Raw genomic sequence first — 57,671 nt, 5'->3', positions numbered from 1 at the left:
GACCCTGAAATAGGAGTGAAGGCAGGAACGGATATAAAATCGTTGGTACTATTCGAAAACGCATAGTTAAATTGCACGTTCAATCGTTTGAAAAGTACCGCATCAAAACCAAGCTCCGTTTCTGCCGTTATGGCTCTTTTCAGGTTGGTGTTGTCGTTTTGCGTATAGCTCACGCCTCCGGTATTGGAGATACGCACGCGGCTATCTTTTGCGCCGAATGGCGGAAGACTTCCTGCCTTACCATAAGCTACACGTAGCTTAAATTCCGTAACTGGGTTTAGGTTGAGGTCTTCTGTCAGGCGGTAGGCTGCTGATATACGCGGAAAGAAAGCCGTTCCTACATCGCGCCCAAAGCGCGAACTTTGATCCAAGCGTCCCAAGGCGTCGATAAACACCTTATCGGCCCATGCTATCTTCGCATTTAAGAAATAGCCATGGTTAACGGTTTTTTCCCATGATGATGAGATATTACGGGTGCTAGGCTCGGTTACGCTTAGGTTTTTTACAGGTGCCGTTAGGTTTCTTCCCGAAGCGTTAAAGCCGTTTGCCGACGAAAATTCATAGACATATTTCGCCGTCAAGCCCCAGTCTACCTTTCCAGTTTTGCGGTTGTAGTTCACCTGGAATTGACCATTTTTACTATTTGATTTTAAGGTCGTCAAGGCGTAGTTGCCGTTGTTGAGCTCTATATCTGGAACAATTGTCTGGTAACCTTTGGGGTAGTATTCTTCGGTGTTATATTGTTTTGTCTGTAGGGATAAGGATCCTTCAGCACTTAAGTGGTCGGTGATGACATATTTAAGTTTACCACCCAATAATAGGTTCTCTGTTTGGTAGGCATACTCTTCATTACTTAAACGATAAAACGGATTGGTCCACTGCTGTCCCGATAAGTTACTTCCTTTTGGAAGATAGCTGTATTTACCCGACGCATCTTTCTCGCTCAAATCAATAAAGGGTTCTACGAGGAGGGTAGAGTACAATAATCCCTCGGAACGGCTTGATACCGCTTTTGAAGGGGTATTAAAATAGCCGTATTGTGTGTTGATGTCGACGGTAATCTTTGGTGTTACTTTATACCCCAAATTAAAGAGTATATTTTGCCTTTTGTCGGCCGCAACGACTGGTGAAACACCCCCTTTATTTTGATTTTGGGCCGAGAGGTAAATGTTATACTTTTCGCCACTCGCACCTACAGCGACCGAATTGGTATAGTAGCTTGTTCTACCTAGCAAGTTTTTGGTATTATCGACATAGTCTTTGTAGGGATGTAGATTGACAGAGTAGCCATTCTCTTTGTAATCAATAACGCGCGCACCATTAACCAATAAGAATGATCCGTCGGGATTTACTTTAAAGTGGTGATTATAAGATAATGGCGGCAACAATAGCAAACTGGAATAGCCCAGTTCATTGTCTACATTAATATTCAGTTTACCATCTTTCTTTCCATTTTTTGTTAGCACTTGGATAACACCACCTTCTCCGCGTGTTCCGTAAAGAGCCGACGCAGCAGCCCCTTTTACGACCTCAATGGTTTCGATGTCATTAGGGTTAAGATCCGAAAGACGAAGGGAGGTTACAAAACCATCGATAACAATAAGGGGTTCAATTTCGCCAGTTACAGATTTTGAACCGCGTAGGTAAACGGAGGCTCCAGCATTTCCGCCGGCCTGATTAACGCGCAAGCCCGCTACTTTGCCACGTAAGCTGGTCGAAGCGTCCAAAGAGGGCACCGTACCAATAAGCTCATTGTCTATTTTTGTTAAAGCAAAAGATAGCTTCTTGCGGCTTGTTCCTTGTGCAACACCCGTCACGACAACTTGGTCGAGCTCCTTGGAAAGAGGCGTTAATTCGATGGTGATGGGGCTGGTTTCAACAACTAAAGCCAGTGATTGGTAGCTTAGGTGGCTTATACGAACTTTAAAAGGTAGTTTTTGTCCGGTAACAAACTGGAATCGTCCTTCACCATCTGTTTTCACACTATGGGTAACTGCATCCAGCTGAATCGTTACGTCTTCAATAGGTTCTTTCGTGATTGCATCTATTATTTTTCCTGCTAAAGAAGCATTAACAATGGGTTTTACCTGTGCAAAAGTTGCTGTCGTTAAGACCAAAAAATAAAGCAATAGCAAGCTGATAGAATACACATGTACTCTAGTATTTTTCATAAAGAATGTATTAATAGTTAAAAATTAAACAACAAGTGCCAACGCCAATTGATTACTTGTAAGTACATTAAAAAATGGATGTTCTGTAGTTTGATACACTACAGTAGCGACTAGTAACACATTCGCATGGATGCGAAGCAAAGGTGGGTTTGTGTGAAACCAAAGAATTCAAGGGATAGGCATTCTGCGTGTAGTGGTTTTGGTAGATTTTGTTCCATTCTAGATAATATATTATGGTTTGCTAAATAATGAAAACTTACTGTTTATCAGTTGACTAAGTTTTCGTTTTCCATCAAGTCATTTATGAAATGATGAAGCAAATATAGTTATTAAATACAATATCTATCTATTTAATAGATTATTTTTTAAGAAAAGTATAATACGACTTAATTCGTGGCAACCTGTGTGTTAAGGTTGAACGTATAAGGATTGCTTATTTTTAGGGATGGGACACGATTTTGTACCTTTCTACCAATAAAGGTGTAAATCGTCAGCAAAAAGTGGACAGCTAATCTATAAATCTTAAGGAGGGTTTTTAATTAAAAATATTAAATTTAATTATGGAAACTCCCAAGAAAAAGAGAACAAGTGAAAATCAATTCAATTAACCTGAGAAGGCAATTGTATAATCAACAAAAATTACTAAATTTATAACAACAATCTCTCCTTAATGAGATAGACCTAAGTGTCCAAATTAGTTTGATGACGTACATACCGGACTAGGACTATATTGTTAAACTAGTACTACGGTTCCACAGTTGTACTAGTTTAATGACAATAAGACTAAATTTTATATAAATTATTTATATACAAGTTTAATTTCTTGATACATATGTATTAATTTGATCATAATATAATTATTACACTATGAGATATTTTATATTTTCACTACAGTTATTTTTATGTATAAATTTTGTACATTCACAAACTAGCCAAAATTTGTATAAAATATTATATGATATAAAATATCTAGTCGATACAAACAAATCTGAGGTATTAAATGAACAAGGTGTACTTTTCGTTGAAAAAAATAAGTCTTATTTTTTAACAAAGACAGCGGACCAAAGGGACTCTATTTTTCATTTTAACAATAGGCCAATTGATTATCATGCTAATATAAAATCTAAGGTATTACGCGTTGTTAAAAATCATGATAATAGAAGTATTTTTCATTATGTTCAATTTCTTCCTGGTCCAATGTTTAATACAACTGAGGAAATGGATAGTTTGAATTGGAATATTTTGACTGATACGATGACTATTTATAACTATAAATGTCAAAAGGCATCTTTAGAATACAGAGGTAATACTTGGTGGGCTTGGTTTGCACTTGATTTACCGATTGCAGATGGTCCTTATAAGTTTTGTGGTTTGCCTGGATTAATTATAAAAATGGAGAATCTCAAGGGAAATTGGAGTTTTGATTTATCAAGTATTAGTATAGAAAAAAACCGATTTTTGAATTTGTCTTTTTTGGAAAAGTCAAAACAAGTTTCTTACCAAGAGCTTTTAAAGGAAAGTGATTCTTGGAAATATAATCGCATAGAACGAGTAGAAGCCACTGGCATGATTAAATATGAACCGAATGAAAGACTCAATTTTATAAAACTAAACTTAGAGCGAATAAAAAAAGAGAATAATGATATAGAAGTTGGTTTAATGCATTATTAATGAATTGGTTTGGCTAGCAAGCTTTTTTTTAATATGAACTTCTGTTGGTGTTGTAAAGCCCTTCTATATATTCAAATACAAATAAGTAAGCTTGCTCTCTAGTCTGATATGTGTTAAAACGAAATAATGCGATTGAACTTTAATTATCTATGAGAAATCAGTTACTTATTTTATTCTTCAGTACTTTCTTATTTCAAGAGGTTTATTCTCAAACTACGATTTCTGGGAAGGTAGTCGATGATGATCATAAACCTATACCTAATGTTTCGGTTTCTTATAAAAAGGTTGGTGGAGCAGCAATGCTGGGATTCGGGCGTTCGGATAATAATGGATTATACAGTTTTTTGATTAAAATTACCGATGTAGATAGTGTTCAGCTTGATTTTCAACATATGAACTATGCGAAAAAATCGGTAGTAGTGGCTAATAGAACAGCTAATTATTCTTATCAACCCAGGCATCAAGCTCGTGAAATAGAAGAAGTAAAGGTAGGTAATTTACCAATCTATAAGCGCAAGGATACGATCAATTATGCACTGGAACCCGAAGCTCTATAGTACACCAAAATTTTTTTTTCTAAAAAAGAAGCCATTTTGTTTTTGATCCACTCATCCAACTCATCGGAAGAACTATAGTCCAATAAAACAAATTCAACATGACCTGGAAGGTAATTATTCTTTATGTTCGTTTGGAGAGTCTCTTTCAGATGATAAAGACGGTTCATACATGTCGTACAAAATGAGATTTTCATTTGTGCTTCGTTGGTTGTTATACCCATCAAAAAAATGTTTATTAATCAGGCTCTGTAACAGTCGAACCTAAATTGAATACTAGTAAATTGCATTCGTTCCGACTGAAAATCTGGATTTAATTTCTTTTCTGTAGTCGATGGCTTCCGAATACCTCTTTTTGAAGCGTACTAGATGAAAAAGGAGCGCCTGGAATTCATTTCGAAATGTCAGAAGCCCATTGTCCCAAACAATATCACCAGTTACCCTTTCAATAATCTGAAACTCGAAATAAGCTCTTATGCATCTCTCTTCATCCAGCCTCTTAACCACATGTGTCATACTCTCAACCTCGGTTTCAATCAGGCTATAATGCAATCCCTTCTCAAATTCTTCAAAAGCAAAATTGGTTTCGTCAAAAAAGAAACTTTCATCTGATGTAAAAACACGTATATGATCCTTGCTATTCTTGAACAGATTCCGGCACTTTTTATCATTTCTATAAAGAGAAAAGCATCCTGTTAGATAATCATGTCGGGCGCTAATTACATCATATCCTGACAGTAACTGGTTATCCATAAATGTCCTTATATTTCCCCATATAATATCGATATCACAATACCCCCAAGTATATTTTATTTACTGTCATTAAATTTGGGATTAATACTTGTTTTTTATTGCAGATATTCTCAGCGTTACGAGGCAGAAATTATCTACATTGCAAGCCCCTTATGAATCCATCCCGCTATAATATCAGCCCCTGGAAACCCCTTGCTTACTTCATACTGTTTACCTGTCCTATCGAAAGCTAGATATCTTGGAACCGAATTTATTTCATATTTTTCAGCAATTGCATCATAATGAATATTCGCCAGATAGTAGTGTTCCCCTCCCAGAGTATTCACATAATTGTTCCATTGCTCAATCTTAGATGATTCGTTAGTAATGTACAAAAACACTACTTCTTTGTCCGCAAATTGAAGTTTCAATTTGCGCATGCGATCATGTGCTTCAAGACATGGACCACACCAAGTGGCCCAAAAGTCAACCAGCACGATTTTACCTTTATATAATGAAACAATATCATCCAATCTTACGTTGACCTCCTTCTCAAACGGGAGAAAATGACGATTACTATTTTGCATGCTTTTTCGCGCTGTGGCGATCTCATTTTGGCGTAAAATATAATTAACCAAATCCCTATTAGAGAAATATTGTTCTATATCCCTAACTTGGTAATTAGTCAAAGTCTGTTCCTCTTCAATTTGATTAATATATTTATAAGCGATTGCCATATCATAGAAAAGATTTTCAGTATTCCCTATAGATTCGCCGAAATTCGAGCGAAGGAATTTTAAGTATAATGACGGATTACTTTTTAGCAAGTTGGGCTGCTTGAGATTTGGATCTTTTACTAGTCTATCTAATAGCAAATTATAAGACGCTGTTATAAGTGAACTCGTGTCAGCATCTTCTTGGGTAACGACGGTGTTCAAAATACTTTTCTCCGTCGCTTTCTCTCTTATTTTATTAACCAACAGGTCTCTCATAAAATTGCCTACCAGTTTTTTCGAAAATACTCCAAACGCAGATTGGGAAGGTTTATCGTTTATCTGTTGAACGGCCTTCTGTATGAATGATAGATTCGTGGTTCGCAACTCATTTGTTGAAGCTGTACTTTGCGCGAGATTTAGAATCGTGTCGTCTATGGAGTAATCAAAGCACCCCATAATTAGTTTCGGAATTTGTTCTGATTGTTCAAAAATTTCTTTAAAAATACCGGTATATTCAACTTTATATTCCTTTGGTGTTTGATACTCTATCTCTATCTTATCCGATTCGTTTGGTAGTATCACAGTATAGAAATATTGGTTATTAAACTGGAAGTAAACTGTTGACGGCCCAAAAATATAAAAGTTTACAAGAAAGGTTGAATCGTTAACTGTTTCGAACGGGATGGGTTTTTCCGAAGATAGAGCGCTTAACATCCGTGCGGAAGTCAACTCAATTTCTTTTGGGTATGCTCCAGACAACTCAATAACCAAAGTAGCATAGCCACTTCGTGTAAAGCGGGCGTCTTGAGAGAAAGCTGTCGAAGCCCAAATGAACCCTATAATTATAGAGATGAAAAATTTTGCCATAAATGAATAGAATGTGTATGCTGAACCTTACTTAATAGAGCATGGGTATTGAAACATAAAGTTTATTGAGAGTCTAACCCGCAATAAACTTTAGCAACCTTGGTTTAAGATAATAATTTTAACTTCAACCGTAGATTCCCATGTAGTAACCACATATGCCTCGTCTACCATCTCTTGTAACACACGGGTCGCCTAGCCCTCGACCACCTGTCCCACATGCTTGTGCTTGGCCAGTGCTACCACCTGTAATATTTTTCATTTCTTTTTCAGAAAGAACTGCAGCAATGCTACTCAAATTGATCTTTTTCATAATTTTTATTTATTATTCAGTAAATTACAATAGTGCCTATCTATGCATTACATTATCCTGATACCCTTTATCATTTCTTTAAGTTTCTATGCTAATTTCAACTATTATCCTAGCATGATGTGGACAAAATAAAATAAATCCATGAAAACTGTCCGTTTTGTGCTATTTTGCTTGGTAACTCTCCATGCTTTCCCAACTCGGCGCATAAGCAATGTCTTCTATCGACCATGTAGAGGGTAACTTGTAGCCGTTTATCAAAACAGTTGGTGTTCGGTCAATCCCTTTCTCATTAATCCATCGTTCGTGCCTGCTAAACTCTTCTTCTACTTTTTCGTGGTGAATATCTATAGTTTGAAATTGATGACGGAATTCAGTTGACTTATTTTGATCAGTGAACCATCTATTGTAGCGTCGTAAGGAATCTACACGGTCGTTAAAGTAAGACGCGATCAAGAATTTACATGAATCTTCCTAGTATTTGAAATAAGTAAAGATATATTGAACACATATCCTCTCACGATTTTTCAATAATTTTTCTATCCGGCTATGCAACTCTGCGCATGGTCCACAATGAGGATTAGTGACAACCGTAACCAACACTGTTCCTTCAGGATTGCCAAAGAGAGTAGATGAAATAGATTTATCAACCAAATAACGAGATTGTTGTTTTAATACCAATGAATAAATTTCACCATTAGCCTTTAGATTGTTTAGTTCCTGCTGAACATTTTCTCCTATAGCTTCTCCGACAATCATCGACGTAATTCTGTGCGTTAAGGTAGTAAAGAATAGATACACCATGGAAACTACCCCTAGGGACATGATATTAAATACTAACATACGTATTTATCAAATAATACATTAATCACCATAATGACCAATAGAATACTGATCGTGAATAAACACAAGGGACACCAAGTTTTTGCCCTAATCTTCTGATACCATATGCTCCAGATTATGTATGGGATAGATAACAAATTAATCCATGCGTAATAGGGGAGAAAGTTTGGAACAAAAACTAATATGAAAATGTTTGCTAAAAATAGCCTGTGCCAATATCACTCCAAGTAAATATATTGAATAGTTTAGAGCCATTTGAAGTCAGAACATCATTACAGTTTGTCTTTTTGAAGAGAGCGCACAGCTTATCGGAAAATGTATTGCTCAAGTTCAATTGCTTCTTTATAAGGAGAGCAATCCAACAAATAAAGCTATTGCATTTAGCAATAGCGAAACTATGATTTCCTTTCTGTCATAAGAATCTATATTAACAATCGATGCAATCATGAGAATTGTCAACGCAAGCAAGAACGATACACTAACACTCTTTTCAAGTAACGCTTTTCTTTTATTTTTAAGATAGTTGGGTTCGATTGAGACACTTGTTTTCTCTACAAGCAGTGCAACCCCAGACTAGTCATCACAGAATTGCTTGATATTGACCTTTGTATTTAAGGATCCGACCCTAATGGAAACATTTTCCCCTTCTATCTCATATACGACACCAAAGTCATCGCCAATCTTTGCAATAAAAGTAGTTTGGATGTCGTGAATAACATTGATTTTATTCTCTATATTAATAGCACCGTTCTCAACACCGTAGTGTGAAAGCATTTCTGATACTCCTAACAACGAATATTTATTTGGATGAGTATTATAGTATTTATTCGACGCTTTTTTAGTGTGTTTAATGTCTCATGCAACTAAAATTGAGACGAATACATTTGTTCCAGCTTTTATCATAATTATTATAAACTATTTATCACGGTAAATCATTTATACCTGATATTAGGATTTCAACTATGGAGTAAAATCATAGCACGAAACGGACAAAAAAAATAAATGATGATGACCGGATGATCTACCAAGCAGTTCATTGGAATTTCCGGAAAATCTTTTTGTCCTGCCGATAAGATATTCTTTAAGGATACAAGCTACTGTTGCTTTGCTTTTGCACATCTAGAAACCGAATGCTATTGGCAAATTGCGATCTGTATTCTTCAGGGCTATAATCAAAGTTTTTTCGAAAGAGTCTACTAAAATAATTTGAGCTATTAAATCCACATTTCATTGCTATGTGAGATACATTACAGTCTGTTTTTAACAGGAGATCCCTACTATGGGCGAGTCGCAGTCTGAGAATATAAGATATCGGAGACTCAGACTCAGCACTGAAAGCCCTTCTGAGAGTTCTTTCGGTGATATTGAATTTTTCACATAAAAAAGATATTTTTGTAATATCCTTTTTGTAGAAATGCTTTTTAAGATACTTCTTGATTTCATGTATTTTTTCTTTTTTTGAAAGCCCAAGCAGATAATTTTTATAGTCCTGGGCATGACTATAATCTTTTATAAGTTGCTTTAGATGGAATGTTAAAGTCTCGTCAAGTGAGTCCCTTCTATTGTTGGGTTTTTGCAAAAGACATTTCAGCACTTCATTCATAGCATCGCTTAAATAAATTTTTTTCATAAAAGACACACTGAACTTTAAATTCTGATGCAATAAGATAAAATCTTGTAGACGTGAAAAGCTAGGTTCTTCACTGCGGATCCAGTCAGTATTTAAAGAGGCATAAAAAAAACGATGTTTGCCTGAAGTAAATTTCATGGTATAGTCTCCCTCTTCGATCATAGTACCGTAACAATTTTTTCCTAAGGCGATACCGAGAATATCGTCATTGCCGTTTGTGAACAAAGCTTTTCCTTGAAGCATAAAAAATAGAAGTAAGCTATGATGCCGAATCCTAAAGCGAATAATAACTTCCTGTTCCAAAACGAGCTCTACGCTTTCCATAAAGAAAAGGTAATTGTTATAATGCTGTGTAATTATATTGCCTTCAGGAATGGCCATATTAATACCTTTAGCATACGGCATATAAATGGTAACCTTATCAGTAAAAGCCAAATTGACTTTAGTAACATTGGCTTTTTTCAATTCAAGTACAACGGGATTTTTAGGTTTCATCGACTTCTGAGTTATATGATCAATAACGATTGTTAAATAATACGAGCCTTTACTAGTAAAAAAGTAAGCTACACCGCTTTTTTGTTACGACTCAATCACCTCTCATGGAAGGTGATTTTCGGTTACTGTTCCGTCTCCCATTTCAAGAGCAAACTCCATTGCTACATTTTCATGATTCAAGGATACCATAGTTTAAAGTTTAAATGAGAATTGGTCAAATTCAAATTTCGCTCGTTGATTTGGCTTGTGTAACGTCTGTAATATTACTGATGATTTTCTTCGTTTCCTTAAATTTTCGGTGAATACGGAATTTAATAGGATGAAGTTTGCAGAAATACAGTGTCAACCATTAAAATTCTAATTTAATCTTTACTTTTTTCCACTTCACCGAATAAATTATTTGAAGTTTTATCCTTTAAAAAATCATGTTAGTAGGACCACTAAAAACTTGTACGTCATCAAACTAATTTGGACACTTAGGTCTATCTCCTTATGGAGAGGTTGTTGTTATAAATTTAGTAATTTTTGTTGATTATACAATTGCCTTCTCAGGTTAATTGAATTGATTTTCACTTGTTCTCTTTTTCTTTGGAGTTTCCATAATTAAATTTAATGTTTTTAATGAAAACCCTCCTTAAGATTATAACTTTAACTGTCCACTTTTTGCTGACTATTTACACAGATGATAGATTACTTCTATAAAAGCAAGAAAGATCCAGCTGATTTAAACGATGAATTGTTAAAAAAAGAACTATCTAGTGGAGTGAGTCGTATTCTAGATTTTATTCGAAAACAAGAAAGTGATTTGCTTGCTCCTATGTTTAGATTATCAGATGAAGTTTCAAACCTTTTAAAGTTAGATGTAACTTTAACGAATAAGATACTAGAGAATCAGTACAATTTAGGAGCAATATCTAATGAACACAAGAATAAACTTATAGATCAAACAAAGCTACTAGAGCAGCTTGTCATTGGATTATCGAGCAAACAACAGCTCAAAAAAGAGTTTCGGAAAATCTTAGCGCATTATATCAGTAATCGAGAAGCCTTAGGCTGGCATAGCTCTACGCCAAAGAAAGAAGAGCTCGTACAAAAAGTAAGATTTGCACTAGATCAGCTACATGCAGTCAAACGCAATCAAGATGTGTGTTTTTTCAACGTGTTTGTATTCAGTTTTTTATATATTCTTTAGTGAGTTTCTAGACACTATAAAAATACTCACTGAATTCCCCACTTTTTTATGCGAATTTTCAAAAAAATGATAAAATTTGTAAAAAACAAAAAAGCTGCAAATTATTGATTTGCAGCTTTTGGTATCTTTTTGATAAGATTCTTAGTAGCCCGTAGGGGAATCGAACCCCTGTTTCAAGAATGAAAATCTTGCGTCCTAACCCCTAGACGAACGGGCCTATTTGTGTTTCGGTGTGCAAATATAGGAATAGTATATGCTAAAACAAAATTATTTTATTAATTTTTAGTTTTCTGCCTAAAAACAGCCTTTACAAGTTGTGAAGGCTGTTTTGTACAACGATAAACTATATCCCATTCCAGGCAGTATGCTGGAGAAATTAAAAAATATTACTGTAGCAGTTACTTAATCTAAAGATAGGATCTGCAGGTAAATTACCTATTCGCGCACTATTTACAGGTGCATTACTAGAGCGGTGAATCTTAACTTTTATTTGTATGGAATATTCACTCCTATAATAATACGTTTTTGTGGATCGGTTAAAGGCTATAGGTGCCCCAACTGTTTTTAAGTATTCTATAATACAAGCTAAGCGCGATACAGAGAGCTGCAGTCGTGCTGCTAATTCTTTTTGGGTTCCTGTTCTACGCTGTTGGATAAGTTTATCCATAAGATTAATTCTATCTATGTATTTAAATAATAGCATAACTAATAAGTTTATTCACTCTTTTATTCCAAATGGTAACAGCAACTTCATGTTGCAGCAATCTTTGTTGGATGCTTTTTTTCGAAATTTACTCGCTCTTTTTTGGCTAGCATACTGACCATTTGTATAGTTTTACATGTAAATCTATTATGTGGATAAAAAATGCTGGTTTAAAAAGCGTATAAAAAGCGTTGCAGGTCATAAATTATATCAATTGAAATAGTCTTGTCGTTAGGCTATGCAACCCGTTAAACTAACAAAAGGTATAGGTTAAAATTTGTTTATGTAGTATTAAATATGCTACAATTTTAATATACCCTGTAGGTAAAATGTTGTATTGCGTAACCTAAGTATGCTGGCTATGCTACATGCCACAATATCGATGTAAACTGTATGGTGTGACTCTAAAACATTCCCACAATGGTAATCCGAGATAGACGTAAATATCCGCGTTACAAAGTTCACATGGTGCTGAAAAAATGTATGTTTTATTGGAGTTCTAGTTTATCCTATTTTCATCAATTAATAGAAAGGGGATTTTTTAGGCTTAAATGCTGCAGTAATACTTCTGTAGAGATGTTATACTTTCCGCTAGGACTTTATGTGGACAACAACGATTGCACTTTCATTGTTTAAATCGCTATTAATAAATGTCTTCCATTTTAGGTTTTTGCAAGTCGTGAGATTTCGTAAATATCTTTCTTTTTAAAAATATGGGTTACTTTAGTACAGTGATTCAATTTGTTGGTTGTCAGTACATACCATTTTGAATCCTGCGATGTATCGCTAAAACCCCTAGCGAACCTATTAACCTGGAGTCATTTTTTGTATTACATTTTTGAGGATTATATATATAAATATTAAAATTTAAATCAGGCCTTTAATACGCTGTGTTTAAATAGTTGTGACGGATACCGCTGTAGGGGATAATTTTAATATGTGCTAAATGGCTTTTAATCAAGTTTTTAATATAAAAAAGTTATGAAAAACAAATTTCTAATATTAGGGATTGCAGGTGGGTTAATTTTATCATCTTGCAATAAAACTACAGGTTTTGATTCGGATTTGATGGATAGTGTAAACGTGGATTGCATGGTGTGTACACAGCAAACAATACGTTCAGATAGTGCTGAGCGCTTGTTATCAAAATTCGCACGCATCCTATCCAAAGTGTCTTACGAAAACGAGCTGGTACGTGCTTTTATAAAAAAGGAATCGCTAAAGCAGTTTGACAAAAATTACGATGTACTTTATTATCTGGTTAAAGATGAGTTTATAGAGGATATGTCTTTTAGAGATATATTAATTGCCAAATCATCCGAAGCGGAAATGGAGGAGATTGAGGCCAATTTACCGTTATTAAATATTTTGGTTCCAGAAATTGCCCTGTTTGACTTATATCCAAAAGATCTTGATGTTACTGATCGGGAGATTCCTATTGCTGTATCAAAAAAAACGACGACTACATTATTTTTAAATGGAAAAGCCGAAGTTGACCTTAGAAAAGGTGAAATTCCCGATTTTCATGTGTTCGTCGTCAATGAAAATAGTCGCGTAATTGTTCCTGCATCTACCGGACTTACAAAAACTTCCCCGAAGCGGTCTATTATTTTTAAATCATCGAATTTCGATGGAACGAAATCGAATGCGGTATCTTCCATATGGAAACGGATGGAAAATTCTAGTCTTGTAGGATTAAAGGCTATTCGCGCTTATTCTTACTTTAATAAGGATGATGGTGGCCTTTATCAAAGGGGCTTACAAAGGGATTTTATTTATTATGGCATCACGCCCGAAATGAAGAGCGGCTCTCTGAATCATAGTGTTTCCGAATATATTGGTTTTATTGAGATTAATCCGCGTTCCTATTTTAAAATTGCAGATCAGATTAACACGGGATCTACAAATGACGACCCTTATATCAAGATAACGAGTACAACGCAAGAACGAAGGCCCTTATCCGAAAGTGAGTTGTTGGATAGGTTGTGGACAAAGGGGGCCTATGACTTTAGATTTGAAATTATAAGATCAACGGCCGAGAGGCCGCAAATTGTTTTTATTCCTTTAAAGCCGAATGATATTTGGAATTTTAATCTTAAATACACAAGAAGGCATAAAACCTGGTTCCGGCATTCTAAACATACGTATACCATAGACCCTAATAATTTTACATCTAAACGTGTGTATCTGGATAATAACATGGTTTCCTTTGGTAAATGGGATTTATCCACCGAGTCGGTATATCGGTTAGTTCAGATTTATGAAGACGATGAGGGGATTGAAAAGGAGGAAACATTCAGTTATGAGTCTATTAACCTGCATAGTTCGAAGTTTAATGGAAATATAAAGCTGGCTGCTGGTTTAGGGGGTACAGTTAACGGTGCTGTAAATGGAGGGGTAGATGTTAATGCTTCAAATACTGTAAAACAAAACAGAAGGGTAACCATAAAACGTAGTGAAAATGCGGATGATTTGGGACGCTTGCATATTTATTTTTATGATCCTATTATTGAAGCTTTTAATTCTGGACTATACAAGATACATACCTATAACACAGGGCATGTATCGTTTGGCATATTTGTTAAATAGCGGATGTGGTAGGTGTTACCTTTGTAGGAAACTTTAAATTATGGAATGTTATGCTTTTTCTTGGTGTTATCATAGGGGTTCCGGATTTATGTATATGTGCTTGTGCTGATGTGGATATTTCCATTCGCTCTATTTTATCCCTAATTCATCCGGGATAGGCTTAAAGCAGGATAAACCGGATGTTTTGTGGGTATTATATAGATGTACAATAAAATGCAAGATTTACTTGGTTAATATCTGCCAGCTATGTCAAAAGGGATTGGCGTTCGCTTGCCGGGTAGTTTGAGGCGAAGTTTTAGCTGTTTCTCGGCTGACGGGAATATTATATTTAAAATAACAGCGGTTATGGCTAAATGTTTACGTATTTTCAAGGAATCTTTAATTCTTAAACAAAAAAGAAAAACCGCTAAGTCATTGATTTTTAGTCGACTTAGCGGTTTGTTTAGTAGCCCGTAGGGGAATCGAACCCCTGTTTCAAGAATGAAAATCTTGCGTCCTAACCCCTAGACGAACGGGCCTTTTTGTGTTTCGGTGTGCAAATATAGATTTTATATTGAATAACACCAAATAATTTTGTGATTTTTTTATTATCTTCATGTTATAATCAATATAAACCCATACATGCGTATAAAAATTAGGATTCAAACAAAGTTTAAATGTGTTTTTGTTAGTACTATGCTGGCGGTAATAGGCAGCACGACCTTATACGGACAGCAGCCTTTGGATAAGGCGGTACAGTTAAAGTGGCGCCCTGCGACTGGATATGATGGAAACAAAAATCTTGGCCTTCAATTGGTACTGATTAATAAATCTACTCAGGATATCGTCTTAGACGATCAGGAACTGTGGTTTAACTCCATGTTTCAGGTTATTGAAGCACAAACCGATAAGTATAGCATTAGCAACCTGCGAGGAAACCTGTTTCGTGTAGACTTTAAGAAACAGAAAATCCGCGCTAAAGATTCACTCGTCGTGGATTACACAAGCCAATTTGCCATATCTAATATTTCTACTGCACCAACAGGCTTTTACTTTCAATCGAAAAGTAACCCCAAAAATTACCAGCACCTTAGGGATGTAACGTATCAGCCTGTATATGCTAGTAAGGAGGAGCAGCGGCAGTTTGCTGCTTCATTATACGATAACAATGCGGAGCGAAATATGGCCGGTGAACCTAATCTTGTATTTCCTACACCCAGGGCGTTGCAGCTTGGCGATGGTGTATTTGCTTTGCCACTTGTGTGGAAGGTTTCGATTCCTGCAGCATTTGAGGGTGCTTTTGCTGCCGTAGGTAGCGACCCTGTTTTAAACAGCCTGAAAATAGAGGAAGCGAAGGACCAACCGGCCACGTTTAGGGTGGAGCAGGTAACGGGCATGGCGAATGAGGGGTATAGCCTTTCTATAACCGATAGGGGGGTGCATATTAAGGCCAGTAGCTTGGCTGGGGTATTTTATGCGGTACAGACCTTTAAATCTCTACTGCTTACTACTAAAGGGAAGCATCTACCTTTTGTGGATATTGTTGATGAACCTCGATTTGCCTACCGTGGTTTTATGATGGATGTGTCGCGGAATTTTAGATCCAAGGAAACAATTTTGAAGTACTTAGATCTTATGGCTGCGTATAAACTAAATGTTTTTCATTTCCATTTTAGCGACGATGAGGGTTGGCGCATCGAGATACCCTCTTTGCCCGAACTTACGGAGGTGGGCGCACAGCGGTCGCCTTTGTTTAAAAGTGGCTCGGCTATACAGCCTGCATATGGGTCGGGGGCGCTTCATGTAGGCCCTCAGTACCTCACACGAGCGGATTTTATTGATATTTTAAGGTATGCTAAAGATCGTTTTATCACCGTTGTGCCGGAGATTGAAACTCCTGGTCATGGTAGGGCTGCAATTAAAGCAATGGAATACCGTTACCACCGTCTCCTGAAAGCAGGAAATAAATCGGAGGCCGAGCGTTATTTACTGAGTGATCTTTCTGATGCTTCGGTATACAATTCGGCACAGAATTTTGGGGATAATGTTATGAATCCGGCATTGCCATCGACCTATGCATTTATCGACCAGGTTATAACGGAATTTCAAGGTATGTATCAGGATGCTGGTCTTACGCTGGAACGTATCTCTTTGGGCGGTGATGAGGTGCCTAATGGTGTTTGGGAAAAGTCGCCCCAGGCGCAGCAGTTGATGGCCGAAAAAGGTTTTACCTCCGCTTTGGAGATATGGCCTTATTATATCGATAAAGTCAATGCTATCTGTCGTGCTAAAGGGATTGCTATGGCCGGATGGGAGGAGGTCGGTATGGTCAATAAAGGAAAGGGAATGGTTGTGAATACGGAGCTGCCAAACCGGGCTAACATGCAGGTTGATGTTTGGAATAATGTTATTGGTGGCGGACAGGAGGACTTGGCTTATAGGCTGGCGAATGCGGGCTATAAAACGGTATTGATCAGTGCTTCAAATATGTATTTCGATATGATGTGGAATACTAATTTTGATGAACCGGGATTAAAATGGGCGACTTATGCTGATTTGTACCATGCTTATTCTTTACTGCCGGAAGACTATTTCGCTAATATTACGACCTATTATCGGGGTAAAACTTTAGGTAAGGCTCATTTTGATAAACATAAACGTTTAGATCCTGTCGGGAAGGATAATTTCATCGGTATAAAAGGGGGTATATGGTCGGAAACAATACATGCCGAGGCGGATATGGATTATATGGTGCTACCGCGTTTTTTCACACTTGCCGAAAGAGCCTGGTCTCCAAAGAGGGGCTATGAAAGTGAAGCCGACTTTACGGTTGAGGCTTTCAACACGGACTATGCTCGTTTTATAAATAGATTAGGGCATATTGATTTGCCGCATCTTGCTCGGAATTTTAATTTCAGACTTCCGGCTGTTGGTGTCAAAGAAATCGATGGACAGCTATATGCGAATATAGAATATCCAGGTTTTCATATTTATTATAGCCTGGAGGGTAATCCAACGGCAGCAAGTCAGCGGTATCAGTCGGGTAAGCCTATTCCTGTCGTGGAAGGAAGGCGCATTTCCTTTGCCGTAATTGACAGCAAAGGAAGAGTAGGGCCTATAACATATTTTACGAAGTAGCCGCCGCAATAATGTCTCGCATTTCAATATCGGAGTGCGAGGCATGGTATATACTGGTATTTCCTTTTACCACTATAATTTGAGGCGATTCATGCTGTACGCCCCATAATTCGGCAATTTTATTCGATAGGGGTCTATAACGTATCAGATCTAGGTAGTAGAAAGTCAGTGTTTCTGGAATTTGATCTGCATCAAACTCCAAACTTCTTTTTGCCATGCTACTTACCGGGCAACGTGTGCTATGTTTAAACAGCACAGCAACGGTGTCAGTGGCGTTATATATTGCTTGTAATTCTTCTTCTTGTGTTATGGTTGTCCAGTTCATGCTGTTTGTTCTTTATATGGTAAGGTTGGTTTACCAATCAGAGTGTGCTGAACTTTGCCGTATCCACACTTGTTAATGCGGCAATACTATTAAAGCGTAAACTCTGTTTGGGGTCGTTAATATTGGTGTAGCTCTTAAATAAAAAAACACCTCCGCCGATATCACTACCATGGCTTAAATTATATTGATTGGTAGGGTTCGCCACTTGCTGCACCTGCCCTTTGTTGTTTAACGTTAGGCTTGCTTGCCAGGTCTTGTTATCCAACGTCAACAGGTTGTTCACCTGAATAATATTTACTTTTTCCGAATTGATAATCTTGGAGGAAGACTCCGTAATCTGCGTATGCTTGGCTGCTGCGGCAACAGGAATAAAAAGTAATTTACAGTCTTTGACGAGTTGGTTTACTATGGCTGCCTCTATATCGCTATGGATAGCATGTTCCTCTTTATTATTGATAAACAGTTTGCCCCCCTCGGTACGTTTAAAATTAAATAAGTACACCACGGCTTCCTTCGTGTTAAGGACACCTTCAAACCTACATTTACCCGATTCCTTATCCAGCAGGAAGGTACGCTCGCTATTGCTTAGCGCAGGGTTATTGTTGCCTACAGCACTATAAAAGATATACCTAGCCTCATTCCAATTGTTCCATCCTCCAAAGGAGTTTGTCACTTGTTCTTTTATTTGTTTGCTATTGGCAACTGGTGCTTGTGCTTTTACTGCATGTATGCCCAATGTAAAAAATGCCAGTTGTGTTATAAGGGCGATTTTTGCTTGTACCATGTTGTATGATTTCTTATGAGCAGGAGTAGCGGGTTCCTTTTTTGTTACGGATATACGCTATATAAAAAGAGGGTGCCTTTTTGTTTCCATCCGGGATGTTGGAGGTACTTAGGTACCTATACGAAAACAAAAAGGACCTTAATATTAGCGTGAAGCACCAATATGCGCCATCTGTATGGCAGTTATGGCCGCTTCTTCCCCTTTGTTTCCATGTTTTCCGCCAGCACGGTCTTTTGCCTGCTCAACATTGTCTGTTGTTAAAACGCCAAAGACAACAGGTTTATTGTGTTTTATGCCTACGTTGGCAATACCATTTGCTACGGCATTACAAATAAAATCGAAATGGCGCGTTTCGCCTTGAATTACGCAGCCTAAACAAATAATAGCGTCGATGTCGTTCTTTTGTAATATAATATCGGCTCCAGCAATAAGCTCATAGCTGCCAGGAACCTCTACTACCTTAATATTTTCCGCTGTGGCGCCATATTTCAATAAGCCATCTACAGCCCCCGAGAGTAGGGCGCCTGTAATTTCAGCATTCCACTGTGCTACAACGATACCAAATTTAATATCCTGCGCATTTTTTACCGCTAAATGCGAGAAGTCGGAAAGGTTTTTTAAACTGCTTGCCATAATTTTTTCTTATTTAAGTAAAAAGGCCGCTTGGTAGAGCAGCCTTATAGATGTATAAAATTACGTGTCGTATTCTTATTGTTTTGCTTGTACTCTAGCCAATGGGCCGTCGATAGTACTCGCTTCAACGCTTTCAGGGTATTCCGATTTAATTTTTGAATAAGCCTCTTCAGCATTTTTAAACTCATTTAATTGTTCGTTTACCAAGCCTAATTTTTTTAGGAATAAAGGCGTAGTATACGAGTTTTTGGATTTATCTGCTGCTTTTTTATAGTAATCTGCTGCATTTTTGTAATCATGGCTATCAGAATAAGCATCGCCGATAAGGCCAATTACCAAGGGGTCTAATATTAAGCTACCCGTTTCTGAATACTTTTTCAGGTATTTAATTGCTTCTTGGAAATTTTGCTGACGCAGGTATAAGCTTCCTAAGTAGGCATTTGCAATATTTGCTGTTGGTGTATTCGAATACTCATCAGCAATTTGTTTAAAGCCAATAAATGAACCGTCACCATCAATGGCAACCTGCTGCAAAGAATCTATTAATGCATATTCCTCAGCTTTGTAAATATCATCAGCAGCTTTTTCAGCTCTAGGTGCTAAATACAATTTTTGATAGCCAAAATATAAAACAATTAATAAAATAATACCGCCGATAATAAAAATCAGGCTTTTTTGGTTGTCTTGAAAAAAGGCTCCCTTTTTTTCTATGGAATTATTTACTGACATTCGTTTGATTTAAAATGTTATGGAACGCAAAAATACACTTTTCTAAAATACTTGCAAGATATATTTACTATAAAAAGCTAATTTAATGTTTATTAGGCATATCATTTTGAAGTTCTTTATCCAATTGTTCGTATTGTGAATTCTGACTTTTAAATTCTGGAACAATTATCTTCATCTGACGTACAATATTGGTGTCATGTTGTGTTTTTACTAGGGTAAATAACCGTTGGAATTTGTCTAGTATTTCGTCAAAATTATTATCCCTAACCTTAGCAATCATAATCTTCTCGTGATGCGTTGGCAAGGTGTTTTCCAAATCGTTCAGGAGCTCTTCGTATAGCTTTTCACCCGGTCTTAATCCGGTAAACTTAATTTCTATATCCTTGTTTGGCGTATAGCCTGAAAGTTTAATCATTTTACTCGCCAGGTCGACAATTTTCACTGATTTACCCATGTCGAAAACAAAGATTTCTCCTCCTTCGCCCATATTACCAGCCTCGATAACCAACTGACAGGCCTCCGGGATGGTCATAAAATAACGCGTAATCTCGGGGTGCGTAACGGTAACAGGTCCGCCTTTTTCAATTTGCTCTTTAAAGCGTGGAATTACAGATCCGTTGGAGCCTAACACATTCCCAAAACGGGTTGTAATAAAACGCGTGTAGCTCTCTTGTCCGATGTTAGCAAGTTTATTGTTCAACGACTGTACATAGATTTCGGCAATACGTTTTGATGCCCCCATCACGTTAGTTGGGTTTACCGCCTTATCCGTAGATACAAAAACAAATTTCTGCACCTTAAATTCTACCGCCAGGTTGGCCAGGTTGAACGTGCCATATACATTCGTGCGTACCCCTTCAATAGGGTGGTTTTCCATCATTGGCACATGTTTATATGCGGCAGCATGATAGATAATATGAGGCTTGAAGGTTTCGAATAAATGGCGCATACGGTCTTCATTTTTTACATCGGCGATAAAACTATGGTAGACCTGATTTTTAAAGTTATCCTGTAAATCCAGTTGAAGGTTATGTAATGGCGATTCAGCCTGGTCACAAAGAATAATCATCTGTGGGTTATACTGCCCCAATTGTTTCGCAATTTCACTACCGATAGATCCGGCTGCACCGGTTACTAAAACACGTTTTCCTTGCAGCTGATGCAGAATAGACTCATTGTCAATTTTTATTGGTGCCCGCTCTAATAAATCTTCAATTTTTACACTTTTGATTTGATTAACGGAGACATCACCTTTAAATATTTTGTTGACCGAAGGCAAGGTTAGTACCGATACATTATTCTCCAGACAGGTGTCGATAAGGGCAGTTTTTTTGTCGGGTGCTAAAGATGGTGTAGCAATAATAAGTTCGTCTATGGCAAATTTAAATATGGTTTTATCTAAATCTTCGGACGAATATATTTTTATGCCATCAATAGACTTACCAATTTTGGAAGTGCTTTCGTCCAAATAGCCTACTATTACCTTGTTTGTGGTAAGATCGTGGTCAAATGTACGCTTTACGGCTATACCCAACTCGCCAGCACCAAAAATTAAAACATTCTTTTTCAGCTTTTTCGCTGTTCGCGAATACTGAAAGAATATTTTTATTGATGTTCTGTAAACGACTAATCCTGTGAATAAAAATAAAGCATAGATAATTATCAGTCGTGTATCAATGAATTTCGGTATATGTAGTGCTAAACCAAACAGCTTAAAGATAAATAATATAATTACGGTAAGTAATATCGAGGATAATATACGTATCGAGTCGGCAGCACTGGTATAACGAATAATGCCAGAATGTAACTTGAAAAGTATAAAGGATAATGCTGTGGTGCCTAAGCAAAGTATAAATTGTAGTGCAAATGCCTCTGGAGATATATTGGTTAAACTAAAATTGTTGAATAGACAAAAAGCGATCCCAAACATTACGATAGAAACAGCAAAATCTAACATAAAAATTATCCATCTTGGAACAATTTTTATATGGTTAATTACCCGAAGTAGTTTCATTTAAATTGATATAGTATAGTTGATTGCAAATCTAACGTAAACTAATGAATTTTTTAAGGCTTTGATAATAAAAATCGGGTTTTCTTTTTGATAATAATTATATTTACTAAGGAAAATAGAAATATGAGCAATATAAGTCAAATGACTGCCGATGTCTATGGGCAAACCAAAGAGGAGTTTAAAACCCTAGGAAAATCAAAGTGCAGTTTAGTTATTGGTATCCCTAAAGAGATTGTTTTTCAGGAAAATAGAATACCCTTAACCCCTTTATCCGTAGCGCTGTTAATCGAAAATGGACACCGTGTTCTTATTGAAAGTGGTGCCGGTGTGGCTTCAAATTTTATGGATCACCATTATAGTGAGCAGGGTGCAGAAATTGTATACGAAAGAACGCGGGTCTTTAGTGCAGATATTATTATAAAAATTGCAAGCCCGACTATGGAGGAGGTCGAAATGATGCGTCCGCGGCAGGTTTTATTATCCTCTCAGCAGCCATCACTGCTCGAGTTTAATGTGCTAAAAGCTTTAATGAATAAGCAAATCACCGCTTTATCTTACGAGTATCTTCAAGATGAAGGGGGGCATCTGTCGGTTGTGCGCGCGATGAGCGAGATTGTCGGAGCTACGTCTATACTAATTGCTGCCGAATATCTTTCCAACGTTTTTGAGGGCAAAGGGCTGTTGCTAGGCGGTGTAACGGGGGTTCCGCCCACAGAGATTGTCATTATCGGTGCTGGAACGGTAGGCGAGTTTGCAGCCCGTACAGCCATTGCGTTAGGGGCGCAGGTTAAAGTCTTCGATAGCTCCGTATTCCGGTTACGGCGACTGCAAAACAATATAGGCTCCAGAGTTTTTACTTCGGTCATTCAACCTATAATCCTGAATAAAGCAGTGCGCTCTTCTGACGTTGTAATCGGCGCTTTACGTGCCAAAAATGGACGTTCGTCCTGTATTATTTCCGAAGAAACGGTCGCAAAGATGAAACCCAATTCTGTTGTTATCGATGTTTCTATAGATCAGGGAGGCTGTTTTGAAACTTCAGAGGTTACCTCGCACGACAAACCTACCTTCCGAAAATACGATGTTATCCATTACTGTGTACCCAATATTGCATCGCGTGTTGCGCGCACGGCCACCTATGCATTAACCAATATTTTTACACCGATATTATTGCAGGCAGCTGACTATGGAGGGGTCAATAACTTGATATGGAATAATCCCGGGCTGCGCAATGCTGTGTATTTGTATCAGGGAAGTTTAACCAATAAGGATATCGCCGATAAGTTTACTATACCGTATAAAGACTTGAGCTTAATGATTGTTGTCAATCAATAGTTGCAGCTTCCAAAACAAAAAACATGCATAGCAACAGAATGCGGAAAAAAGCTTGCATGTTTTTTATGAACGAAGTGCTGTGCGCGTTAAAAAATATATACCCGGCTAGTATTCAAACGTTTTTCCGTTTCTGCGTGGGTTAAAATTTAATATGCTGCACAATTGTTACACGAATTTTTGTTTGTAAGGGTAGGGGGCTACCATTTACAATAGCATGTAACGAGAGCCTTTCATTACCTAGGATATATTCCCAATAAAAGCCTCTGAAACGAACGTCTTTAATCCAATAGTTCCCAGAACTATCTGCTGTAACCTGTATCCATTCCTGGTGAATGCCTACCGTTGCGGTTGTTACCACGCCAATTTCGGCAGCTTCAGCCGGCTGCAGGATATTACTCTTAGCCAGTAGCTGTGCGGTATAGGGGTGGTTTGGGGTATAATACAAGGTCTTTGGCGACCCTTGGTCGACAATTTTGCCTTGGCGCATTACAATCAGTTCATCTGCCATGGCCAATACCTCGGCAGGGTCATGCGACACAAGTATTACTGTAAGGCCGGTTTCTTGTACGATATGGCGTATATCCTGCTGTAGCGCATCCCTAAAAGCGGCATCAACCTGGTTAAAGGGCTCGTCCATCAGCAAAACCTCCGGGTCATTAATTAAGGCACGCGCAATGGCTACACGTTGCCTTTCGCCACCAGATAAGTCTGCAACACGTTGCTGTGCAAGGTGGTCAATTTTTAATTTCTTTAAAGTTTCCTCGGTTCGCGATTGTTTATAGGCCAGGTTTGTGTTGGGCAATTGCGAGGCAATATTGTCCCAAACTTTAGCATAGTGGTTAAGATCGTCGAAGCCCTGGGACACCAATTTCATGGCGTCGTGTCCCGGTATAAGTTTGTCTTTTCGCGTAGGCACCAGCCAACCCCTATATCTTACTTCACCGCTGTTGGGCTCCAACAGGCCGTAAATAAGCTTTAAAAGTGTACTTTTTCCCGATCCTGACTCACCGATTAAGGCTGTTATTTTTCCAGCTTCAATGCCAAAATTCACATTTCCAACAGCAGTAACGCGCTGTTTACCTTCAAAAATACTACTTATATTTTCACCATAAATTAAAGGAAGACCTTCTTTTTGAGAGTCTGAAGGTATATATTGACAGGAAGTAGATGGGTTGCTCATAAATAAAAAAGTGCCGAAATTAATATTCCGACACAAAAATACATTAAATATTATATATACACATTTAAAAGCCTAGGGTAAGTCCGAAAGTAAAATTATTTAACCCTTTTTGTTCCGGGCTTTTTTCAAACATATCGTTTACATAATACTTGCCAAATACGCCAAAGCTACCATAACCTACGCGCACAAATGGGCCATACTGAAAGCTCGATAGGCTGTAATTATCACGAAATCTTTGCTTCCCGTTTTTATCGCTTTTTAAGCGTTGTGAACCTTTAAGTAGGATGCCTGTCATGGCACCGAAGGCAATTTTCACCCTTTCGCCGCGGTTATTTTTGTTACTACGCCATTCGAAAGATAAAGGTAAGCGTAAATTTGTTGTCGTTAATACATTCTTTTTGAAATATACATCCGAAGGGTCAATCTCCTCGAAATCTATCGGGCTGCTACCCTCTTTTAACAGAATATTTTGCTTTAAGCGTAAATAATTCCATTCAAATCCTGCAGAAAGGTAGGTTTTAAAGTTATCATTCAGCCGCATGCCTACCTGTAAGATGTCGAAGCCAAAATTAGAGGCCTTGCTATAGCTCAAGAATTTATTGTTGTCCGAAAGGTTAAAGCTTCCATCGTCGATTAATCTCGAAAACCCCCAATCTATACGTGTAAAAGTAATGCCGCCATAAAAGCGAGGATACTTAATGACCTTTTTTTCATCAGATACCCCTATACTTAATCCTGTTATCTTCGTAGCTACCTCCGTTACGGTAGAGTCTAGCGCAGCCTGTGTAGTTTCGTTACCGAAATCATTATTGGCATGTGCATAATAACCGCTAGCGATAAAAAAAGTAGCTAGGGTATATTTGGTAAGGATGTTTTTCATACTATTTTCTTTTTTTGTTACGGTTTTTGACTAAAGAATTAACGATATCAATTCGGAAAGAACCTTCTTCGTCCGCGCGAAAACGAATTTCTTTCTTGTTGCTGATTTCTGTACCAATATTTTCTGCTAATACATTTAATAAAGACGTTACCACATTACGGTTGCTTTCCGTACTAGAATTCACTTGTGCAAGCATCGTGTCCATATCTTCATCCGATTCTATGAGCGGTTTAATATCCGCAATTTCAGTAACCTCAATAATGGGAGAACTGGGCATATCTGCTGTTAGGTTATGCAGCTCTATACGCTTTCCTTCTGTCAGCTTTACAGCCGCTAGGCTGGTGTTATTCCGCGCAACAGCGCCCCCCGTTTGCGCCATATCTGTGTCGGCATCGGTATGTTGTGCATGCTGCACTATAGCCGATGGAACATCTGCTACGGGCGATGCATGTTGTGTGGGCTTGGCAGCGATTTCCAAGGAGATTTCTTTATCGCTTTCCGTATGGATGCTGCTATCCAGGTTGCGATTTGCAACTGTAGTATCCTTACCCACAGGCACCGTCTCTTGCACCCTATAGATAAATAGCGATGCCGCAATACATACCGCCAACAGAGCAGCATAATATAACCAACGGTAGTTACGTTTGGGTAAGACCACCGTTTTTTGTTCTGTAGGTAGTGCAGATTCAATATTTTCCCATACCCGATCGCTCGGTGTTTCTTCGGCCTCTGCAAAGGCTTTTTGGAACAATTTGTCGACGTCTTGATCTTCCATGTTTGTGTTAATTATTAGCTGTTGCCAACTTTTCCTGTAGCCATTGGCGCGCTTTAAAAAGCTGCGATTTGGATCCACCTTCCGAAATGCCTAACATTTTGGCAATTTCATGATGGCTATATCCTTCTATGGCATATAAATTAAAAACAGTTCTATACCCCAATGGCAACCGTTGTACCAACGCCATTAAATCTTTGTAGCCCGTTTGATCGGTGCCAACATGACTTGCCAGCTGTAAACTTTCGGTCGTTTCTATAGATTCGGTAAACTTGCCCTTATTCTTTCTAAAAGTTTCGATTGCCGTATTTACCATAATACGTTTTATCCACCCTTCTAAAGAACCGGTACCATCATAAAGATGGTGTTTTGTGAAAACCTTGATAAATCCATTTTGCAAAATATCCTCAGCTTCAAGGGTAGTTTGCGCATAACGCATACATACGACAAACATCCTTTTTGAAAAATAGTTGTATAGCTCAGACTGTGCTTTTCTATTTTGCACTTTACACGCGTTCCATACATCAGTTAAGTTAAAATTTTTCAATTGCTTCAGGTTGTTAATAGGAAGACGTGGCAACCGCAAAAAGGGTTGCCTGGAAAAGTGGAAAAAAAATTAACTTTTTGAGGTATGTAGGGTACGTTGTTGATTGTCAGTAGTTTTAATTTCTACAGTTACATGGTCTGGCGGTAGGAGGTTAGGGATTTTTTCTGGCCATTCTACAAAGCAATAGTCGCCCGAGTAGAAATATTCTTCGTAGCCCATGTCAAAAGCTTCTTCTTCGTTTTTTAACCTGTAGAAGTCAAAGTGATAAACCGATCCATTTGGCGATTGGTATTCATTTACCAGGGAAAAGGTCGGGCTACTTGTGCTGTCGGATACAGACAGCACTTGGCAAATAGCATTTATAAAAGTCGTTTTCCCCGCTCCCATATGGCCATAGAATAGGAATACCCGCTGTTCAGGATAGGTAGCTAAAAGCTGGCGCGCAGCCTCATTTAGTGCAGAAAGGTCTTTAATCTCAATAGTCATAACAGCAAAAATATTTATTTCGGGCTATATGTTGCATACGGAATAATCATTTCTTCTAATGATATGCCGCCATGTTGAAAGGTGCCATTATAATAATTTACGAACTGATTGTAATTATTGGGGTACACAAAGTAAAGGTCATCTTTAGCAAAAACAAATGTGGAGCTTACATGTAATTTCGGTAACTGCGCTTCGTGCGGGTTTTTGATGGTAAAGACCTCTTTCTCGTTATAATTTAAATTCCGCCCTTGTTTATACCGTAAATTGGTATTCGTTTCCCGGTACCCAACAATTTTGCTTGGTTTTTTTACCCGTATTGTGCCATGGTCGGTGGTAATAATAACCTTTACATTCTTCTGCGACAGCCATTTTAGCACATCCAATAAGGGCGAATGCTCAAACCAGGATAAGGTTAAAGAGCGGTATGCGGCCTCGTCGTTTGCCAGTTCTCGAATCATAGCCATATCGGTACGCGCATGTGACAGCATATCTACAAAATTGTATACCAGTACGTTCAAGTCGTTTTTCATGAGATTAGCGACATTATCAAACACATCGCGTCCTTGTTCTAACGTAAGCACCTTGTTGTAGCTGTGTTTAATTTCGGGTCTATACAAGCGTTTAATCTGATCGGCAAGGAATTTATCTTCATGCATATTTTTGCCGCCTTCATCCTCATCGTTCTGCCACAAAGAGGGGAATCGTTTTTCCATTTCCAGTGGCGTTAAGCCGCTGAATATAGCATTTCGCGCATATTGTGTTGCCGTGGGTAAGATGCTATAATAACTCGCTTCCTCCTCCAGTCTGAAATAATCTGTAATAACGTTATTAATCTGCCGCCATTGATCGTAGCGTAAGTTATCTATTAAAAAGAAAAACGTTGGTTTTTCTGTCGACAATGCGGGAAAGACCTTCTTTTTAAAGAGTTGGTGCGAAAGAATGGGAGCCGTTTCAGGGTTATTTATCCACTGCAAGTAATTTTTCTCTATAAACTTCGAGAAGATGCTGTTAGCTTCCGATTTTTGCATCGTTAGAATTTCGTGCATACTCTCGTCTTCCAGTTTTTCCAGCGATAGCTCCCAATAGATAATCTGTTTGTAGGCTTCCACCCATTCCTGATAGTTCAGGTTGTTGTTGAGGTTTTCTGCAAGATTTCTAAATTCCTGCTGATATGCCATCGATGTTTTCTCGCTAATAATTCTTTTATTTTCGGTAAATTTTTTTATCGTTAGCAGTATTTGTTTCGGGTTAACCGGCTTTATGAGGTAGTCGTCAATCTTTGCGCCAATAGCATCTTCCATGAGATGCTCTTCTTCATTTTTAGTAACTAAGATATTTGGAACGGTAGGATTGATAGATTTCAGTATACTTAGCGTTTCCAGGCCTGTTTTTCCGGGCATATTTTCATCCAGAAAAACAAGATCAAAGGGTTCATTTCTAAAGGCATCAACGGCATCGTTGCCATTATTTACAGTTTTTACTTTGTACCCTCTTTCCTCTAGTAATAAGATATGCGGTTTAAAAAACTCAATCTCATCGTCTGCCCAAAGTATATATGTTTTTGCCATGTAAAATTGTTGTGTTATGATGGGAATATTGGATGTTTATAATCCATATATTTTAAATAATATAATGTTGTGGCTGTCAAGAAGCAAATAACAGTTGCCTTAAGCAAATAAAAGCCTGTTTTTTAACACAATTTAACGCCTTTCTATGTATCTTTGCGATTATCTTAGATAAAGTGTTTGTTAGACAGTCATTCCAAGCATAAATCTAGTAAAAACTCTGTTAAGTATAGTTTTTTGAATAAGAAAAAAATCATTAATGATCCTGTTTACGGTTTTGTGTCAATCCCGTCGGGTTTGGTATTCGATTTATTACAGCATCCTTATTTACAGCGATTACGGTATGTGAAACAGGTGAGCATGACGCATCTTGTATATCCCGGGGCTTTACATACCCGGTTTCAGCATGTAATTGGCGCCATGCATCTTATGCAATTAGCTTTAGATACTTTAAAGGGGAAGGGGGTAGCGATAAGTGAGGTAGAGGAAGAGGCCGCATTAGTAGCGATTCTTTTGCACGATATTGGGCACGGCCCTTTTAGCCATTCGCTGGAACATACTATTATTGAGGGGGTTTCTCATGAGGTTATTTCCGCATTAATGATGGATAGGTTAAACCAAGAGTTTAACGGACGCCTGGATTTGGCTATTATTATTTTTAATAATAAATATAACCGAAAATTTTTCCATCAGTTAGTTTCTGGGCAGTTGGATACCGATAGGATGGATTATCTAAATAGGGATAGTTTTTTTACCGGTGTATCTGAAGGTGTGATATCGTACGACCGCATTATTAAGATGCTGGATGTTATAGACAATAGGTTGGTCGTAGATTCCAAAGGGATTTATTCGGTTGAAAACTTTTTGATCGCACGGCGGCTGATGTATTGGCAGGTGTATTTACATAAAACTGTAATCGGAGCCGAGCAGATGTTGATAAAAGCATTGGCAAGAGCAAAGAAATTAAGCGCAGAAGGTGTGGCGCTGTTTGCTACTCCGGCCTTGCAGCATTTTTTGACGCAAACGGTTAATGCTTCCAATTTTATTAGCGAGCCAGCACATTTAAAGTGGTTTGCGCTGCTGGATGATACGGATATCATGTCGGCATTAAAGGTTTGGAGCCAACATCCTGATTATATATTGCGGACCCTCTGTAGCAGGTTATTAAACCGTTCATTATTCCGTACGGAGATGCGTTCTACCGATTTTCATCCGCAGGACATAGCGCGTCTTAAGGAGTTGGTGCAAACGACATTCGGTATTGCTGCGGCTGAGGTAGATTATTTTGTCTACTATCAGGTTGTTGCCAACTCGGCATATAATCCTTCGGAAGATACCATCAGTATTGTGAATAGTAAAGGAGAGTTATTAGATATTGCGGAGGCCTCGGATCTTTCCAACTTGGAGTCGCTATCTAAAAAGGTCGTTAAATACGCATTAACTTTCCCTAAGGAGGTACAATTTATAGAGTATTCTAAGATTGCCGATAAAATAATTAAGTAGAAAAAGATACATTTGTAGTTAAATGCAATTTACAGCAGAACAAATAGCAACCGTTTTAAACGGTAGAGTAGAAGGAAATCCGGAGATTAGTGTTTCGACCTTGGCAAAAATTGAGGAGGGAAATGAAGGTGCTTTGTCATTTTTGTCGAACCTTAAGTATGAACACTATTTATATACTACAAAATCTAGTATTGTTATTGTTAATGAAAATTTAACTTTACAAGGTGCTGTATCCGCAACATTAATTCGTGTTAAAGATGCGTACTCCGCATTTACCGAGTTGTTGAAGATGGTGGATTCCTTTAGAAATGAGCGCTCTGGCCGGGAAGAAAATATTGTAATACACGAATCGGCACAGATTGGTGAGGGTGGTTATATTGGTGCTTTTGCCTACATCAGTAAGCATGCCAAAATAGGAAATAATGTAAAGATTTATCCACGGGTTTATATTGGTGATAATGTCATTATTGGTGATAATTGTACCCTTTTCCCTGGAGTAACGATTTATACCGATTGTGTACTTGGTGCCAATGTAATTGTGCATGCGGGTGTAGTTATTGGCAGTGATGGTTTTGGGTTTGCCCCACAGCCTGATGGTGCATACGATAAAATACCGCAGATCGGTAATGTGATTATCGAGGATGATGTAGAGATTGGTGCCAATACCGTAATCGATAGAGCTACTATGGGTTCTACGATTTTGCGTAAAGGGGTTAAGTTAGATAATCTTATACAGATTGCCCATAATGTGGAGATTGGTGATAATACGGTTATTGCTGCACAAACGGGTATTTCTGGAAGCACAAAAGTGGGTAAGCAGGTTGTGTTAGGCGGGCAGGTTGGTGTGGTAGGTCATATCAGTATTGCTGATGGTACCCAGGTGCAAGCACAATCTGGCGTTAATAGGTCTGTGAAGGAAGGGAATTTAAAGTGGGGTGGGTCTCCATTTGCGCCCTATACCAGCGAATTACGCTCGCGGGTGTTGTATGGTAAATTGCCTAACTTAGAGAAGCGCATTGCTGAATTGGAAAAATTAATAAAATCGAATAAATAGTACGAAAAAATTAGCCATAAAAATGGAGGAAATGAACGCAAAGCAAAGGACTATTGGGTCTGAAATAACAATTTCTGGAATTGGTCTACATACTGGGAAGTCAGTTACTTTGACATTAAAACCTGCGCCAGAAAATCATTGGTTTAAGTTTAGAAGGGTAGATATAGAGGGGCAGCCAATTGTTGCTGTCGATGCAGATAATGTTACGGATACTTCTAGAGGAACGACTATTTCTGAAAATGGAGCTTCCGTTAGTACAATCGAACATCTTATGGCTGCTTTGATTGGTCTTCAGGTTGATAATGTTTTAATTGATATTGATGGCCCTGAGGTACCTATATTGGATGGTAGTTCGACAATCTTTATCCAAGAGCTTAAAAAGGCTGGTTTTGTCGAGCAAGATGCGGATAGAGACTTCTACGAGATAAAAGAAAATATCCACTATGCGGATGCAGAAAAAAAAATCGAAATTGTAGGTATGCCTTTGGATGGCTACAGATTAACCTGTATGATCGATTTTAATTCGCCAGTTTTAGGAAGTCAACATGCGTCAATCAGTGAGATTACTGAGTTTGAAAAAGAAATTTCCTCTTCCCGTACATTTTGCTTTTTACATGAGTTGGAGGCTTTGTTGAGCCACAACTTGATTAAAGGGGGAGATTTGTCGAATGCTATTGTTATTGTCGATAAGGAAGTGGAGCAGTCGGAATTGGATAAATTACAGAAACTGTTCAACAAAAAGGTTACTGTTGCCGATGAGGGTATTTTAGATAATATACAGCTTAGACATCAGAATGAGCCTGCTAGGCATAAACTGCTGGACATGATTGGCGACTTAGCGCTGGTTGGACGCCCATTGAAAGGCCATATTATGGCGGCAAGACCTGGCCATGCTGCGAATGTAGCGTTTGCAAAACGTATTAAAATTCAGGCAAAACGTGATAAGGCTAAAAAGAAGATAAATACATATGATATTCATGCAAAACCTGTTTACGATACGGTTCAGATTATGAATATCTTACCCCACCGCCAGCCTTTTTTAATGATTGATAAGGTGTTGGAGCTGTCAGAATCGCATGTTGTAGGCCTTAAAAATGTGACCATGAATGAAGATTTCTTTATGGGGCATTTTCCTGGAGCACCAATTTTTCCAGGGGTCTTACGTATTGAAGGTATGGCACAGACAGGCGGGATTTTGGTGTTAAATACGGTGCCTGATCCAGAAAATTGGTTAACACTGTTCCTAAAAATCGAAAACGCTCGTTTTAAGAATCAAGTGGTACCTGGCGACACCATAATTTATAATTGTGAGCTGTTGGAGCCAATTCGTCGTGGTATAGCACGTATGAAAGGTATAGCGATGGTGGGCGAGAAGATTGTGTGTGAGGCTGAGCTAATGGCTCAAATTGTAAAAGTGAAATAAGTCAATATAAATATAAAATGATACAACCGTTATCATATATTCATCCGGATGCTAAGTTAGCACCGAATGTAGTAATCGAACCATTCAGTACCATCCACAGGGATGTGGTGATTGGCGAGGGTACTTGGATAGGTTCGAATGTCACCATTATGGATGGGGCACGGATAGGTAAAAATGTAAAGATATACCCCGGTGCGGTGATCGCTGGTGAGCCGCAGGATTTGAAGTTTGAAGGAGAGATCACGACAGCGGAAATTGGTGATAATACCACCATCCGTGAATGTGTTACAGTAAACCGTGGAACAAAAGATCGTTATAAAACTGTGATTGGTAAAAACTGCCTTATACAGGCGTATAGCCATATTGCACACGACTGTTTTATTGGCGACAACTGTATTTTCTCCAACTCTAGTACGTTGGCAGGGCATATCACCGTAGGTGATTATGTGGTGCTGGCGGGCTTGGTGGCTGTACATCAATTTACGAATATAGGATCTCATGCTTTTGTAACAGGCGGAACCTTAGTGCGTAAAGATGTCCCTCCGTTTATCAAAGCTGCGCGTGAGCCTATTGCCTATGCGGGTATAAACTCGGTGGGTTTGCGCCGTCGTGGTTACACTTCTGAGCAAATTGCCGAGATCCAAAGTATTTACCGGGTGCTGTTTGTTCAAAACCGCAATCTTTCTAAAGCATTGGATTTGGTGGAGGCCGAGTTTGAAGCCACAGAAATCAGAGATGAAATTTTAACCTTTGTACGGAACTCTAATAGGGGGGTAGTACGCGGTTTTAACCAAGGGAAAGTAAGTGTTTAATAATAAAACAACGGATTATTGAAGATAACTTTACAAAACTTAGGAAGAAGGTTTAACCAAGAATGGATTTTCCGGAAATTGGATTATACCTTCTTCTCGTCAAAAAAATACGCCATCTTAGGTCCCAATGGTTCTGGTAAGTCGACACTTATCAAGGTGTTGAGCGGACAGCTTACTCCTAGTGATGGCCAAATTGATTATACCCTTGGCGACATCTCTATCCCTGTCGACAATATGTATACTCATGTTGCTATTGCGGCACCTTATGTAGAACTTATCGAAGAATTTACCCTTCGTGAGCTTATTGATTTCCATTTTAAATTTAAAGGCTACCTCCCTACCTTCGATAAAGCGAAGGTTGTCGATCTTTTAGGATTGAAAAAAGCACTCGACAAGCCTATACGGTTTTATTCTTCGGGAATGAAGCAGCGTGTCAAGCTTGCTTTGGCCTGCTGTAGCCATAGTGACATTTTATTCCTAGACGAACCTTGCAGCAATTTAGATGCTGTGGGCGAGGCCTGGTATCGTCGTTTGGTAGAGTTGACTACTGCAAATGGGCGTTTACTTATTATCGGCTCCAACCAAGAAAAGGAATATGACTTTTGCGACGAAACACTCTTAATTACAGACTTCAAGTAATTTGTCTCGTTATTTTTATTAAAGCATACTTTTTTCTATTTTTGTGCAACGAAAATTAAAAAGATACTATTCAAATGGCAAAAGCTTCAGATGTAAAAACAGGAAATGTGTTGCGTTTCAACGGTGATTTAGTGACGGTTGAAGAATTTATTCACCGTACACCTGGTAACTTACGTGCATTTTACCAAGCGAGAATGCGCAATGTAAAATCTGGAAAATTGGTGGAATACCGTTTCCGTACCGACGAAGAAGTGGAGATTGCTCGTGTAGAAACTAATGATTATCAGTATCTATATGATGATGGTGAATTTTTTGTTGTGATGGATAATGAGTCGTACGAACAGTTTAATATCCCGAAGGTTTTATTCGGTGGTTCGGCACGATTTTTGAAGGAAGGAATGAACGTTATCGTAGCCTTTGAAAGTGACGAACCTATTATGGCTCAGGCACCTGCGAGTGTGGAATTGGAGATTACGTATTCTGAGCCTGCAGTAAAAGGCGACACTTCTACAAATGCCCTTAAATTGGCTACCGTAGAAACTGGCGTTGAAATTCGCGTTCCTTTGTTTATTAATCAAGGTGATAAAGTTAAAGTAGATACACGCACAGGAGATTATATCGAACGTGTGAAGTAATAAAATATTAGGTTTAGGTTGATTATTCGGTCTTGTTAGCAGCTTTGCTTCAAGGCCGTTTTTTTTGATAGGATATGGCCATATGACAAAAGAAAAGTTGCGTAAGATATTTAAGCAAAAACGGATTGATCTGAGCCGGCAGCAGCGTGCGGAATATGATGCCATGTTGTTTGAACAGCTTAAGCAGTTGGATTGGAATGCTTACCATTATGTACATATTTACCTTACGCTAAGGAAGTTTAATGAGCCGGATACCTCCGCTCTTATACAGTGGCTTAAAGCGTTTTATCCGCAGGTAAAATTGGTTATTTCAAGGTCTGATTTTGCGACGGGGGAGATGTTAAATTACCTTTGGAATGCGGATACGGTAATTAAGGAAAATGCCTGGGGCATACCCGAACCCGAAGATGGAACGCTGGTAGACGAGTCGTTAATAGATCTGGTGTTGGTGCCGCTGTTGGTTACGGATGTTGCTGGCAATCGTGTCGGTTATGGGAAAGGCTTTTACGACAGGTTCTTGTCGCGTTGTCGTAAGGATGTGCGCACCCTTGGCCTCAGTTATTTTGAACCTGTAGAAACCATTAGTGATGTCGATGCATGGGATAGGGCATTACAGCATCTTATTACCCCATTTAGAACGTATAATTTTTAGCATTTGCGGATATTAAGAAGTACCTGATTTTGCCGTTCAGGATGCCACCTTTTTTAGGTTCTTGCCTTATGTTATGGCCTATCCGCGCAAAGTAGAGGATGTTTGCCTACTCTGCCATCGTGGTGAATTGAAATGCATCTTGAAAATATATAGGCAGATTAAACCATTGCATAATAAAGGAGACCCCAGATTATGGAATCTCCTTAAAACTTAAACCGTATCAATAACCAATAAATGGTATATACTGCTAACTACAATAGAAAGCGGTTAAATGTTTTAAATATTTTATTTTTTTTCTACAATGGCTACGGTGAGTCTTGATATACAGATGAGCTGTTGCTTATCGTCGTGTATTTTAATATCCCAAACGTGGGTGGTTTTTCCAATATGTAGGGGCAGGCATGTGGCTGTTAAGAGCCCTTCTGTTGCTGACTTCACATGATTGGCATTAATATCTAAACCTACACCATAATATTTATCCGGGTCGACAATAAGATTAGATGCTACGGAGCCGATAGATTCGGCCAGCACTACAGATGCGCCGCCGTGTAAGATACCAAATGGCTGACGTACATTATTGGTGATAGGCATCGTCGCTTTAATTAAATTATCTTGAATCTCTACAGCCTTTATTTCCAGTAGTTTGGTCATGTAGCTATCGAAAATCCGATTTACGTCGGCCAGTGGGTATGTCTTAAACCAAATCATGCTGTTATTGTTCTTGGGGTTTTAAATAGCGTTCTTGTAATATAATGCGGTGATGGTTTAAATGACCTGCAATAACATATATAAACGCGCGTACACTAATCAACCTATCCGAAGCCATACCTTTTCTAGCGAGCTCATGTTGGTTAAAGGATTCGAATAGAATTAAATTCGATTTTCGTAGGTGTATAAACTCCTCAATAATACTCGCAAAACTACGTTCGTTATGTCTACCATTGGCCACAAATTCATCCTGTTCAAACGAGGCTAAGGCGGTCATATCATTGCGTGCAAAACGTAGGGCACGGTATGCCATTACCCTTTCCGTATCTAAAATATGACACAGGATTTCCTTTACCGACCATTTTCCTTCGGCATACGCAAAATCCCCCAACTCCTCAGGAATTGTTTTAATAAATTCAGGAAAGCTTTCCACCTGCTGTATCAGTTCCTCTTTTACATCCCCCACAATGGTTTCTATATAATCTTGGTATATAGCAGGGTATTCGTCAGACTTGAGTAGGTTCATATTTTAAATTGCTCTTTAGTATTATTCTGAAGGTTGTTCCTTTACCGATTTCAGAGTCCTTTACAAAAACTTGGCCTTTATGATAGCTTACCATACGTTTTGTAAGACTTAACCCCAATCCCCAGCCTCGTTTTCGTGTGGTAAAGCCAGGCTGAAAAATTCTTTCGAAGTTTGACCTGGGTATTCCTTTTCCGGTATCACTAATGTCTATAAAAATTTCTTCTTTTGCAATGTTTTCTGATATTACAACCTTAATATCTCCTTCTTTATCAATGGCATTAACAGCATTTTTCAATAAATTCTCTATAATCCAATCGAATAAAGGCACGTTTAACATGGCTTCAACCATAGGGTCTCCTTCCAAAGTGAAATTTATTTTTTCGCTGGTACGGATTTTAAAGTAATTCATAAAATCTTGTACCACTTTATAGACATTCTGGTTATGGAGTGAAGGTGTAGAGCCGATTTTTGAGAACCTATCTGCCACCGTTTCCAACCGTTTTACATCTCTCTCCATTTCATGGAGCACAGTATCATCTTCGGCATCATATTTCATCCGTATAAGCTCTACCCAGCCCATGAGCGATGATATGGGGGTGCCCAGCTGGTGGGCAGCCTCTTTGGCCATACCTACCCAGACGAGGTTTTGTTCTGATTTTTGTATGGCGTTGAATACCGAATAGGCAATAACGATAAATATGGCAATGAGCGATAGTTGAATATAGGGGAAAATACGCAACTGCCGCAATGCCGCGGAGTCTTGGTAATAGACATACCATTTATCGCCTGAATCCAAGTGGAGCACAATAGGCTCATGGCGTTTCTGCATATTGTAGAGCTGCTTCTCGAAATATTCGGGTGCATAATGCAGGGTACTATCGCGTTCAGCTTCCAGCTGTATATTTGTTTTTTTAGGATCCAGATCGCGCCAAAAAATAATGTTTTTCTTTTGATCGGTAATAATTGCTGGCAGTGAAAGGCTGTCGCGTACGGCATAAATAAAGCTTATAAACTCGTCGTCGACATCGGGGAATGTCATGATGCTACGTGTTGTCATAGCCCAAACCTCGGCCTTGGTACGTTCCGATTTAGAAAGACTTTTTACCAGGTAGTTTGTGTACAACAGCGAAGCCACACCAATCACGATGGCAAAGAATAATAGAATAATCTTCCAAGCTTGTTTGTTGTATTTATACGGATTCATCGCTACATTTTACAGTCTGCAAAATACTGATTTTCTAGAATACTTATTAAAAATATAACCCTTCTATGTTAAGTATTTAGTTTTATTCGAATAGAATTACATAATTTTGTGTTATGAGTTCACAAAATAACGTAAGGGTGCGCTTTGCACCAAGTCCTACTGGAGGGCTGCATTTAGGAGGGGTTAGAACTGCTCTTTTCAATTATTTATTTGCGAAACAACATCAGGGTGAATTTATCTTACGTATAGAAGATACCGATCAGACACGTTTTGTGCCTGGTGCAGAAGCTTATATTAACGAATGTTTGTCTTGGTGTGGCATTATTCCTGATGAGAGCCCGGAAAAACCTGGCGCTTTTGGTCCCTACCGCCAAAGTGAACGTAAACCTTCGTATAGACAGTATGCCGAGCAACTGGTAGAAAAGGGATATGCATATTATGCATTTGATACCGCCGAAGAGCTGGAGGAGCAGCGCAAGCTGTTTCCCAATTTTAGGTATTCGCAGGAGAACAGATTGTCGTTGCGCAACTCATTAAGTTTATCGGCTGCAGAAACGCAACAATTGCTAGCGGCAGGAACGGCGCATACCATCCGGATAAAAGTTCCCGAAAATGAAGTCGTATCTTTTGAGGATATGATCCGTGGGAAAGTGTCTTTTGAAACCAGTCTTGTAGACGATAAGGTGTTATTAAAGGCAGACGGCATGCCGACTTACCATTTAGCTGTTGTTGTTGACGATAAAGCGATGCAAATATCGCATATTTTCCGGGGTGAGGAGTGGCTGCCATCGGCGCCTGTGCATCTGCTGCTTTGGGAGTACTTGGGTTGGAAAAGTGATATGCCACAATGGGCGCACTTGCCATTGATTTTAAAACCCGAAGGAAACGGTAAATTAAGCAAACGTGATGGCGACCGTTTAGGTTTTCCGGTGTATGCCATGAACTGGATAGACCCTAAATCTGGTGATCTTACTAAAGGTTTCCGGGAATTGGGCTTTTTACCCGAGGCCTTTGTGAATATGTTGGCTTTATTGGGCTGGAACGATGGTACAGCGCAGGAGATCTTTACCTTGGAAGAGCTTGTTGAAAAGTTTACCGTAGATAGGGTTAGCAAAAGTGGTGCGAAATTCGATTTTGAAAAAGCAAAATGGTTTAACCATGAGTGGATTAAAAATGCGGACAACGAGGTGTTAATGCCACAGATAAACCAGATAATCGGGAATAATGGCGTACAGAATGTAGACGCTACTTTTGTGTCTAACGTTTTGACGGCAGTAAAAGAGAGATTAACCTATGTTTCTGATTTTTGGACACAGGCATCGTTCTTTTTTGTTTCCCCGGATGTTTATGATGTGGATGCTGTAAAACCCAAGTGGACGGCACAGAAAACTGCATTCTTTGAGGATATTATTCAAGGGCTTGCTACACAAGACTGGAATGCTGGCGCATTAGAATTGTTTTTTAAAGATAAAGTTGCGGCTTCGGGAATGAAAGTTGGGGAGTTGATGATGCCTTTCCGTGTTATGCTGGTGGGCGGCAAATTCGGCCCTGATGTTTTCCGGATTGCAGAGTTGTTAGGAAAAGAGGCCGTTATTGCTCGTATTCAAAAAGCATTACCGCTATTTATTTAAGTCTTCCATAAGCCGGAGGTGTTGTTTGCACCCCCGGTATTTTTATTATAAACCTATCATTAACATGAAAAAAATCAACGTTTGGACCTTAACGGTTCTTTTTGCTGTGCTTACTATGGCTTTTACGCCTACAAAACTGGGTAACAAGAAAAATTATCCGGAGGAGAAGTTAGGCTGGAAATTAGGTGCTCAGGCTTATACATTTAGGTTATTTAGTTTTGCTGAGGCTGTAGATAAAATTGCTGCTAGTAATATGCGTTTTGTAGAAGCCTTTCCCGGTCAGGACATTGGCTCGGGCAGTACCGAAAAAATGGGTTACGGATTATCGGCTGAGGGACGTACATTGGTGAAAAAAATACTAAAGGATAAAGGGGTAACTTTGTATGCCTTCGGTGTGGTTGGTGCAAGTGATGAAGCAGAATGGGAAAAGGTTTTTTCTTTTGCCAAGGATATGGGGGTGCAGGTTATTACTACAGAGCCTAATGAAGATCAGCTGGATATTCTTTCCAAATTGTGTGATAAATATCAAATTAAGATAGCTATTCATAACCATCCAGATCCTTCGCATTACTGGAAACCCGAGACGGTATTAAAGGCTATTGAGGGGCGCAGTAAATTAATGGGTGCAGGTGCTGATGTTGGTCACTGGATGCGTTCGGGTTTGGATCCTGTAGCATGTTTACAGAAATTAAATGGCCGTGTTTATCATTTACACTTTAAGGACTTAAATAAGTTTGGTGTACAGGATGCGCATGATGTACATTGGGGAACAGGTAAACTGCCTTTACAAGGCATTATTGACGAGTTGAAACGTCAGAAATTTAAAGGTATGCTTTCCGCAGAGTATGAGTACAACTGGGAAAACAATCAGGCTGATGTGGCGCAAAGTGCTGCAAACTTTCGTGCACAGTTGTTAAAAAAATAAGCCTTACATGTAAAAAATAAAAGCCTTCACAATCTGAAGGCTTTTATTTTTTAATAGTTTCGCTCTATATTATCCGATAGGGTTTTATTATTTTGTAGCATATAGGCTATACTACGTATTACGCGATTATGTTTTTTTACAAAAGGATTTTCTTCATTCCATACATATCCTGCTAAAACGGCGCACACCTTTTCTTTAACGTCTAGATTTTCGGGTCTATGAAAAAATAAGGTCTGTAAGTTTCCGGTATACCATTCTTTAACGTACGTTGTAAATACAGCAATACCCCGCTCCATATACTGGGTAAAATCTTTCTCCCAATCTATCTCCTCCCCATTCAGCTGTCGCCAGGCTAACTTGGCTGCCAATATCCCCGACTCTGTGGCGAAACATACACCCGACGAAAATACAGGGTCTAAAAATTCGGAACTATTTCCCGTTAAAGCAAAGCCATCGCCATACATTTTTGTTACAGCGGCGGAATAATTTTTAAGATGTACAGGCTCGAATAAAAATTCGGTTCCGGCAAATCGTTTTACATAAAAGTCGGATAACTGTATTGCCTTTCGTAAGGCGTCGGCGGTATCGCCATCTGTAGCGAGTTGATCTATAAACTCGGTGTTGGCGACAATGCCTAAACTGGTATGGCCATTGGAAAATGGAATTACCCATAACCATACTTCGGTATCCAGGACATCGAAGGAGATTTGGGTTCCTTCAATACCTTCAGGTCTGTTGATATCCACGACATGGGAAAAGATGGCCGAGTGGGGGTTCAGTTTCGATGGTTTATCAAGATGTAACAGCCGTGGTAATACCCGGCCGTAACCACTGCAGTCGATTACAAATTTGGCTTTGATTTTCGATATGTTACCCTCTTTATCCACTACTGTAGTTAGCGATGTGCTGCCTGTAAAGGAAATTTCAGTAACAGTTGTCTCAAAGCTGATATCTACCCCTCTTTTCACTAAACTTTGCGCCATCACATCGTCAAAATCGGCTCTGGGAATCTGCCAGGTCCAATCCCAACCTGCGCCAAACTTTTGGCTGAAATCGAAGATACTGATGACCTCGCCACGAATAAATCTAGCGCCAGGTTTAATTTGGAAATGCTGTTTATTTAAATCCTCTAGTAATCCAGCCTCATCAAGATGGTCCATAACACGGGGAATCAGGCTTTCGCCAACCACTAATCTAGGGAATTTACTGCGCTCCACGACCTTAATCTTTGCTCCCTGTTTTTCTAGATATCCCGCTGCAACGGCACCCGATGGCCCTGCTCCGATAATCAAGATATCAACTTCACTAATTTCCATTCTTAAAGGAATTCAATATAAATATATTATTTTTGCAAACAATTGTACACAAAGGTACTTATTTATCCTACTGGGAAAAGAAGATTATCTAAAATTTGAAAAGCAAACACACATTATTAATGGTTTCTATACATAGCGATCTATCATTAGATCAATTTGCCCATGTTTTATTAAAACATAACCCTGTAGGTTTATCCGATTATACCAAAGAAATTGTAGAAAAGAGCCATAACTTTTTGAAATCTTTTATTGAAAATAAAGTTATTTACGGCATAAATACAGGCTTTGGTCCGATGGCGCAATACCGTATTCAAGATGCGGATCGTATACAGTTGCAATATAACTTAATCCGTAGCCATGCCTCTGGAACTGGCGACCTGCTACCCGCAGATGTAGTTAAAGCGGCTATGTTAACGCGCTTATGCAACCTTTCTAAAGGGAAATCTGGTGTACATATTTCTGTATTGTCGCTGTTAGAGGCCTTTATAAATAAGGATATCACACCCGTTATTTTTGCTCATGGTGGTGTCGGTGCTAGTGGAGACCTGGTGCAGCTCGCTCATTTGGCCTTGACGCTTATTGGTGAGGGGGAGGTTATTTACCAGGGGCTGAGGAGACCGACGGCAGCGGTATTCCAGGAGCTAGGGTTAAAGCCCATCGATGTTGTCGTGCGTGAAGGGATATCTTTAATAAATGGCACCTCGGTAATGACAGGTGCAGGTATTGTTAACTACTATCACGCGCATAAGTTGTTGAGATGTTCAGTTGCGTTTTCCTCTTTAATGAATGAGCTTGCCAAGGCGCACGATGATCATTACTCGGCAACCCTGAATGAAGTTAAAAAACATAACGGTCAGCAGGAGATTGCACAGATGATGCGCGCACATCTGGCAGACTCCAACTTAATACGTAAAAGGGAAGAGGATCTGTATTCTGGCACTAATTTGGAAGATATTTTTAAAGATAAAGTTCAGGAGTACTACTCCTTACGTTGTGTGCCGCAGATTTTAGGTCCTATTCTTGAAACAATTGAACAGGTGGGCAAGGTTCTGGAAAATGAAGTAAACTCGGTGAGTGACAACCCTATTATTTCGGTCGAAGATGAAAATGTTTACCATGGCGGGAATTTCCATGGCGACTATATTTCATTGGAGATGGATAAATTGAAGTTGGCCATTACCCGTTTAACCATGCTTTCTGAACGCCAGCTGAATTACTTAATGAATACCAAGATTAATGAAATATTGCCCCCATTTGTTAATATGGGTAAACTAGGCTTTAACTTTGGTATGCAGGGTGCGCAGTTTACGGCGACGTCGACAACGGCGGAAAATCAGACCTTATCAAATTCTATGTATGTACATAGTATCCCCAACAACAACGATAACCAGGATATTGTAAGTATGGGCACCAACGCGGCCATGATTACGCATAAGGTTATTGTTAATGCTTACGAGGTGTTGGCTATTCAATATATTTCTTTGGCCCAGGCTATTGATATTTTGAACTGTCAGGATGCCTTATCTTCGCGCAGTAAGCAACTATATACCGATTTGCGGAAGCTTGTACCGGCATTTTCGGATGATAAACCCTTGTATACTGCCATACAGGATGTAAAAGATTTTTTAATGCGTTTAAGTTAATTGAGTTACCATATGAACTGTGCTTTAGTTACGGGTGGGTCTAGAGGTATTGGACGTGCTATTTGCCAGAAATTGGCAGCCGATTTGGGCTATTATATTTTGATTAACTACCAAGGCAATATGCAGGCGGCACTGGAAACACTTCAGTTGATAGAAGCTGCGGGCGGAAAGGGTGAAATTATTCAGTTTGATGTGGCGGATGCCGATGCGGTATCGACAGCGCTTACGGATTGGAGCGCTCGAAATCCTGATGCTGTAGTCGAAGTTATTGTCAATAATGCGGGTATTGCTAAGGATGGCCTTTTTATGTGGATGAGCAATACCGATTGGCAGTCGGTATTGGATACTTCATTAAATGGGTTTTTTAATGTCACCAATTTCTTTATTCAGAAAATGCTGCGTAAACGTTTTGGACGTATTATCAATGTTGTTTCCGTATCGGGCGTGAAGGGTACCGCGGGGCAAACGAACTATTCGGCGGCAAAGGCGGGCGTTATTGGTGCGACAAAGGCATTGGCACAGGAGGTTGCGAAACGTAATATTACCGTGAATGCTGTTGCGCCGGGTTTTATACAAACGGACATGACCGCGGATATGGACGAGCAGGAGTTGACGAAGTTAATTCCGGCAAACCGGTTTGGAAAAACGGAAGAGGTGGCTGATTTGGTATCCTTTTTAGCATCCAAAAAATCTTCTTATATTACAGGTGAAATTATTAATATTAATGGTGGTATTTATTCTTAAATAGGATATGAGTACGCGGGTGGTGATTACAGGAATGGGTATTTATTCTTGTATTGGAACAAATTTAGAGGAGGTAACGGCGTCCTTAATGGAAGGACGGTCGGGTATTAAGATCGATCCTGAACGTAAACCTTTTGGCTTTAAGTCGCCATTAACGGGTATGGTACCTGTGCCGGATTTAAAAAAAGAATTGAGTCGCCGGCAGCGCATCAGCATGGGGGAGGAGTCGGAGTATGCTTATATGGCTACAAAAGAGGCTCTGACGAATGCAGGTATTGGTGCCTCTATGTTGCAGGAGCGTGAAATTGGTATTCTCTATGGTAATGACAGTGTTTCTAAGGCTGTTATTGAGGCCACAGATATTGTACGCGAAAAGCAGGATACGCAATTGATAGGGTCTGGGGCAATTTTTAAGTCTATGAATTCTACAGTTACCATGAACTTGGCTACTATCTTAGGGCTTAAAGGTGTGAACATGACCATTTCCGCTGCTTGTGCGTCGGGATCGCATGCTATCGGCTTGGGCTATATGTTTATTAAGCAGGGGTTACAGGACTTAATTATCTGTGGTGGTGCGCAGGAAATTAACCCTTATGCAATGGCGAGCTTCGATGGCCTCGGGGTTTTTGCTGAGGATACGGATGCTCCGGAAACGGCGTCGCGCCCTTTTGATGTGAAACGTACCGGGCTGGTGCCTAGTGGCGGTGGAGCAACGGTAATCCTGGAGAGTTTAGACTCGGCTTTGCAACGTGGCGCTCCTATTATCGCTGAGGTGGTTGGTTATGGCTTTTCTTCCAATGGGGGGCATATCTCTACCCCGAATATTGAGGGGCCTGCCAAGGCGATGAAAAGAGCCTTGGAGCAGGCGGGGGTAACGCCTGATGAGGTGGATTATATAAATGCACATGCTACATCTACACCAATTGGAGATGCGAATGAGGGGAAGGCTATACTGGAAGTGTTTGGCGGTAAACCTTATGTGAGTTCTACGAAGTCGATGACTGGGCATGAATGTTGGATGGCTGGTGCTTCAGAGGTTATCTATTCGACGTTAATGTTGCAACATGGTTTTATAGCGCCAAATATTAATTTACAGGAAGTAGATCCTGAATTAGCAGAATTAAATTTAATTTCATCAACAATAAGACAAGAATTTGATATATATTTGTCTAACTCTTTTGGGTTCGGTGGTACTAACTCTGCCGTTGTTGTAAAGCGATTTAAATAATGAATAACACAGAAATTAAACAAAAGTTAAACGATATATTAGTGGAGGAATTTGAGGTTGATGCTGCTGTAATTCAACCCGAAGCACCACTTAAGGAATCGCTGGATTTGGATAGCTTAGACTATGTGGACTTGGTGGTTTTAATCGAATCGAATTTTGGTGTTAAATTGGGTGAGGCTGATTTCTCGGGTATGCTTACCTTTGCAGATTTCTATAATGTTGTAGCGCATAAAATTGCCCTAAAATAAAAATGTATTAGCATGAGCCAATGGGATGGAAGGTCGAAAGGAACACTCCTTGGCTATAAAATATTTGTATTTTTTATAAAGAAGTTAGGCGTCCGTACTGCATACGGACTTCTTATTTTTGTTGCCTTTTATTATTTTCTCTTTTATCCCAAAAATTTTCGCGATCTTTTTTATTACCTGCATAAGCGACAGGGCTTCTCGTTCTTGCGCGCTATAGTTAAGGTGTATCAGACATACTTTGTCTTCGGGCAGACGATTATCGATAAGGTTGCCATATCTGCGGGCTTACGTAACCGTTTTACCTACAACTTTGATGGTATTGAACATCTTCAGGCTGTATTGTCTGAAAATAAAGGGGGGATATTAATATCTGCACATGTGGGTAATTTTGAAATATCGGAGCGCTTTTTCTCCGATCTGGATTTAAGTTTCCAGATTAATCAGGTTACCGTAGATCAAGAGGTTTCTATAATCAAGGCGTACCTGGAAAAAATGGCCGACAAATCTGAAATAAAGCATATTTTTATCCAGGAAGATATGTCGCATGTCTTTGCAATAAATGAGGCTTTGGCAAATAAGGAGCTTATTTGTTTTACTGGAGATCGTTATTTTGAGGGATCCAAGGTTTTGAAAGCCAATTTATTGGGTAAGGAGGCTATTTTTCCGGCAGGTCCTTTTCACTTAGCATCTCGCTTGGGGGTACCCATAATTTTTGTGTATGTTATGAAGGAGCCTAATCAGCACTATCATTTGTATGCACGTAGGGCTACTGAAATAAAACACCGCGACGCACAGTCGGTGCTGGAGGCTTATGTTGGTAGTGTAGAAAGAATACTGAAGCGCTATCCCTTACAATGGTTTAATTTTTTTGATTTCTGGAATAGAAATAAGCAAGCCTCTTAATGTTATGAAAGATGTATTGGTAATTTATTACAGCCAGTCTGGGCAATTAGAAGATATCGCACGTTCGATATCGAAACCTATGCTGGAGGATGAGCAGGTTCAGGTAGATTATTACGAAATTAAGATGCTGGATGCTTTCCCTTTTCCGTGGACGGGTGATGTGTTTTTTAATGTCTTTCCGGAAACTTTTCAGCAGATACCGCAAGCGGTTCATCCACCGCCATCGTATATTTTGGAGAAACAATATGACCTTATACTATTTCACTACCAGGTTTGGTACCTGAGCCCTTCAATACCGATTAATTCTTTCTTAAAAAGCCCTTATGCTACCGCTATTTTAAAGGACCGCCCTGTTGTTACGATTAGCGGGTCGCGGAATATGTGGGCTAAAGCACAGGATAAGGTGAAGGCGCTATTGTTGGCAAATGGCGCGACATTGGTGGGCAATATTGCGCTTACAGATCGTCATTATAACCTGGTGTCGGTGGTAACAATTGTAGATTGGTTGTTCTCGGGCATAAAACGTCGGGCATTTGGTTTTTTTCCGCTGCCAGGGGTGTCTGATGCAGATATTAGCGGGGCGAGCAGGTATGGAGAAATTATTAATCATTCCTTAAAAAATGGTAATTTTGAATATCTGCAGGCAGCATTAGTGGCTGCCGGTGCCGTAGATTTTAAGTTCTTTTTGGTTTCTATGGATAAGAAAGGGAATCGCATGTTTCAGATCTGGTCAACGCTGATTTTAAAAAATCCTGAAAAGCGTAAATTTTTGATTACCTGCTTTCAATACTATGTCCTATTTGCCTTGTATATTGTGTCGCCAATTGTTTTTTTAATTGAGTTGGTATTATATCCACTATTGTATTTTATAAAAATTAGAAAAGAGAAAACCCATTACCAAGGTGTGTAAAGAGATGAATGAAGTTTATATAAACCGTGTGAGTAAATTTTTACCTAACGACCCTGTGTCTAATGACGAGATGGAGTCGTATTTAGGAAAGATAAATAATCAAGCGTCTAAAGCGCGGCGTATTGTTTTGCGCAATAATGGCATCCAAACCCGGTACTATGCTTTAACAAAAGATGGTCTGCCTACGCATACGAATGCGCAGCTTACGGCTGCGGCAATACGTAATCTTTTGGACGATGATTTTAAGGCCGAGGATATTCAACTGATTTCATGTGGAACATCATCGCCGGATTTTTTGATGCCTTCGCATGCTGTTATGGTGCATGGCGAATTGAAAAACGGACCTTCGGAGGTAAACTCGGCGGCAGGAAATTGCTGCGCCGGAATGAATGCTTTTAAGTTTGGATACCTTTCGGTAAAAGCGGGTAATACCCATAACGCGGTATGCACCGGCTCTGAGCGGATGTCTTCCTGGATGCTGGCCGACCATTTCAATAAGGAGGTAGAAAACCTCAAGGAATTGGAGGAGCAGCCTATTATTGCTTTTAATAAGGACTTTTTACGCTGGATGCTGTCGGATGGGGCTGGGGCTATGTTACTGGAAAATCAGCCTAAAGGAGATTTTCCTTTGCGTGTGGAGTGGGTGGAAGGATATTCCTATGCTCATGAGCTTGATGTGTGTATGTATGCCGGAGCTGATAAGCAGCAGGATGGTAGTTTAAAGTCTTTTAGCGATTATACCACCGAGGAGTGGCTAACGCAGTCGATCTTCTCTGTAAAGCAAGATACCAAGCTCTTGGATAAGTATATCTTGGTTAAGGGTGTTGAAAGTATGAAACATGCTATGGAGAAACATGCTGTAGGACCGGAGGATATTGATTTCTTATTACCGCATGTATCATCGCATTATTTTGTGGATGGCTTATACCAGGGATTTGCTGATGCGGGTATTGAAATTAGCCGTAGTAAATGGTTTATGAACCTACGTGACGTTGGTAATGTGGGTGCGGGCTCGGTATATTTGATGTTAGCGGAATTGCTGCAATCGGGAACATTACAAAAAGGACAACATATTATGCTTTGCGTACCCGAGAGTGCTAGATTTACGTATTCGTATGCGTACTTAACCGTTTGCTAATGCATAAATTGCCTATAACTGGAACTGCAATTCATGCACTTATACCGCAGCGTATGCCCATGGTGATGGTCGATTGTTTGCGCGCTTATACGGCGGATACGGTGGATACAGGCCTTGTGCTGCTTGCGGGAAATATTTTTCTTCAACACGGCGTGTTGCAAGAGGCGGGGCTGCTGGAGCATATGGCGCAATCGGTTGCCTTGCATACGGGATATAGCTTTTTTATCCGTAAGGAGCAGGCTCCAACGGGGTATATCGGCGCTATTCAGCAGGCTGAATTATTCCGCCTACCGCTTATTGGCGAGGAGATACAGACTCATGTTCGTATTATTCAGGAGTTTATGGGGGTTACCTTGGTGCATATCGAAAGTAGGGTTGCGGATGAATGTATCGCCACAGCGCAGATGAAAACCGTTATTGCGGCGGCCAATATATAATAGTATGGAAGAAATAAAAATTCCTATTCATGATTTTTTGCCTCATAGGGCTCCCATGTTAATGGTAGACTATATTGCAGAAATATCGCAGAAGCATGTGGTATGTCATTTTGACATTACGGACGACTGCATTTTCGTGGCCGATGGCGTACTTCAGGAGCTGGGCTTGATTGAACATATGGCGCAAACTTGTTCTTCTATTGTAGGACAGAATTTTTACAGCCCGGATTATAATCCAGAGGTAGATCAGCGCATAATAGGCTTTATCTCGGGAATAAAAAAAATTGAAATACAAACCTTGCCGTCTGTAGGAAATTATATACGTACACATGCTGATTTGAGCTCCCAATTTCAGGGAGACAATTACAGTATATGCACCATGTTGGTCCGCGCAACGGTTGCGGATATGACAATAGCAGTGGCAGAAATAAATTTATTTTTACAGGAAGGTAGATAAATGAAAAAGTCAGAGGTACCACAAGACAACGGAAGAATCGTACAGAAAGGATCGCGTGAGCTGTATTACGCTATCGATGAAAATGGGGAATATACGACAGCATTGAGTAGTGGATGGGAGGCAAAAAATATTGTTCAGGATCATACCATGGAGGTATTGCAGCAGGAGATTGATCAGGCTCGCGCAGATGTTGCGGCACAGCGGATCAGTCCTGTTTATTATTTTATGCTGCTAAATCGTATGGATGTTGGCGTTTTATCGGGCTATACGGGGATTTGGCAATGGCGTATAAAACGGCATTTTAAATCGGCTGTTTTTCAGCGGCTTAGTGATAGGCTGTTGCAGAAGTATGCGGATGCTTTCGATATTACTGTGCTAGAATTGAAAAACTTTAAAGGAGATTAATGCAGTTAAATTTTACTCATCATCAATCGGCACACTGTGAAAGTGGTGTTGCCTCTAATCTCTTAAAAGATAAAGGGTTAAACTTATCTGAGCCTATGGTATTTGGCCTTGGCTCGGGTGTGTTTTATGTGTATTTGCCCTTTTTAAAGGTTAGCAATGCTCCGGGATTGAGTTATAGACCTATGCCGGGATGGATTTTTAGCCGTATGGCAAAACGCTTAGGTATTAAAATTAAAAGGTTGAAATTCGCTAGCCCCGAGCGGGCGCAACGGCAGCTTGACGAAAACTTAAAAAATGGTATTCCTACGGGATTACAGGTGGGGGTGTATCATTTGCCTTATTTTCCCGACGATTATAGGTTTCATTTTAATGCCCATAATCTGGTTATCTATGGTAAGGATGCGGGTAGCTATCTGGTATCTGATCCTACGATGGAGGGGGTACATCGTCTTAGTGAAAAGGAATTGGAAAAGGTGCGCTTTGCCAAAGGTGTACTCGCACCAAAGGGGCACTTATACTATCCGGTATTTTTGCCGCGCGAAGCGGATATTGACTGGCCTAAGGCTATACGGAAGGCAATCCTGAAAACCTGTAACGATATGTTGGCGCCGGTGCCTATTGTAGGTGTTCGGGGTATGCGCATGGTGGCACGTGCTATTGCGAAGTGGCCCCAGAAGGTGGGGGTGCCTAAGGCGAATTACTACCTGGCGCAGATGGTGCGTATGCAGGAGGAGATCGGTACTGGAGGGGGAGGTTTTCGCTATATCTATTCCGCATTCTTACAGGAGGCGGGGCGTAAAATTAATAACCCGATTTTGCTGGAGTTGTCGGAGGAGATGACAAAAATCGGTGATTTATGGCGTGACTTTGCCGTTAATGCTTCGCGGGTATATAAAAAACGAAGCCAGCAGTCGGATGTTTACAACAGCCTGTCGGCAGCGTTGTTGCAGCTTGCTGACCTGGAGGAAGCATTTTTCAAGAAACTAAAAAAAGCAGTTTAAAGCATGAACGACGAGGTAATTCGGATAGAGGGGCTTTCAAAGAAATATAAGGATAGTGATTATTACTCGGTAAAGAATTTAAATCTTTCGGTTTTTGAGGGAGAGATCTTTGGACTTTTGGGACCTAATGGTGCCGGAAAAACAACTTTGATTTCTATGCTGTGCGGACTGATAAAACCTTCGTCTGGTGGTTTTACCATCAGGGGTAAAAACTATGCCCAGCAGGGCATGGCCATAAGGCAGCTTATCGGCGTTGTTCCGCAGGAATATGCGCTGTATCCTTCCTTAACGGCTACCGAAAACTTAATGTACTTTGGTGCAATGTATGGCTTGAAGGGGAAACAGCTGGAAAGATTGGTGCAGCAGTATTTGGATAAAATGGGCTTGCTGAAATTTGCCCATAAACGGGTAGGCAATTTTTCTGGTGGCATGAAGCGTAGAGTAAATCTTTTAGCGGGCATTCTGCATGGCCCTAAGGTATTATTTCTCGATGAACCTACGGTAGGGGTGGATGTGCAGTCCAAGAATGCTATCCTGAGTTTTTTGAAAGAACAAAACGCCGCAGGAACGAGCATTGTGTATACATCGCATCATTTAATTGAAGCGCAGGAGCTATGTGATAGGATAGCTATTCTTGAGAGCGGGCAAGTTATTGCGCATGGCACACCGCAGGAGCTGATCGACAAAACGCTAGAAGCAAGAAATTTAGAGGATGTATTTATAACATTAACTGGAAGGGGGCTGCGCGATGTTGTATAAACTATGGATGGCGATAAAAAAAGAGTATCTCCTACAAATTCGTGATATTGGTGGTTTAATTATTCTTTTTGTTATGCCAATGGTGTTATTGGTTACCATTACGATGGTGCAAAAAGGGTCGTTCGACTCAATTACTGGCACGCGTATTCCTATTTTATTGGTCGATAACGATAAAGGGGAGATTGCAGAGATGGTTCGTCAGGAGCTTGGCCGAACGGGAAACTTTGTTGTTGTGGAGCAGATAGATCATAAATCGTTTGATGAGCAGGAAGCTAAGGCCGCCGTCTTTCGTGGCGACTATCAGCTTGCTGTGGTCCTGCCGCCGCAGCTTTCCGTAGATCTCAATCTGCAGATTCAGCAGAATGTAGATCTTATTATGCAGGAATTTAGCTACGATGCTGGCGAGGTGAAAACAAAAAAAATCAAGGTTCTTCAAGAGAAGGATGTTAATTTATACTTCGATCCGGCTACGCAAACATCCTTCAAGACGGCCATTAAGAGTGCTATCGATAAGCTAATAGCAACCGTGGAAAAGGATAAGGTGTATAAGGTCTTTCAGGAGGAACTTGGCGTAAGTGATTCTGCAATTTTCGACCAGCGGCAGCTGTTGAAATACCAGGAGATTGGTCCTCAACATGTGCAGGAAAAACCATCTGCCGTTCAACATAACGTTCCCGCCTGGTCCTTATTTGCTATATTTTTTATCGTCGTTCCGCTTTCTATAAATATTGTAAAAGAGAAATCTCAGGGTACCATGGTACGTTTGATTACCAATCCAGTGCCTTATGCTATTTTCTTACTAGGGAAGACCTGTGCGTATTTGATCATAAGCTTGCTGCAGTTTTATCTTATGTTGTTGGTTGGGGTGTATGTATTTCCGCTCCTGCAGTTGCCTGCTTTCGAGGTGGGCAGTTATTTTATACAACTGTCGTGTATGGCATTGTTTTCCGGACTGGCGGCTATTGGTGTAGGCATCTTATTGGGTACGCTGGCGTCTACACAGGAGCAATCTGCTCCTTTTGGTGCCACATTCGTCGTTATTCTCGCCGCTGTGGGTGGCGTATGGGTGCCCGTGTTTGTGATGCCACCAGTGATGCAGCAAATTGCCCGGTTATCGCCAATGAATTGGGGTTTAAATGGATTCTATGACATTTTACTACGCCAAGGAAATTGGACGGCTATCCTTCCCAATATTATTTTATTATTTTTGTTTTTCACACTAACTTTAGCCGTTGCAATTATTTATGACAACAAGAAAAGAACTGTATAATTCTGTGGATCAGCTTACTGTATCTAAATATGCCGAGGTGCGTTTTAACGAAGTCGATTCGTTAGGTATTGTATGGCATGGCCATTATATTGTTTTCTTTGAAGATGGCAGGGAGGCATTCGGTCGCGAGCATGGTCTGGATTACCTTACGGTGAAGGCTGCGGGGTATACAACACCTATTGTAAGCAGCAGCTGCGCGCATAAGTTGCCTTTACGTTATGGTGAGTCGTTTCGTATTGAAACGAGTTTTGTGAATACGCCGGCAGCGAAATTAATATTCCGTTATAAGCTGTTCAACGAAGACAACAGGCTGGTATGTAGCGGCGAAACGGTACAGGTGTTCTTGGATGCTGAAAATCAGTTGGTATTAAATACCCCGGCGTTTGTATTAAACTGGAAAAAGGCTAAAGGACTATTGTAGTGTTTAGATCAACCTATATATCAAAGATAAACTGTATTACCCCTATTGGCGATAGTTTAACATCCAATTGGAAGGCTTTGGTAGCCGGTAAAACGGCAATCTCCTTGCATCAGGTGGGCAGGATACCGGCATTTTATACCGCCAAATTTAAGGATTCACCGGGCCTTATAGCATCTGGGTTTACCTTGTTGGAAAGTTTATTGCTGCAGGTCGCTCGTCCGCTAATTCAAGGGGAGGTACTTTCCGATCGTGTGGGCATTATTATCAGTACCACCAAAGGAAATATTGAGTCCCTCCATCATGGAGATACGGGGCAAGCGGGGTTGTATACACTGGCAGCAACGGTTGCTAAAGCCTTAGGTTTTATTCAAAAACCTATTTTGGTGTCGCATGCTTGTGTGTCGGGGCTGTTGGCTGTAACCACGGCGAAACGGTTGATACAAATGCAGCAGTATGATGCGGTGCTGGTACTGGCAGGCGATATGGTCAGTGAATTTGTTGCGTCAGGGTTTAATGCTTTTCAGGCTATGAGTGCCGCAGCCTGCAGGCCCTTTGATGAACGGCGGGATGGCGTTACGCTAGGGGAGGCGGTAGCTGCAGCCTGGGTTACGGCAGATCCTGGTAATGCTATAGCTGAAATTGTTGGCGACGGTGCTATCAATGATGCAAACCATATCTCCGGGCCTTCTCGTACCGGCGAGGGGCTGCTGCGTTCTATACAGTCGGCATTGGCAGAAGCGCAGCTCAATTCTACAGCTATTGATTATATTTCAGCGCATGGTACTGCGACCATATTTAACGACGAAATGGAGGCTATCGCCTTCAATCGTTTATCCCTACAACATTGCCCTGTAAATAGTTTTAAAGGGTATTACGGGCATACATTGGGGGCATCGGGCCTGCTAGAGCTTGTGTTGGCTATACAAAGTATGCGTGAAAATATGCTTATTCCTAGCGCAGGTTTTAATACCCAAGGTACTTCAGTACCCTTGAATATTTTGCAAACGTTAAGGCCAAAGGCATTGCAGTATGTGCTTAAAACAGCATCTGGTTTTGGGGGCAGTAATGCCGCTATGGTCGTAAAAAAAATATAATGGAGCCTATATTTTACATAACTTCAACCTGCAGTATTCAGCAAAGTATGCTGCTGTTAAATGGTTCCATGTGTTATGGGGGCAATAACGAGCCTTTATCGGAATTCCTGAAAGGGGCATTTAAGAGTTTAGGTATTAGCTATTCTAAATTTTATAAGATGGATAACCTGAGTAAGCTTGCATTTTTAGGTGCTGAATATATTTTACCGCAGCAGCCACATCAGGAGGCTGTGGCTTTAGTTTTCAGTAACCGTTCGGGCAGTTTGGATACGGATGTAAAGCACCAGCAGTCTATTCAGGATCCAGCAAATTTTTACCCCAGTCCGGCTATATTTGTTTATACCTTGGCGAATATATGTACAGGGGAGGTGAGTATCCGGCATGGATTACAATCCGAGAATATCTTTTTTGTAAGTGCCACCTTTGACGCAGTAACAACCTGGAATTATACGCAGTATTTACTGCAGTCTGGTAAAGCCGATAAGGTATTGTGCGGATGGGTGGAGCTTTTTGAGGAGCAGTATAAGGCGGTGTTTTACCTGGTTGAAAAAGAAGGACAATTAGTACATAGCATAGAACATATCAATCAATTATTTAAAGATTAAAATGGAACAATTAAAAGAAGAATTAAAAGGAAAAATAATCGAAGTATTAAACTTGGAAGATATTGCTATCTCTGATATTAACAATGATGATGCTTTGTTTGGTGATGGTTTAGGTCTAGACTCTATTGATGCTTTGGAGCTTATTGTTTTATTGGATAAGGAGTATGGTATTAAATTAAGCGATCCTAAACAGGGGAAAGCAATCTTTGAATCCATTAATACCATGGCTGATTTTATCGCTAAAAACCGTACTAAATAAATGATGACTAAAGGAGTCGCTATTACTGGAATGGGCATTGTCTCGGCATTAGGTATGTCTGTTGCCGAAAATTTAAACGCATTAAAACTCGGAAAATCTGGAATTTCTAGACTGGATAATTTTGAAACACGCCATCGCGATGCGGTGTTGGTGGGTGAAATTAAATGGAGCAATGTCGATCTTGAAAAAAGTATAGGGCTCCAAGACGGGCATGCCATTACACGTACGGGTATGTTGGGTATACTAGCCGCGCGACAGGCTGTTGCACAGGCTGAATTGGACCTTAGGGATACAGCTGTTCGTACCGGGCTTATCTCGTCTACCAGCGTTGGGGGTATGGATATCACCGAAAAATACTTCTACCGTTATGCATCGGAACCTGAGCTGCAGCATTATATCCAAAGTCATGATGCTGGTGTTTCTACCCAGCATATTGCGGACGACTTAGGCCTACAAGGTTTTGTAAGCACAATAAGTACGGCTTGCTCCTCGGCAGCAAACGCTATTATGTTGGGTGCTAGGCTGATAAAACAAGGCAAACTGGATCGTGTAATTGTTGGCGGCACCGATGCGCTGTGTAAATTTACATTGAATGGTTTTAAAACCTTGATGATCTTATCGGAGGAGCCTTGTACACCTTTTGATAAAGACCGTGATGGCTTAAATCTAGGAGAAGCAGCAGCTTATTTGGTGCTGGAGTCGGAGGCGCTTATCGCAAAGGAAAAGAAAAAAGCCTTGGCTTTTTTAGTGGGCTATGGCAATGCCAACGATGCTTTTCATCAAACGGCCTCTTCCGAAAATGGAGATGGTGCTTTTCTGGCCATGGAAAAGGCATTCCAGGTGGCTGGAATTCGGCCGCAACACATTGATTATATCAACGTCCACGGAACGGCAACACCGAATAATGATCTTTCTGAAGGGCGTGCCATAGTACGTGTCTTTGGCGACAAACTGCCTGTTTTTAGCTCTACAAAAGCGTTTACAGGGCACACCTTAGCCGCTGCCGCCGCTGTAGAAGCGGTATACAGCATTTTGGCACTGCAGGAGGGGTTGGTGTTTCCGAATCTTAATTTTAAAACGGCTATGCCTGAATTTGGATTTTGTCCGCAGACGTCTTTGCTGCATCAGCCCTTGCGGTATGTACTATCCAACTCCTTTGGTTTTGGCGGAAATTGTTCAACTTTAATTTTTGGTAAAGACTAATGGAAAAGACAGTTTATATTAATGGGATAGGCGCGGTCACGGCACAGGGCGTGTGGTCGGATGCTATTTTCGACGCGGCAGTGGAATTACGGGAAGCTTTGAATTATGCAGTTCAGCCGGCCTATAAAACAGGTATTCCACCGGCGATGTTGCGCCGGATGTCCAAAGGTATAAAAATGGGGATATTCGCATCCCAGCAAGCGTTGGCGGATGCCGACATCGTGGAACCCGATGCTATTTTGATGGGTACGGGCCTGGGCTGTTTGGAAGACTCTGAGAAGTTTTTGAAAAATGTACTCGATAATAATGAGGAATTTCTCACGCCTACATCTTTTATACAATCGACCCATAATACGGTTGCGGCACAAATTGCACTTCGTTTAGGTTGTAAAGCCTATAATTTTACCTATGTCAATGGCGCTACATCTTTTGAGTCGGCCTTGATAGATGGTTTAATGCAAATTCAGGCCGCTGAAGCGAAGACAGTTTTGGTGGGTGGTATGGATGAAATATCAGGGCAGACTTTTGAATTCAAACAGCTCGTCGGTGAAATTAATGATAAGGAAACGTTTAAATCGGTAAAAGAGAATACCACAACTGCTGTAAACTTCGGTGAGGGTGGCACCTTCTTCGGCTTGAGTAGTGACCAAAATGACCGTAGTTATGCTGCGCTCGTGGATGTGAAGCTGATCAATACCTTGGCCTTACGTGAGGTTGCCGACTTTGTGGTCGATTTTTTAGTTCAAAATAATGTGGCGTTAACGGATGTTTCTGCCTTAATTGTAGGGATTAACGGCGATATTCAAGCGGATTCCTATTATACAACCTGTGCCGAGCTTTTTAACGACAACATTCCGCTGTTGTACTACAAACATCTTGTCGGGCATAGCGATGTAGCATCAGCATTTGGCCTTGCACTCGCGGCACATTGCCTAAAAACACAGCAAATCCCTGCTGCAGTAAGGTGGAATGAGGCACCGTATAAAACATTACGGTATATTTTATGTTATAATCAATATAAGGGAAAGGCACATAGTTTAACACTTTTAAAAAGCTTATAGGATTTAGTGGGGTGCATTTG

General features: G+C 39.9%; 57 protein-coding genes and 2 tRNA genes (1 of these 59 cut by a window edge). 34 read left to right on the top strand and 25 right to left on the bottom strand.

Going from position 1 to position 57,671, the window contains the following annotated elements:
- Positions 1-2,171, bottom strand: the 5' portion of a protein-coding gene (locus tag ACL9RF_RS08725) for a SusC/RagA family TonB-linked outer membrane protein (RefSeq protein WP_422800229.1). It extends 874 nt beyond the left edge of the window; only the first 2,171 of its 3,045 coding nucleotides appear in the window; the start codon lies at positions 2,169-2,171; its stop codon lies beyond the left edge, outside the window.
- Positions 2,172-3,038: 867 nt separating this feature from the next.
- On the opposite strand from ACL9RF_RS08725, the gene ACL9RF_RS08720 reads away from it, so the two are divergent.
- Together ACL9RF_RS08720 and ACL9RF_RS08715 are read left to right on the top strand one after the other, a co-directional pair.
- On the top strand, positions 3,039-3,842 hold the full coding sequence (locus ACL9RF_RS08720; protein WP_422800228.1) for a GLPGLI family protein: 804 nt from the start codon (positions 3,039-3,041) through the stop codon (positions 3,840-3,842).
- A 149-nt stretch (positions 3,843-3,991) separates the two neighbouring features.
- The gene (locus ACL9RF_RS08715) at positions 3,992-4,399 is read left to right on the top strand and encodes a carboxypeptidase-like regulatory domain-containing protein (protein WP_422800227.1); all 408 of its coding nucleotides are present in this window, start codon (positions 3,992-3,994) and stop codon (positions 4,397-4,399) included.
- Positions 4,400-4,672: 273 nt separating this feature from the next.
- On the opposite strand, the gene ACL9RF_RS08710 is transcribed toward ACL9RF_RS08715, so the two are convergent.
- The 6 genes from ACL9RF_RS08710 to ACL9RF_RS08685 form a co-directional block, all read right to left on the bottom strand.
- The gene (locus tag ACL9RF_RS08710) at positions 4,673-5,209 is read right to left on the bottom strand and encodes a DUF6625 family protein (protein WP_422800415.1); all 537 of its coding nucleotides are present in this window, start codon (positions 5,207-5,209) and stop codon (positions 4,673-4,675) included.
- Between the two features lie 74 nt (positions 5,210-5,283).
- Positions 5,284-6,711: a TlpA family protein disulfide reductase gene (locus ACL9RF_RS08705; protein WP_422800226.1), complete on the bottom strand. Its 1,428-nt coding sequence runs from the start codon at positions 6,709-6,711 to the stop codon at positions 5,284-5,286.
- Positions 6,712-6,835: 124 nt separating this feature from the next.
- The gene (locus tag ACL9RF_RS08700; protein ID WP_422800225.1) at positions 6,836-7,021 is read right to left on the bottom strand and encodes a TIGR04149 family rSAM-modified RiPP; all 186 of its coding nucleotides are present in this window, start codon (positions 7,019-7,021) and stop codon (positions 6,836-6,838) included.
- A 471-nt stretch (positions 7,022-7,492) separates the two neighbouring features.
- Positions 7,493-7,861 (bottom strand): hypothetical protein, encoded by a 369-nt coding sequence (locus tag ACL9RF_RS08695; protein WP_422800224.1) that lies wholly within the window; start codon positions 7,859-7,861, stop codon positions 7,493-7,495.
- Positions 7,862-8,434: 573 nt separating this feature from the next.
- Positions 8,435-8,635, bottom strand: coding sequence for a hypothetical protein (locus ACL9RF_RS08690; protein ID WP_422800223.1), 201 nt, complete (start codon positions 8,633-8,635; stop codon positions 8,435-8,437).
- Between the two features lie 307 nt (positions 8,636-8,942).
- Positions 8,943-9,986 carry a helix-turn-helix transcriptional regulator gene (locus tag ACL9RF_RS08685; protein ID WP_422800222.1) on the bottom strand — a complete coding sequence of 348 codons (1,044 nt, stop codon included), beginning with the start codon at positions 9,984-9,986 and terminating at the stop codon, positions 8,943-8,945.
- 682 nt (positions 9,987-10,668) lie between these two features.
- Here ACL9RF_RS08685 and ACL9RF_RS08680 point away from each other — a divergent pair.
- Positions 10,669-11,178 (top strand): hypothetical protein, encoded by a 510-nt coding sequence (locus ACL9RF_RS08680; protein WP_422800221.1) that lies wholly within the window; start codon positions 10,669-10,671, stop codon positions 11,176-11,178.
- A 145-nt stretch (positions 11,179-11,323) separates the two neighbouring features.
- Here the strand turns inward: ACL9RF_RS08680 and ACL9RF_RS08675 are convergent.
- Together ACL9RF_RS08675 and ACL9RF_RS08670 are read right to left on the bottom strand one after the other, a co-directional pair.
- Positions 11,324-11,395 (bottom strand) — tRNA-Glu (locus tag ACL9RF_RS08675).
- A gap of 159 nt (positions 11,396-11,554) precedes the next feature.
- Entirely contained in the window at positions 11,555-11,881 is a 327-nt protein-coding gene (locus ACL9RF_RS08670) for a hypothetical protein (protein ID WP_422800220.1), read from the bottom strand.
- Between the two features lie 981 nt (positions 11,882-12,862).
- Between ACL9RF_RS08670 and ACL9RF_RS08665 the strand changes: the two genes are divergently transcribed.
- Complete coding sequence (locus ACL9RF_RS08665) at positions 12,863-14,470, top strand: hypothetical protein (RefSeq protein WP_422800219.1); 1,608 nt, start codon at positions 12,863-12,865, stop codon at positions 14,468-14,470.
- Between the two features lie 446 nt (positions 14,471-14,916).
- On the opposite strand, the gene ACL9RF_RS08660 is transcribed toward ACL9RF_RS08665, so the two are convergent.
- Positions 14,917-14,988: transfer RNA gene (locus tag ACL9RF_RS08660), tRNA-Glu, on the bottom strand.
- A 157-nt stretch (positions 14,989-15,145) separates the two neighbouring features.
- Here ACL9RF_RS08660 and ACL9RF_RS08655 point away from each other — a divergent pair.
- Positions 15,146-17,587: a beta-N-acetylhexosaminidase gene (locus ACL9RF_RS08655; protein ID WP_422800218.1), complete on the top strand. Its 2,442-nt coding sequence runs from the start codon at positions 15,146-15,148 to the stop codon at positions 17,585-17,587.
- Here ACL9RF_RS08655 and ytxJ read toward each other — a convergent pair.
- The 5 genes from ytxJ to ACL9RF_RS08630 all read right to left on the bottom strand — a co-directional run bounded on the left by ytxJ (position 17,577) and on the right by ACL9RF_RS08630 (position 22,015).
- Positions 17,577-17,912: a bacillithiol system redox-active protein YtxJ gene (gene ytxJ / locus ACL9RF_RS08650; protein ID WP_422800217.1), complete on the bottom strand. Its 336-nt coding sequence runs from the start codon at positions 17,910-17,912 to the stop codon at positions 17,577-17,579. The two genes, ACL9RF_RS08655 and ytxJ, sit on opposite strands and share 11 nt — an antisense overlap.
- A gap of 37 nt (positions 17,913-17,949) precedes the next feature.
- Positions 17,950-18,696: a hypothetical protein gene (locus ACL9RF_RS08645; protein WP_422800216.1), complete on the bottom strand. Its 747-nt coding sequence runs from the start codon at positions 18,694-18,696 to the stop codon at positions 17,950-17,952.
- Between the two features lie 144 nt (positions 18,697-18,840).
- Positions 18,841-19,329: a 6,7-dimethyl-8-ribityllumazine synthase gene (gene ribH, locus ACL9RF_RS08640; protein ID WP_422800215.1), complete on the bottom strand. Its 489-nt coding sequence runs from the start codon at positions 19,327-19,329 to the stop codon at positions 18,841-18,843.
- A 75-nt stretch (positions 19,330-19,404) separates the two neighbouring features.
- A complete protein-coding gene (locus tag ACL9RF_RS08635; RefSeq protein WP_422800214.1) occupies positions 19,405-20,058 on the bottom strand; it encodes a tetratricopeptide repeat protein in 654 nt (217 codons plus the stop codon).
- Positions 20,059-20,140: 82 nt separating this feature from the next.
- Positions 20,141-22,015: a polysaccharide biosynthesis protein gene (locus tag ACL9RF_RS08630; protein WP_422800213.1), complete on the bottom strand. Its 1,875-nt coding sequence runs from the start codon at positions 22,013-22,015 to the stop codon at positions 20,141-20,143.
- Between the two features lie 180 nt (positions 22,016-22,195).
- Between ACL9RF_RS08630 and ACL9RF_RS08625 the strand changes: the two genes are divergently transcribed.
- Entirely contained in the window at positions 22,196-23,407 is a 1,212-nt protein-coding gene (locus ACL9RF_RS08625; protein WP_422800212.1) for an alanine dehydrogenase, read from the top strand.
- Positions 23,408-23,546: 139 nt separating this feature from the next.
- Here ACL9RF_RS08625 and ACL9RF_RS08620 read toward each other — a convergent pair whose 3' ends face one another.
- The 6 genes from ACL9RF_RS08620 to ACL9RF_RS08595 all read right to left on the bottom strand — a co-directional run bounded on the left by ACL9RF_RS08620 (position 23,547) and on the right by ACL9RF_RS08595 (position 28,840).
- Positions 23,547-24,587 (bottom strand): ABC transporter ATP-binding protein, encoded by a 1,041-nt coding sequence (locus ACL9RF_RS08620; RefSeq protein WP_422800211.1) that lies wholly within the window; start codon positions 24,585-24,587, stop codon positions 23,547-23,549.
- A 64-nt stretch (positions 24,588-24,651) separates the two neighbouring features.
- Positions 24,652-25,467: an outer membrane beta-barrel protein gene (locus tag ACL9RF_RS08615; RefSeq protein ID WP_422800210.1), complete on the bottom strand. Its 816-nt coding sequence runs from the start codon at positions 25,465-25,467 to the stop codon at positions 24,652-24,654.
- Between the two features lies 1 nt (position 25,468).
- Entirely contained in the window at positions 25,469-26,242 is a 774-nt protein-coding gene (locus ACL9RF_RS08610) for a hypothetical protein (RefSeq protein ID WP_422800209.1), read from the bottom strand.
- A 7-nt stretch (positions 26,243-26,249) separates the two neighbouring features.
- On the bottom strand, positions 26,250-26,786 hold the full coding sequence (locus ACL9RF_RS08605) for an RNA polymerase sigma factor (protein ID WP_422800208.1): 537 nt from the start codon (positions 26,784-26,786) through the stop codon (positions 26,250-26,252).
- Positions 26,787-26,855: 69 nt separating this feature from the next.
- On the bottom strand, positions 26,856-27,272 hold the full coding sequence (gene tsaE, locus ACL9RF_RS08600) for a tRNA (adenosine(37)-N6)-threonylcarbamoyltransferase complex ATPase subunit type 1 TsaE (RefSeq protein ID WP_422800207.1): 417 nt from the start codon (positions 27,270-27,272) through the stop codon (positions 26,856-26,858).
- Positions 27,273-27,286: 14 nt separating this feature from the next.
- Positions 27,287-28,840 carry a PglZ domain-containing protein gene (locus tag ACL9RF_RS08595; RefSeq protein ID WP_422800206.1) on the bottom strand — a complete coding sequence of 518 codons (1,554 nt, stop codon included), beginning with the start codon at positions 28,838-28,840 and terminating at the stop codon, positions 27,287-27,289.
- Positions 28,841-29,074: 234 nt separating this feature from the next.
- Between ACL9RF_RS08595 and ACL9RF_RS08590 the strand changes: the two genes are divergently transcribed.
- The 7 genes from ACL9RF_RS08590 to ACL9RF_RS08560 all read left to right on the top strand — a co-directional run bounded on the left by ACL9RF_RS08590 (position 29,075) and on the right by ACL9RF_RS08560 (position 35,555).
- Entirely contained in the window at positions 29,075-30,340 is a 1,266-nt protein-coding gene (locus tag ACL9RF_RS08590) for an HD domain-containing protein (protein WP_422800205.1), read from the top strand.
- Between the two features lie 22 nt (positions 30,341-30,362).
- The gene (gene lpxD / locus ACL9RF_RS08585) at positions 30,363-31,394 is read left to right on the top strand and encodes a UDP-3-O-(3-hydroxymyristoyl)glucosamine N-acyltransferase (protein WP_422800204.1); all 1,032 of its coding nucleotides are present in this window, start codon (positions 30,363-30,365) and stop codon (positions 31,392-31,394) included.
- A 31-nt stretch (positions 31,395-31,425) separates the two neighbouring features.
- A complete protein-coding gene (locus tag ACL9RF_RS08580) occupies positions 31,426-32,817 on the top strand; it encodes a bifunctional UDP-3-O-[3-hydroxymyristoyl] N-acetylglucosamine deacetylase/3-hydroxyacyl-ACP dehydratase (RefSeq protein ID WP_422800203.1) in 1,392 nt (463 codons plus the stop codon).
- Positions 32,818-32,834: 17 nt separating this feature from the next.
- Positions 32,835-33,629 (top strand): acyl-ACP--UDP-N-acetylglucosamine O-acyltransferase, encoded by a 795-nt coding sequence (gene lpxA / locus ACL9RF_RS08575; protein ID WP_422800202.1) that lies wholly within the window; start codon positions 32,835-32,837, stop codon positions 33,627-33,629.
- Between the two features lie 18 nt (positions 33,630-33,647).
- A complete protein-coding gene (locus tag ACL9RF_RS08570) occupies positions 33,648-34,268 on the top strand; it encodes an ABC transporter ATP-binding protein (RefSeq protein WP_422800201.1) in 621 nt (206 codons plus the stop codon).
- Positions 34,269-34,342: 74 nt separating this feature from the next.
- Positions 34,343-34,903, top strand: coding sequence for an elongation factor P (gene efp, locus ACL9RF_RS08565; RefSeq protein ID WP_422800200.1), 561 nt, complete (start codon positions 34,343-34,345; stop codon positions 34,901-34,903).
- Between the two features lie 82 nt (positions 34,904-34,985).
- Positions 34,986-35,555, top strand: a complete 570-nt coding sequence (locus ACL9RF_RS08560; protein WP_422800199.1) for a 5-formyltetrahydrofolate cyclo-ligase — start codon at positions 34,986-34,988, stop codon at positions 35,553-35,555.
- Between the two features lie 285 nt (positions 35,556-35,840).
- On the opposite strand, the gene ACL9RF_RS08555 is transcribed toward ACL9RF_RS08560, so the two are convergent.
- From ACL9RF_RS08555 to ACL9RF_RS08545, 3 genes are read right to left on the bottom strand one after another with little or no spacing between them, the layout of a single operon-like run.
- Positions 35,841-36,263, bottom strand: coding sequence for a hotdog fold thioesterase (locus ACL9RF_RS08555; protein WP_422800198.1), 423 nt, complete (start codon positions 36,261-36,263; stop codon positions 35,841-35,843).
- Between the two features lie 4 nt (positions 36,264-36,267).
- The gene (locus ACL9RF_RS08550; RefSeq protein WP_422800197.1) at positions 36,268-36,789 is read right to left on the bottom strand and encodes a DinB family protein; all 522 of its coding nucleotides are present in this window, start codon (positions 36,787-36,789) and stop codon (positions 36,268-36,270) included.
- Positions 36,770-37,993: a sensor histidine kinase gene (locus ACL9RF_RS08545; RefSeq protein WP_422800196.1), complete on the bottom strand. Its 1,224-nt coding sequence runs from the start codon at positions 37,991-37,993 to the stop codon at positions 36,770-36,772. The genes ACL9RF_RS08550 and ACL9RF_RS08545 overlap by 20 nt, the downstream gene beginning before the upstream one ends.
- A gap of 113 nt (positions 37,994-38,106) precedes the next feature.
- Between ACL9RF_RS08545 and gltX the strand changes: the two genes are divergently transcribed.
- Together gltX and ACL9RF_RS08535 are read left to right on the top strand one after the other, a co-directional pair.
- A complete protein-coding gene (gltX, locus tag ACL9RF_RS08540; protein WP_422800195.1) occupies positions 38,107-39,624 on the top strand; it encodes a glutamate--tRNA ligase in 1,518 nt (505 codons plus the stop codon).
- A 64-nt stretch (positions 39,625-39,688) separates the two neighbouring features.
- Positions 39,689-40,549 carry a sugar phosphate isomerase/epimerase family protein gene (locus tag ACL9RF_RS08535; RefSeq protein ID WP_422800194.1) on the top strand — a complete coding sequence of 287 codons (861 nt, stop codon included), beginning with the start codon at positions 39,689-39,691 and terminating at the stop codon, positions 40,547-40,549.
- 50 nt (positions 40,550-40,599) lie between these two features.
- Here ACL9RF_RS08535 and ACL9RF_RS08530 read toward each other — a convergent pair whose 3' ends face one another.
- Positions 40,600-41,865, bottom strand: coding sequence for an NAD(P)/FAD-dependent oxidoreductase (locus ACL9RF_RS08530; RefSeq protein WP_422800193.1), 1,266 nt, complete (start codon positions 41,863-41,865; stop codon positions 40,600-40,602).
- Positions 41,866-41,960: 95 nt separating this feature from the next.
- On the opposite strand from ACL9RF_RS08530, the gene ACL9RF_RS08525 reads away from it, so the two are divergent.
- From ACL9RF_RS08525 to ACL9RF_RS08435, 19 genes are read left to right on the top strand one after another with little or no spacing between them, the layout of a single operon-like run.
- Complete coding sequence (locus ACL9RF_RS08525; protein WP_422800192.1) at positions 41,961-43,508, top strand: HAL/PAL/TAL family ammonia-lyase; 1,548 nt, start codon at positions 41,961-41,963, stop codon at positions 43,506-43,508.
- 12 nt (positions 43,509-43,520) lie between these two features.
- Positions 43,521-44,252, top strand: coding sequence for a 3-oxoacyl-ACP reductase FabG (gene fabG / locus ACL9RF_RS08520; protein WP_422800191.1), 732 nt, complete (start codon positions 43,521-43,523; stop codon positions 44,250-44,252).
- 7 nt (positions 44,253-44,259) lie between these two features.
- A complete protein-coding gene (locus ACL9RF_RS08515; protein WP_422800190.1) occupies positions 44,260-45,480 on the top strand; it encodes a beta-ketoacyl-[acyl-carrier-protein] synthase family protein in 1,221 nt (406 codons plus the stop codon).
- On the top strand, positions 45,480-45,728 hold the full coding sequence (locus tag ACL9RF_RS08510) for a phosphopantetheine-binding protein (protein ID WP_422800189.1): 249 nt from the start codon (positions 45,480-45,482) through the stop codon (positions 45,726-45,728). Before ACL9RF_RS08515 ends, ACL9RF_RS08510 begins: the two co-directional genes overlap by 1 nt.
- Before the next feature lie 12 nt (positions 45,729-45,740).
- A complete protein-coding gene (locus ACL9RF_RS08505) occupies positions 45,741-46,631 on the top strand; it encodes a hypothetical protein (protein WP_422800188.1) in 891 nt (296 codons plus the stop codon).
- Positions 46,632-46,635: 4 nt separating this feature from the next.
- On the top strand, positions 46,636-47,541 hold the full coding sequence (locus ACL9RF_RS08500) for a hypothetical protein (protein WP_422800187.1): 906 nt from the start codon (positions 46,636-46,638) through the stop codon (positions 47,539-47,541).
- Between the two features lie 4 nt (positions 47,542-47,545).
- Positions 47,546-48,679: a beta-ketoacyl-ACP synthase III gene (locus ACL9RF_RS08495; RefSeq protein ID WP_422800186.1), complete on the top strand. Its 1,134-nt coding sequence runs from the start codon at positions 47,546-47,548 to the stop codon at positions 48,677-48,679.
- The gene (locus ACL9RF_RS08490; protein WP_422800185.1) at positions 48,679-49,116 is read left to right on the top strand and encodes a hypothetical protein; all 438 of its coding nucleotides are present in this window, start codon (positions 48,679-48,681) and stop codon (positions 49,114-49,116) included. Before ACL9RF_RS08495 ends, ACL9RF_RS08490 begins: the two co-directional genes overlap by 1 nt.
- Before the next feature lie 4 nt (positions 49,117-49,120).
- The gene (locus ACL9RF_RS08485; protein ID WP_422800184.1) at positions 49,121-49,573 is read left to right on the top strand and encodes a hypothetical protein; all 453 of its coding nucleotides are present in this window, start codon (positions 49,121-49,123) and stop codon (positions 49,571-49,573) included.
- The gene (locus ACL9RF_RS08480) at positions 49,574-49,978 is read left to right on the top strand and encodes a hypothetical protein (protein WP_422800183.1); all 405 of its coding nucleotides are present in this window, start codon (positions 49,574-49,576) and stop codon (positions 49,976-49,978) included.
- Entirely contained in the window at positions 49,978-50,979 is a 1,002-nt protein-coding gene (locus tag ACL9RF_RS08475; RefSeq protein ID WP_422800182.1) for a BtrH N-terminal domain-containing protein, read from the top strand. The genes ACL9RF_RS08480 and ACL9RF_RS08475 overlap by 1 nt, the downstream gene beginning before the upstream one ends.
- Before the next feature lie 3 nt (positions 50,980-50,982).
- Entirely contained in the window at positions 50,983-51,738 is a 756-nt protein-coding gene (locus ACL9RF_RS08470; RefSeq protein ID WP_422800181.1) for an ABC transporter ATP-binding protein, read from the top strand.
- Positions 51,739-51,745: 7 nt separating this feature from the next.
- A complete protein-coding gene (locus ACL9RF_RS08465; protein ID WP_422800180.1) occupies positions 51,746-53,008 on the top strand; it encodes an ABC transporter permease in 1,263 nt (420 codons plus the stop codon).
- Positions 52,983-53,429, top strand: coding sequence for an acyl-CoA thioesterase (locus ACL9RF_RS08460; protein WP_422800179.1), 447 nt, complete (start codon positions 52,983-52,985; stop codon positions 53,427-53,429). Before ACL9RF_RS08465 ends, ACL9RF_RS08460 begins: the two co-directional genes overlap by 26 nt.
- Positions 53,429-54,523 carry a beta-ketoacyl synthase N-terminal-like domain-containing protein gene (locus tag ACL9RF_RS08455; RefSeq protein WP_422800178.1) on the top strand — a complete coding sequence of 365 codons (1,095 nt, stop codon included), beginning with the start codon at positions 53,429-53,431 and terminating at the stop codon, positions 54,521-54,523. Before ACL9RF_RS08460 ends, ACL9RF_RS08455 begins: the two co-directional genes overlap by 1 nt.
- Positions 54,523-55,128, top strand: a complete 606-nt coding sequence (locus ACL9RF_RS08450) for a hypothetical protein (protein ID WP_422800177.1) — start codon at positions 54,523-54,525, stop codon at positions 55,126-55,128. The genes ACL9RF_RS08455 and ACL9RF_RS08450 overlap by 1 nt, the downstream gene beginning before the upstream one ends.
- Position 55,129: 1 nt before the next feature.
- Complete coding sequence (locus ACL9RF_RS08445) at positions 55,130-55,387, top strand: phosphopantetheine-binding protein (protein ID WP_422800176.1); 258 nt, start codon at positions 55,130-55,132, stop codon at positions 55,385-55,387.
- Positions 55,388-56,590 carry a beta-ketoacyl-[acyl-carrier-protein] synthase family protein gene (locus ACL9RF_RS08440; protein ID WP_422800175.1) on the top strand — a complete coding sequence of 401 codons (1,203 nt, stop codon included), beginning with the start codon at positions 55,388-55,390 and terminating at the stop codon, positions 56,588-56,590.
- On the top strand, positions 56,590-57,651 hold the full coding sequence (locus tag ACL9RF_RS08435) for a beta-ketoacyl synthase N-terminal-like domain-containing protein (protein WP_422800174.1): 1,062 nt from the start codon (positions 56,590-56,592) through the stop codon (positions 57,649-57,651). Before ACL9RF_RS08440 ends, ACL9RF_RS08435 begins: the two co-directional genes overlap by 1 nt.
- The last annotated feature ends 20 nt before the right edge of the window (positions 57,652-57,671 follow it).

Source organism: Sphingobacterium sp. Mn56C, assembly GCF_049319645.1.
Classification (GTDB): domain Bacteria; phylum Bacteroidota; class Bacteroidia; order Sphingobacteriales; family Sphingobacteriaceae; genus Sphingobacterium.
This window is presented reverse-complemented; position numbering and strand designations above follow the sequence as displayed.

Bases quoted from the DNA above. Each gene is read 5' to 3' on its own strand.
- ACL9RF_RS08720 (WP_422800228.1), top strand. From the start codon at position 3,039: ATGAGATATTTTATATTTTCACTACAGTTATTTTTATGTATAAATTTT.
- ACL9RF_RS08715 (WP_422800227.1), top strand. From the start codon at position 3,992: ATGAGAAATCAGTTACTTATTTTATTCTTCAGTACTTTCTTATTTCAA.
- ACL9RF_RS08705 (WP_422800226.1), bottom strand. From the start codon at position 6,711: ATGGCAAAATTTTTCATCTCTATAATTATAGGGTTCATTTGGGCTTCG.
- ACL9RF_RS08700 (WP_422800225.1), bottom strand. From the start codon at position 7,021: ATGAAAAAGATCAATTTGAGTAGCATTGCTGCAGTTCTTTCTGAAAAA.
- ACL9RF_RS08695 (WP_422800224.1), bottom strand. From the start codon at position 7,861: ATGTTAGTATTTAATATCATGTCCCTAGGGGTAGTTTCCATGGTGTAT.
- ACL9RF_RS08690 (WP_422800223.1), bottom strand. From the start codon at position 8,635: ATGCTTTCACACTACGGTGTTGAGAACGGTGCTATTAATATAGAGAAT.
- ACL9RF_RS08685 (WP_422800222.1), bottom strand. From the start codon at position 9,986: ATGAAACCTAAAAATCCCGTTGTACTTGAATTGAAAAAAGCCAATGTT.
- ACL9RF_RS08680 (WP_422800221.1), top strand. From the start codon at position 10,669: ATGATAGATTACTTCTATAAAAGCAAGAAAGATCCAGCTGATTTAAAC.
- ACL9RF_RS08670 (WP_422800220.1), bottom strand. From the start codon at position 11,881: ATGCTATTATTTAAATACATAGATAGAATTAATCTTATGGATAAACTT.
- ACL9RF_RS08665 (WP_422800219.1), top strand. From the start codon at position 12,863: ATGAAAAACAAATTTCTAATATTAGGGATTGCAGGTGGGTTAATTTTA.
- ACL9RF_RS08655 (WP_422800218.1), top strand. From the start codon at position 15,146: ATGCTGGCGGTAATAGGCAGCACGACCTTATACGGACAGCAGCCTTTG.
- ytxJ (WP_422800217.1), bottom strand. From the start codon at position 17,912: ATGAACTGGACAACCATAACACAAGAAGAAGAATTACAAGCAATATAT.
- ACL9RF_RS08645 (WP_422800216.1), bottom strand. From the start codon at position 18,696: ATGGTACAAGCAAAAATCGCCCTTATAACACAACTGGCATTTTTTACA.
- ribH (WP_422800215.1), bottom strand. From the start codon at position 19,329: ATGGCAAGCAGTTTAAAAAACCTTTCCGACTTCTCGCATTTAGCGGTA.
- ACL9RF_RS08635 (WP_422800214.1), bottom strand. From the start codon at position 20,058: ATGTCAGTAAATAATTCCATAGAAAAAAAGGGAGCCTTTTTTCAAGAC.
- ACL9RF_RS08630 (WP_422800213.1), bottom strand. From the start codon at position 22,015: ATGTTAGATTTTGCTGTTTCTATCGTAATGTTTGGGATCGCTTTTTGT.
- ACL9RF_RS08625 (WP_422800212.1), top strand. From the start codon at position 22,196: ATGAGCAATATAAGTCAAATGACTGCCGATGTCTATGGGCAAACCAAA.
- ACL9RF_RS08620 (WP_422800211.1), bottom strand. From the start codon at position 24,587: ATGAGCAACCCATCTACTTCCTGTCAATATATACCTTCAGACTCTCAA.
- ACL9RF_RS08615 (WP_422800210.1), bottom strand. From the start codon at position 25,467: ATGAAAAACATCCTTACCAAATATACCCTAGCTACTTTTTTTATCGCT.
- ACL9RF_RS08610 (WP_422800209.1), bottom strand. From the start codon at position 26,242: ATGGAAGATCAAGACGTCGACAAATTGTTCCAAAAAGCCTTTGCAGAG.
- tsaE (WP_422800207.1), bottom strand. From the start codon at position 27,272: ATGACTATTGAGATTAAAGACCTTTCTGCACTAAATGAGGCTGCGCGC.
- ACL9RF_RS08595 (WP_422800206.1), bottom strand. From the start codon at position 28,840: ATGGCAAAAACATATATACTTTGGGCAGACGATGAGATTGAGTTTTTT.
- lpxD (WP_422800204.1), top strand. From the start codon at position 30,363: ATGCAATTTACAGCAGAACAAATAGCAACCGTTTTAAACGGTAGAGTA.
- ACL9RF_RS08580 (WP_422800203.1), top strand. From the start codon at position 31,426: ATGAACGCAAAGCAAAGGACTATTGGGTCTGAAATAACAATTTCTGGA.
- lpxA (WP_422800202.1), top strand. From the start codon at position 32,835: ATGATACAACCGTTATCATATATTCATCCGGATGCTAAGTTAGCACCG.
- efp (WP_422800200.1), top strand. From the start codon at position 34,343: ATGGCAAAAGCTTCAGATGTAAAAACAGGAAATGTGTTGCGTTTCAAC.
- ACL9RF_RS08560 (WP_422800199.1), top strand. From the start codon at position 34,986: ATGACAAAAGAAAAGTTGCGTAAGATATTTAAGCAAAAACGGATTGAT.
- ACL9RF_RS08555 (WP_422800198.1), bottom strand. From the start codon at position 36,263: ATGATTTGGTTTAAGACATACCCACTGGCCGACGTAAATCGGATTTTC.
- ACL9RF_RS08550 (WP_422800197.1), bottom strand. From the start codon at position 36,789: ATGAACCTACTCAAGTCTGACGAATACCCTGCTATATACCAAGATTAT.
- ACL9RF_RS08545 (WP_422800196.1), bottom strand. From the start codon at position 37,993: ATGAATCCGTATAAATACAACAAACAAGCTTGGAAGATTATTCTATTA.
- gltX (WP_422800195.1), top strand. From the start codon at position 38,107: ATGAGTTCACAAAATAACGTAAGGGTGCGCTTTGCACCAAGTCCTACT.
- ACL9RF_RS08535 (WP_422800194.1), top strand. From the start codon at position 39,689: ATGAAAAAAATCAACGTTTGGACCTTAACGGTTCTTTTTGCTGTGCTT.
- ACL9RF_RS08530 (WP_422800193.1), bottom strand. From the start codon at position 41,865: ATGGAAATTAGTGAAGTTGATATCTTGATTATCGGAGCAGGGCCATCG.
- fabG (WP_422800191.1), top strand. From the start codon at position 43,521: ATGAACTGTGCTTTAGTTACGGGTGGGTCTAGAGGTATTGGACGTGCT.
- ACL9RF_RS08515 (WP_422800190.1), top strand. From the start codon at position 44,260: ATGAGTACGCGGGTGGTGATTACAGGAATGGGTATTTATTCTTGTATT.
- ACL9RF_RS08510 (WP_422800189.1), top strand. From the start codon at position 45,480: ATGAATAACACAGAAATTAAACAAAAGTTAAACGATATATTAGTGGAG.
- ACL9RF_RS08505 (WP_422800188.1), top strand. From the start codon at position 45,741: ATGAGCCAATGGGATGGAAGGTCGAAAGGAACACTCCTTGGCTATAAA.
- ACL9RF_RS08500 (WP_422800187.1), top strand. From the start codon at position 46,636: ATGAAAGATGTATTGGTAATTTATTACAGCCAGTCTGGGCAATTAGAA.
- ACL9RF_RS08495 (WP_422800186.1), top strand. From the start codon at position 47,546: ATGAATGAAGTTTATATAAACCGTGTGAGTAAATTTTTACCTAACGAC.
- ACL9RF_RS08490 (WP_422800185.1), top strand. From the start codon at position 48,679: ATGCATAAATTGCCTATAACTGGAACTGCAATTCATGCACTTATACCG.
- ACL9RF_RS08485 (WP_422800184.1), top strand. From the start codon at position 49,121: ATGGAAGAAATAAAAATTCCTATTCATGATTTTTTGCCTCATAGGGCT.
- ACL9RF_RS08480 (WP_422800183.1), top strand. From the start codon at position 49,574: ATGAAAAAGTCAGAGGTACCACAAGACAACGGAAGAATCGTACAGAAA.
- ACL9RF_RS08475 (WP_422800182.1), top strand. From the start codon at position 49,978: ATGCAGTTAAATTTTACTCATCATCAATCGGCACACTGTGAAAGTGGT.
- ACL9RF_RS08470 (WP_422800181.1), top strand. From the start codon at position 50,983: ATGAACGACGAGGTAATTCGGATAGAGGGGCTTTCAAAGAAATATAAG.
- ACL9RF_RS08465 (WP_422800180.1), top strand. From the start codon at position 51,746: ATGGCGATAAAAAAAGAGTATCTCCTACAAATTCGTGATATTGGTGGT.
- ACL9RF_RS08460 (WP_422800179.1), top strand. From the start codon at position 52,983: ATGACAACAAGAAAAGAACTGTATAATTCTGTGGATCAGCTTACTGTA.
- ACL9RF_RS08450 (WP_422800177.1), top strand. From the start codon at position 54,523: ATGGAGCCTATATTTTACATAACTTCAACCTGCAGTATTCAGCAAAGT.
- ACL9RF_RS08445 (WP_422800176.1), top strand. From the start codon at position 55,130: ATGGAACAATTAAAAGAAGAATTAAAAGGAAAAATAATCGAAGTATTA.
- ACL9RF_RS08440 (WP_422800175.1), top strand. From the start codon at position 55,388: ATGATGACTAAAGGAGTCGCTATTACTGGAATGGGCATTGTCTCGGCA.
- ACL9RF_RS08435 (WP_422800174.1), top strand. From the start codon at position 56,590: ATGGAAAAGACAGTTTATATTAATGGGATAGGCGCGGTCACGGCACAG.